The following is a 57,671-nucleotide window of genomic DNA, read 5'->3' on the forward strand; positions in this document are numbered from 1 at the left end:
TCTGTAGCTCAGTTGGTTAGAGCGCACCCCTGATAAGGGTGAGGTCGGCAGTTCGAATCTGCCCAGACCCACCAATTATGGGGCCATAGCTCAGCTGGGAGAGCGCCTGCCTTGCACGCAGGAGGTCAGCGGTTCGATCCCGCTTGGCTCCACCACTTTTGGTGCTCCATCGTTGTCAAAGCTTAGAAATGAGCATTCCATCGAGTGATGGTTGAATGCTGATTTCTGATCTTTTTCAGAATCGTTCTTTAAAAATTTGGGTATGTGATAGAAAGATAGACTGGACAGACACTTTCACTGGTGTAGGTTCAGGCTAAGGTAAAATTTGTGAGTTGCTCTTAGAGTAAATGCGAATTTTCGGCGAATGTCGTCTTCACAGTATAACCAGATTGCTTTGGGGTTATATGGTCAAGTGAAGAAGCGCATACGGTGGATGCCTTGGCAGTCAGAGGCGATGAAAGACGTGGTAGCCTGCGAAAAGCTTCGGGGAGTCGGCAAACAGACTGTGATCCGGAGATGTCCTGAATGGGGGAACCCAGCTGTCATAAGACAGTTATCTCATGCTGAATACATAGGCATGCGAGGCGAACCAGGGGAACTGAAACATCTAAGTACCCTGAGGAAAAGAAATCAACCGAGATTCCCTTAGTAGTGGCGAGCGAACGGGGACCAGCCCTTAAGTTGGTTTGAGATTAGCGGAACGCTCTGGAAAGTGCGGCCATAGTGGGTGATAGCCCTGTACGCGAAAATCTCTTGTCAATGAAATCGAGTAGGACGGGCACGAGAAACCTTGTCTGAATATGGGGGGACCATCCTCCAAGGCTAAATACTACTGACTGACCGATAGTGAACTAGTACCGTGAGGGAAAGGCGAAAAGAACCCCGGAGAGGGGAGTGAAATAGATCCTGAAACCGTATGCGTACAAGCAGTGGGAGCAGACTTCGTTCTGTGACTGCGTACCTTTTGTATAATGGGTCAGCGACTTATATTCAGTGGCGAGCTTAACCGAATAGGGGAGGCGTAGCGAAAGCGAGTCTTAATAGGGCGTTTAGTCGCTGGGTATAGACCCGAAACCGGGCGATCTATCCATGGGCAGGTTGAAGGTTAGGTAACACTGACTGGAGGACCGAACCGACTACCGTTGAAAAGTTAGCGGATGACCTGTGGATCGGAGTGAAAGGCTAATCAAGCTCGGAGATAGCTGGTTCTCCTCGAAAGCTATTTAGGTAGCGCCTCATGTATCACTGTAGGGGGTAGAGCACTGTTTCGGCTAGGGGGTCATCCCGACTTACCAAACCGATGCAAACTCCGAATACCTACAAGTGCCGAGCATGGGAGACACACGGCGGGTGCTAACGTCCGTCGTGAAAAGGGAAACAACCCAGACCGTCAGCTAAGGTCCCAAAATCCTGGTTAAGTGGGAAACGATGTGGGAAGGCTTAGACAGCTAGGAGGTTGGCTTAGAAGCAGCCACCCTTTAAAGAAAGCGTAATAGCTCACTAGTCGAGTCGGCCTGCGCGGAAGATGTAACGGGGCTCAAACCAGGTACCGAAGCTACGGGTATCACCTTCTGGTGATGCGGTAGAGGAGCGTTCTGTAAGCCTGTGAAGGTGAGTTGAGAAGCTTGCTGGAGGTATCAGAAGTGCGAATGCTGACATGAGTAACGACAATGGGTGTGAAAAACACCCACGCCGAAAGACCAAGGTTTCCTGCGCAACGTTAATCGACGCAGGGTTAGTCGGTCCCTAAGGCGAGGCTGAAAAGCGTAGTCGATGGAAAACAGGTTAATATTCCTGTACTTCTGGTTATTGCGATGGAGGGACGGAGAAGGCTAGGCCAGCTTGGCGTTGGTTGTCCAAGTTTAAGGTGGTAGGCTGAGATCTTAGGTAAATCCGGGATCTTAAGGCCGAGAGCTGATGACGAGTTGTCTTTTAGACGACGAAGTGGTTGATGCCATGCTTCCAAGAAAAGCTTCTAAGCTTCAGGTAACCAGGAACCGTACCCCAAACCGACACAGGTGGTTGGGTAGAGAATACCAAGGCGCTTGAGAGAACTCGGGTGAAGGAACTAGGCAAAATGGCACCGTAACTTCGGGAGAAGGTGCGCCGGTGAGGGTGAAGGACTTGCTCCGTAAGCTCATGCCGGTCGAAGATACCAGGCCGCTGCGACTGTTTATTAAAAACACAGCACTCTGCAAACACGAAAGTGGACGTATAGGGTGTGACGCCTGCCCGGTGCCGGAAGGTTAATTGATGGGGTTAGCGCAAGCGAAGCTCTTGATCGAAGCCCCGGTAAACGGCGGCCGTAACTATAACGGTCCTAAGGTAGCGAAATTCCTTGTCGGGTAAGTTCCGACCTGCACGAATGGCGTAACGATGGCGGCGCTGTCTCCACCCGAGACTCAGTGAAATTGAAATCGCTGTGAAGATGCAGTGTATCCGCGGCTAGACGGAAAGACCCCGTGAACCTTTACTATAGCTTTGCACTGGACTTTGAATTTGCTTGTGTAGGATAGGTGGGAGGCTTTGAAGCGTGGACGCCAGTCTGCGTGGAGCCAACCTTGAAATACCACCCTGGCAACTTTGAGGTTCTAACTCAGGTCCGTTATCCGGATCGAGGACAGTGTATGGTGGGTAGTTTGACTGGGGCGGTCTCCTCCTAAAGAGTAACGGAGGAGTACGAAGGTGCGCTCAGACCGGTCGGAAATCGGTCGTAGAGTATAAAGGCAAAAGCGCGCTTGACTGCGAGACAGACACGTCGAGCAGGTACGAAAGTAGGTCTTAGTGATCCGGTGGTTCTGTATGGAAGGGCCATCGCTCAACGGATAAAAGGTACTCCGGGGATAACAGGCTGATACCGCCCAAGAGTTCATATCGACGGCGGTGTTTGGCACCTCGATGTCGGCTCATCACATCCTGGGGCTGAAGCCGGTCCCAAGGGTATGGCTGTTCGCCATTTAAAGTGGTACGCGAGCTGGGTTTAGAACGTCGTGAGACAGTTCGGTCCCTATCTGCCGTGGACGTTTGAGATTTGAGAGGGGCTGCTCCTAGTACGAGAGGACCGGAGTGGACGAACCTCTGGTGTTCCGGTTGTCACGCCAGTGGCATTGCCGGGTAGCTATGTTCGGAAAAGATAACCGCTGAAAGCATCTAAGCGGGAAACTTGCCTCAAGATGAGATCTCACTGGAACCTTGAGTTCCCTGAAGGGCCGTCGAAGACTACGACGTTGATAGGTGGGGTGTGTAAGCGCTGTGAGGCGTTGAGCTAACCCATACTAATTGCCCGTGAGGCTTGACCATATAACACCCAAGCAATTTGCGTCGAACGACCAGATTGCGGTGACTGTGGAGATGACACGAACCGAAAGTTCGCAGCAAGACAACCCACAAAACATCACATACCCGATTCGCTGGAGTGCCTCCCAAAGGGCATTCCGGCTACAGAATTTCTTGACGACCATAGAGCATTGGAACCACCTGATCCCATCCCGAACTCAGCAGTGAAACGATGCATCGCCGATGGTAGTGTGGGGTTTCCCCATGTGAGAGTAGGTCATCGTCAAGATTCATTCCGAAACCCCTATCTGCGCGAGCAGGTAGGGGTTTTGTCTTTTACGCGACTTTTTAGGCCCAGGGCTTCGACAAGGCTTGTATGTCGTTGGGGCCGTGTTTCATAGCGTGGGCAATACCATTCCAGTACTGCTCCGTGATCGTCATGAAGTCGTAAAAGCCGTCTGCGAGTGCCGCGAATTCGTCGTCGTTTCTGCACTCGAGAGTGGCAGCGTGGATAGCCTGTATCTTGTGATCCTTTTCGGCATTGCCGATATGGATGTAGAAGTACTCGCAATGCTCGTGAAATTCATCATTGGAAGCGTAGAGGTGCTGGTAGTGCCGCACGCCCTCGTACAGGCGAGTAAGCATCGAAAACGCCAACCATTCCTGTGCCAACAATGTACCAAGTATGCGCTGGCACCCGCCGTCAACGGGGCGCTGGGAATACAGGGCTTGTTGCTCCTCGACGAACTGCCGAGTGCTTGGAAGAATCAGCTCATCGCTGAGTTTGGTTACTGGCCTATAAGCAACCGCCACTCGACTTAGTAGATCAGTCAGAAAATTCTCCAACAAATGGATGTGCGCTTTCTGCGGATGGCCGTAGCCATATTCTGAATACAGGTTCTTGGCAATTTCGACACGCGCGCACAGGTTGTCGGTGTGCAGCAGCGACAATGCGATCATCGTCGAAGTTTGTGAAGTTCTTACAAAATAATTCTTGGCAAATATAGCCAATTCGTCGAAAGGCAGCGGTGCCGTCAGCCAGCGTTCATAGAATGCGTTATTCAGAGCGCCGTGCTGGTGCACAGAGGTGGCGAGCTTTGTGATCTCTTCATAATAACCGGACATGCGCAGCTCCTTGTTTGTAACTTGGTGCTTCGAAGTTGTCGTTTGGTTTTTGCTGTTGGCTTGGCAGTAGCAGTAGAATCCATGGGCACGGGGGCTCACACAACCAACAATAAATGAATCAATGATTCACCTGAGGTGTATATGGATATTTCGCAATTGCGCATGCTTACTGCTATCTACAAAGGCGGAAGCATCGTCAAGGCCGCCAAGTCAGTGCATTGCGTTCCATCGAATGTGACTGCGCGCATGAAGGCTTTGGAAGCCGAAGTGGGATGTTGCCTGTTGAATCGACGCGAGAAGGGCGTTGAATTGAGCGCGGCGGGTAAACATTTGTTGATCCACGCGGAAAAGGTGCTCGAGGCATTTGCCGAAGCCCAGGCATGTTTCGATGATACTCAAAAGCTCAGTGGCACATTGCGGGTAGGAGGAATCGATTCTTTTGTAAGTACGCGCCTGCCGGCTATTGCTTCGGCATTCGAGCGTGATTATCCCCAGGTCGTCTTGGAAATAACGACCAATACGTGGCCGGAACTTGTAGAGAACGTTTTGGATGGAAAACTCGACATTGCCGTGGTTGCGGTGGACATGGCCAATCCCAAACTCAGCAGTATGAAAATATCAGGTGAACAACTGGTGCTGGTCTATCCGCAGGAGTGGTCGCACTACGGGCCCTTGGATTTGAACGATAGAAAGCTGCTGGCGTGGCCTGAAGGGTGTCCGTTTCACGCCGTGGCCCAGGCTTGGTGCAAGGAGTCATTGCAGGGTGTTGAGTTGGTGATATGTGGGAGTTGGGGAGGCATTATGACGTGTGTCGAGCAGGGCATTGGCATGGCGGTGGTTCCCAAGGGTGTCTACGATAACCACCGGGCGCTGGGAAATATCTCCGTCTGCGAGACACTTGTGTTCGACGAAGTGGACCAGTTCCTGTTGACCCATAAACGCACGGGTGGACATCCGGTCAGAGACGGGTTTGCGCAGATGGTGTGCAATGCATCCGTACACTCGATTTGAATGCACGGATGGGTTGGCAGCGTACGTAACAGAAGGCGATTAACTCGGTACCCTGCAAGAGGGTTATCCGTTATTCAGGCATTGAAATCCACGGCTACGGTTGGCAGCGCCTGGATCCTGACCCCGAAGCTCTTGATGCTCGACAAGGTCGCGGTATGGTGAGCAATGATTTGCGCGGCGTCGGCATGAGCCTTGGACTGTGTGGTGTGAGCATCGCTTACCAGTGTGATCTCATAACCCAAACCTGCAGCACGGCGGATGGTAGTGTCTACACAGAACTCGGTCGCATAGCCGCACACCACCAGGTGCGAAATATCAGCCTGTTGCAGCAACGCTTGCAGATCGGTCCTGAGAAAAGAGTCAGGGGTGGTCTTGCTGACGTAGTGATCGGTAGCGGCGGTGATGAGACGGTGATCGAGTGCCCAGGTTTCACTGCCTCGCACAAGAAATTCGCCAGTGGCGAGTTCGTGCTGGACGAAAATCACAGGGATGTTTGCGGATCTGGCCGCCGCTGTCAGTGTGTTGATGCGTTCGATCACTTCGTGAGCGAAGGCAGGAGCCGGGTCCGCCTGGAACAGGCCTTGTTGTACGTCGATGACGACTAGCGCTTTCACAGAGTTCAGGTCCTTTGAGTGGAATGAGAGATGTCGTGCGTACGGGAGGATTAAGTCGCAGTGCGGCGGATCGCTCTACCAAGCCACCAGTGGGCTCCTGTACCCAGTGCTGCTGACAAGATAGCCAGCATCAGTATCACTTGTTGCGTGCCCAAAGGCACGGCCAACAGGGCGACGAGTAAACCCGCCGCCGGTTGCGACAGGTTATTGAGCAAGGTGATCACCCCGACCGTCTTGCCGAAGTCCTGAGGAGGAATGACCCGCTGGCGAATGCTGCGCATGTAGACGTTGAACATCTTGTCGAAGCCGACTATCAATAAAAACCCCAGTACATAGCCGGCCAGGTTCGGACTGATCGCACAGACCAAACCACCTGCAGCGATCATGATGTATGACACACCGCCCAGCACTTTCAAGGAAATGGTGACTCGGGCAAGCAACAGAAGTATCGCGATGGTGGCTACGGCACCCGCCGCTTGCAGTCCGGCATAAGTGTTCTTGTCCGCGTTGAAGCTGCCAATCACCATGGCCGCTGAAGTGGCTGCCGTCACGCCAACGATCAGATTCACCCCGACGGCCAAGGTAATGACTTTTCGTAATTCAGGTGTGGTACGGATATGCCCGATGGCGATTCGAAAAGGTTGCAGCCACGCGCCTTGATCCTGGGCGAATGTTTCTATGGTTATCCGACTGAGCCGTTGCCAGAGCAGCATGCTTGCGTCGGCCAGCAGAAATACTCCAGCGACACAGAGCACGACCCAGTGCCATGCCCAGACTTCCAACATCAGTGCAGCGACCAGCGGGCCTAATACCATGCCGGTCTGATCGGCAATTTGGGAGTAGGAGAGGGTCTTGGTGTAGCTGTAGTGATGGAACACGCGGGGCATCAGTACTTCGCGAGCCATGACGCCCTGGGTTGTCAGCACGCCACACAGCGCCGACAACACGACCAGCCATGCGATGCCACCGAACACTATAAACAGAATGACCGCCAGCACACACAGTAGAACCCTGTAGATCTGGCTGATGTGGAGAATCCGGACGGGCGAGAATCGATCGCACAATGCGCCACAGATAGGAAACGCCAGAAACCTGGGTAGTGATTCCACGAAAAATGCCATGCCGGCCCATGCTGCACTTTGGGTCGCCTGGAAGACTACCAGCGGTACGATGAATAATAGAATCTGGTCAGCAAGACGTGAAAGGAACAATGAGACGAAGAATGCGAGGTAGTCCTTTCGCATGGTAGGGTCCTTTATGCTTCCAAGCAGGCTTTGAAAAGGGCGAAACACCGTCGTGCATTACACAACCGCTGACATCGAATTGATAGATACAGATAGCGTGGCTAGATTGAACAGTCCCGTCGTTTTTGAAAAGGCGTCAGGTCTTTTCTCTACCGGCATGAGTGCCCGCGATGATTGAACCAAACGCTTCCACACTCTTCATGGGCTGGGATGTCGGCGGCTGGAATTGCGACCGGAACCCGGCTAGTCGCGATGCTCTGGTCGTTCTGGATGCTGAGCGCCGGCTAGTCGGTAAACCCTGGCGCGGCAATCTACGGCGGACGATCAACGAAGCCAGCTCCACGGAGCAGTTCGTTCATGGACTGTTGAAGCTTTGTGGAATAGATAGTGCGGCGCACCAGGCACCACGCCTGCTTATGGGCATCGACACCCCACTTGGCTTCTCCAAGCCCTTCATTGACCTCATCACTTGCGGCGTTACCGTGCCCACTGTCGGCGAGTCTTCCACCAACCCCTACCTGCATCGTCGTACCGAGCATTTTCTGTTCGAGCGAGGGCTGTATCCGTTGTCGCCGATCAAGGACATGATCGGCAGCCAAGCTACCAAGGGCATGCACGTGCTGGGGCGATTCGCGCCCATTCGGGAAGCCTGTGGCGTATGGACGGACGGGCAGATGCTGCGGGCGATTGAGGCGTATCCGTCGGCGTGCAAACGGTCGGCGTCTATCGAGGCCTTGCGAGCGCCTTTCTATCTGAACGGGGCGAGTATGCCAGGGCTCGAACACATCGATGCGCAAGATGCGCTGACCTGCGCGTTGGTGGCGTGGGCGTTCGAGCATAGACCGCATTTGCTGGCTCGGCCGACGGCGGATATCGATCCGGTAGAAGGTTGGATATTTGTGCCGGAGGATGGATTGCGGGCGGTGGGACCACTGGATTAGGCGTACAGCTGACCCGCAGGTATCTTTGCCTATCAGGCTGATAGGCTCTTCCAATTTAGCCACGCCGGTGGTTGCCGTTACCCTCGCGGTTTCTCCAGAACATAAGAAGCGTGAGGGATTCACTATGAAAATCAGAACCTTATCAGGATATGCGGTCACGGCACTGGCCGTCAGCCTGTCTTGGTCATCCGCTTTTGCAGATACCTTGACCCGCGACAACGGCGCCGTCGTCGGCGACAACCAGAACTCGCAGACGGCCGGACCCAACGGGCCGGCGCTGCTTCAAGACGTGCAGCTGTTGCAGAAACTTCAGCGCTTCGACCGCGAACGTATTCCAGAGCGCGTGGTGCATGCCCGTGGTACGGGTGTACATGGCGAGTTCGTCGCTTCCAGCAACATCGGTGAATTGACCAAGGCCAAGGTGTTCACACCGGGGACCCACACGCCGGTGTTCGTGCGCTTCTCGTCGGTGGTTCACGGCAACCATTCGCCGGAAACGCTGCGTGACCCCCGCGGTTTTGCGACCAAGTTCTATACGGCGGACGGCAACTGGGATCTGGTCGGCAATAACTTTCCGACCTTCTTCATTCGTGACGCGATCAAGTTTCCAGACATGGTCCACGCGTTCAAACCCGACCCCCGTACCAACCTTGACGACGATTCGCGTCGTTTCGACTTCTTCTCCCATGTGCCGGAAGCGACCCGCACGCTCACGCTGCTGTACTCCAATGAAGGCACTCCCGCGGGTTATCGCTTCATGGACGGCAATGGCGTGCACGCCTACAAGTTCGTCAACGCCAAGGGCGAAGTGCACTACGTGAAGTTTCACTGGAAGAGCCTGCAAGGTCTGAAGAACCTGGACCCGGACCAGGTCGTGCAAACCCAGGGTAAAGACTACGCGCACATGACCCACGATCTGGTCACCGCAATCAACAAGGGCGATTTCCCGAAGTGGGACTTGTACATCCAGGTGCTCAAGCCTGAAGACCTGGCCAAGTTCGCATTCGACCCGCTGGACGCGACCAAGATCTGGCCTGACGTACCGGAGCAGAAGATCGGGCAGATGGTGCTGAACAAGAACGTCGACAACTTCTTCCAGGAAACCGAACAGGTCGCCATGGCGCCTTCCAATGTGGTGCCGGGGATCGAGCCATCGGAAGACCGTCTCCTGCAAGGCCGTGTGTTCTCGTACGCTGATACCCAGATGTACCGCCTGGGCGCCAACGGGATGAGCCTGCCGATCAACCGTCCGCGCGTCGCCGTCAACAACGGCAACCAGGATGGCGCCTTGAACAGCGGACATACCACCGGTGGGGTGAACTATGAACCGAGCCGTCTTGCACCGCGCCCGAGCGACGACAGCGCGCGTTACAGCCAAACGGCTTTGAGCGGTACTACCCAGCAGGCGAAGATTCAGCGCGAGCAGAACTTCAAACAGGCGGGCGACTTGTACCGCTCCTATTCGCCCAAGGAGCAGCAGGACCTGATCAACAGCTTCGGCGGTTCTTTGGCTGACACGGATACCGAGAGCAAAAACATCATGCTGTCGTATCTGTACAAAGCCGATCCGGCCTACGGCACAGGCGTGACCAAAGTTGCCAAAGGCGACTTGGAGAAGGTCAAGCAGTTGGCCGCCAAGCTTCAGGACTGATGCATCCGATCACCGTCCGTATAACAGCGGTCGGTGATCTTCAGGAGCAAAACCTCATGCGATATTTCATTCCCTGGATCTGCTCGGCGATGATGCTTTCAACAGCTGCTTTGGCCGATGACACACCGCCCCCCGATACCCGCCAGCAACTTCGTGAACTGTACTTCGACGCCGCACGTTCGGGCAGCACCGACCGTTTGGGCGCGTTCATCGAAGCGCATTATGACTTGGACACCCGCGATGAAAGTGGCTACACCGCATTGATTCTGGCGGCTTATCACGGCCAGGCGGCGGCTGTGGAGCAATTGCTGGCGGCCGGGGCGAATCCGTGCAGCCAGGATAAGCGTGGGAACACTGCGCTGATGGGGGCTATTTTTAAAGGTGAAGTGAGCATTGCCCATAGATTGCTCAAGGCAGACTGCGCGACGGATGAACGAAATAACTCGGGGCAGACGGCGGCGATGTATGCGGCGTTGTTTCAGCGCAAGGATATTCTCGAGGCGTTGGCGGCGAAGGGGGCGGATCTGGAGGCGCGGGATGATAGGGGGAATGATGCTCGGTCGCTGGGGGAGGGGCGGTTTAGTTCAGGCCCCTTGCGTTGAGCGCCCGACGACAAAGAAATGAATAGGTGAATGGGATGGAAGCGGGCAGCGAGAGGCAGACTTTTTCGCTCTTTGGCTTTTAGCCATAGCGCGTAAAGTCGTTCCTATCCCGAGTCAAAAGCTGCATTAGCTTGGGATGAGTAAACAGCTTCTCTTTACCTACCTGCACTTCCTGCAGAATGCCGATACTCACGAGATCCTTGAGGTAGCGTGAAGCAGCCTGTCGCTGGGCAATCTGCTTGTCGATGACATTACCAATGCGGCAGTAAGGCTGTTCGAAAATCACATCGACCAATTCGCGAGAATAGATTTTTGGCAGCTGCTCCCGAACATATTGGCTGGTGTGCTCTGCCAAGCTGCGGATAGCGTTGATTTTCGCCGTGGTCCATTCGGCAGTCTCTTTGACGGCTGTAAGCATGAGTGTTATCCACGGCTCCCAGGCTTGGTTGCGGGTAACATCGAGCAGCAGGCGATAGTAGTCCGCGCGATGGGCAATGATGTAATGGCTGAGGTAGAGAATCGGCAGATTCAACAGCCCCTCCTGGATCAGAAACAGCGTATTGAGGACGCGTCCTGTGCGGCCGTTACCATCGGTAAAGGGATGGATCGCTTCAAACTGATAATGCCCGACAGCCATTCGCACCAATGGGTCGAGATCGGTCTCGTAATGCAGGAAGCGCTCCCAATTCGCGAGCATGTCGCGTATGCGCTCTTCGCCATCTGGCGGTGTGTAGATGATTTCGCCGGTTCGATCATTTGCCAACTGCACACCGGGCACCCGTCGTATGCCCATGTCCACGCCCTTTAGCGTGCTGCATATCTCTACTGCGGTGTTAGTGGAGAGTGGGCGCTCGGCCAATGACTGAAAGCCCTGATGCAGCGCTTTGCGATAACGCAGCGCTTCCTTCGTAGCAGGGTCTGCATGGTTGGCCGTGTCATGAGCATGCTGAAAGAGCAGATCTGTTGTAGTCACGATGCTTTCTATTTCTGAGCTGTCTTTGGCTTCGAGCAACGGAATGGTGTTGATCAACACGGTCTGATTGGGGATGAGCTCTGCCGCTTGCTTCAACTCAGCCAGAGCGCTGCGTGCTTGGATGCAGAGTTTGAGCACCGCGCGCGGTTCCAGCTCGACGGCAGGTGGTAATGCCCCAAGCTGGTTATGGGGTTTGTCGGGTCGCCAGAGCAGAGAAGAGTCGATCATAAGCGTTGTAGCCTGGGCCTGTTTGTGGTGGTTCAACGTAGCGTGCACCTACACGCGCGCCGCTATTGCGGTCCGAGTGTATGCATAAGAGCGGGTCATGTCGCTATTTTTGGATTTTAGCGACACGTCCCGCAGTTATGTCGCTGGCAGCGACATGTTCCAGAAACGTGTCGCTGAAACGCGGTTTCATCGACATGATAATGCAGCACGCGTTTGAAAGCGTTTTTCAGTGACATGTTGGTAGGCTGAAAGTGGTGCTGCGTAGCTACACAGCCCAAAAACTCACTGTTGAGCAGGCGGGTGGCTTACATGAACACCGTGCAGACACCTTCCACCAGCCGACAGGCGCCGACGATCCACCCTTCATGTGATCGATTTCTTCGCTGTCCAAGAGCACTAACAAATCCCGCATCCGCATCCAGCTCTCGTCCTGTCAGTGCAACAGACTCACCAGCCGAAGCTGGAACGGTGCTGGCTGAAGCCGTGAGTACTGCGTTCAGTGCAGGAGTAACAGTGGCCAATGGCTTTGTGTCGGTTTTTTTTCGGTAAATTTTTTCACAAAAAAGGTCGCCCATGGGCGACCTTCGTTTTGCGGGAATCCAGCTTAAATTTCAATCCCAGCTCAACGCCCCACCCGTCTGATACTCAATAACCCGTGTCTCAAAAAAGTTCTTCTCCTTCTTCAAGTCCATGATCTCGCTCATCCATGGGAACGGGTTCGTGGTACCTGGGTATTCCTCTTTCAAGCCAATCTGCGACAAGCGACGGTTGGCGATGAACTTGAGGTAGTCCTCCATCATTGCCGCGTTCATGCCCAGCACGCCGCGAGGCATGGTGTCGCGGGCGTATTCGATTTCCAGCTGGGTGCCTTGCAGGATCATCTGCGAGGCTTCTTCCTTGAGTTCGGCGTCCCACAGGTGTGGGTTTTCGATCTTGATCTGGTTGATCACGTCGATGCCGAAGTTCAGGTGCATGGATTCGTCGCGCAGGATGTATTGGAACTGCTCGGCGACGCCGGTCATCTTGTTGCGGCGGCCCATGGAGAGGATCTGGGTGAAGCCGCAATAGAAGAAGATACCTTCGAGTACGCAGTAGTAGCCGATCAGGTTGCGCAGCAGCTCTTTGTCGGTTTCGACGGTGCCGGTGTTGAATTCCGGATCGGAGATGGCGCGGGTGTACTTGAGGCCCCAGGCGGCTTTTTTAGCGACCGATGGGATCTCGTGGTACATGTTGAAGATTTCGCCTTCGTCCATGCCCAGGGATTCGATGCAGTACTGGTAGGCGTGGGTGTGGATCGCTTCTTCGAAGGCCTGGCGCAGGATGTACTGGCGGCACTCCGGGTTGGTGATCAGGCGGTACACGGCCAGGGCCAGGTTGTTGGCGACCAGGGAGTCGGCGGTGCTGAAGAAGCCCAGGTTGCGCATGACGATGCGGCGTTCGTCGTCGGTCAGGCCTTCCGGGTTTTTCCAGAGGGCGATGTCGGCGTTCATGTTGACTTCTTGCGGCATCCAGTGGTTTGCGCAACCGTCCAGGTACTTCTGCCAGGCCCAGTCGTACTTGAAGGGGACGAGTTGGTTGAGGTCGGCGCGGCAGTTGATCATGCGCTTTTCGTCGACGGCAACGCGGGCGGCGGAGCCTTCGAGCTCGGCCAGGCCTTCGGCGATGTCGAGTTTGTTCAGGGCGGCCTTGGCGCGAGCTACGGCAGCGGAGTCGCTGGCGTGGGCGGCGCGGGCTTCCTGGGCGGCGGCACCGCCGGCGCTGTCGAGTTTGTCCATGGCAGCTTCGCTGGCGTGGCCGGCGTTGGCGCCTTTGGCGGGTTCGGCTGCGTCTTCTTTGTCGAATTCGTCCCAGCTCAGCATGGGGGAGGCTCCTGCTCGAGGCCGCTTGTGGCGGCTGATGAATTTGGAAATCTGATTGCCGGGGTTGCGCGGTGCAACCTGGCGTTACGTGCGTGTTGCGGTGCCGGGTCCAGGCTTTTTCAGCGTGGTGCCACAGCGTGGGCTATCAACGATCCGGTCGGAACGCGCTGAGAGACTCGCTTCGCGGTCGGGCTTCGGTCGATGGACTCGGGCCGGCTTCGATGTCGCGATGGGTCATGTCTCAGGTCCTTGAAGTGGGCGGCGATTATAGGGTTTTTTGCTTGCTCGTGTTCACGCGAGGACACAAAAAAACCGGCAAAACTCGTATTTTCACGATCAGGAAGCGCGACCTGCGCTTTTGATCAAAAAGAACGTACGAAACCCAGGAAATCGCCTATATGGTGGTTTCCGTAAGAAGTGGACACAGGATATAGGCTTCGGTTCGGGTTGCAAACCCGACCTGCTGTTCATAAAACAGCCAGGTTTTGGAAAGAAAGGGCGCAAGTCCTTACCCAGCTTGGCTTCCGCGAAATGCAAGCCTTCAAGATTTTTTTATGGTTCTGTGAAGGAGTCGATGAGTGGCAGGATGGCGAGTGCGGCGGTGTTTGTTTCACCGGCCATTCGCCTGTTCCAGGCCTGACCTTATTTTCGTGCGGTGATCACCGCACGCATCGGCGCTGGCAGGCCTTCGATGGTTTTGCTGTGGTCGTCCGGGTCGAGGAAGTCGCTCAGCGACTGGAACTTCATCCATTCGGTACCACGTTGCTCGGCCACGGTGGTGATGCTCACGTCCACGCATTTCACATCCGTGAAGCCGGCGCGGCGCAGCCACAGTTCCAGGGCGGGCACGGAGGGCAGGAACCAGACGTTGCGCATCTGTGCGTAGCGATCTTCCGGTACCAAGACCTGGTGCACGTCGCCGGGGACTACAAGGGTTTCCAAGACCAGTTCGCCGCCTTTGACCAGGCAGTCCTTGAGCGCCAGCAGATGCTCGATGGGGGAGCGGCGGTGGTAGAACACGCCCATTGAGAACACGGTGTCGAAGCCTTCCAGGCCCGCGGGAAGGTCTTCCAGTGCGAAGGGCAAATGCCAAGCGGGCAGGTCGGGCAGGTAACGCTGCACCGCCTGGAACTGGCAGAAGAACAGCCAGTTGGGATCGACGCCGATGACGCTGTCGGCACCGGCACCGAGCATTCGCCATTGGTAGTAGCCGTTGCCGCAGCCGACGTCGAGAACCCGCTTACCGCGCAGGTCGAGGTGCGGGGAGACGCGCTCCCATTTCCAGTCCGAGCGCCATTCGGTGTCGACGTGGACGCCGAACAGGTCGAACGGGCCTTTGCGCCAGGGTGACAGGCCCATGAGGGCTGCGCGCATCTGGTCGTGGGTGGCGGCGTTGTCTTTGCAGTCCAGGCGCAAGCCGTTGACCAGGTCGATGTCACAGGCGGTAACCGGGGGCAAGGCATCGAGGGCGCTCTGCCAGCGTTGCAGGTCGCCGTGACCTTTTTCCATCTTGGTGTCGAGCTGGGCTTGCAGGCCATTGGCCCAGTTGGCCAGCGGGGTGTTGGCCAGGCGGCGGACGAGCGGGGAAAGGTCAATCATGGCAGGGCGATCATCGAGGCGAAGTTGAGGCATTGGAACCAAGGCACGACCTTGCTGAAGCCAGCGGCGAGCAGTCGGTCGCGGTTTTCTTCGAGGCTGTCGGGTTTCATGACGTTTTCGATGGCGCTGCGTTTCTGCGCTATTTCCAGGTCGCTGTAGCCGTTGGCGCGTTTGAAGGCGATGTGCAGGTCGGTGAGCAGGTCGTGTTGTTGGTCGTCTTCGAAGCGCAGTTTTTCCGAGAGGATCAGTGCGCCGCCGGGCACCAGGGCCTGGTGGATGCAGGTGAGCAGTTCCAGGCGCTGGGCCGGAGGGATGAACTGCAGGGTGAAGTTGAGTGCGATAACCGACGCCGGTTTGAAGTCCAGGGCCAGGATGTCGCCCTTGATGACGGTGACCGGAAGCAGCTCCTGGAACATGGAGTTCTGCGCGTTGAGGTATTCGCGGCAGCGCTCGACCATGGCTTGGGAGTTGTCGATGGCGATCACCTGGCAGCCTTCGGTGCGCACGTGCCGGCGCAGGGCCTGGGTGACGGCGCCCAGGGAGCTGCCCAAGTCGTAGAGGGTGGTGTTGGGCTGGGCGAATTGCGCCGCGAGCACGCCGAGGTTTTCCACGATGGTGGGGTAGCCGGGCACCGAGCGTTTGATCATGTCCGGGAACACGCGCACCACGTCTTCGTTGAAGGCGAAGTCGGGGACCTGGCTCAGGGGCTGGGCGAACAGGCGGTCGGGCTCTTTGGTCACAGGGCGATCCAGGCGGTTGCGGGAAAACGGGGCGGCATTTTAGCGGATGTGGGGCGGGGGTGCATTTTTTGTGGGATGTGCGGTGTGGCAGATGGACCGAGGTGGCTGGTTCGCGGCCGATGACCGCTCCTACGGGTTACTTGACGGTGATGTCGCAGCTGAAGGTTTGGGCGGGCGGGACTTCCGGAGCCCAGGGTTGCTGCAGCACCAGCATCAGGTGGCCGGCGCCTGGAGTGCGTGCCTGGAAGCGCCAGGTGGATTGGCCGGCGGCGCCTATTACTCCTGTTTCCTGGGAGCTGCTGTAGACCTCCGGGCCCAGGCTGCGCAGGACGCTCGCACCGGGGTTTTGCAGCAGCCAGCGGTAGCCGGTGCTGGGGTTGGTGGGCAGTTGCAGGGTGATGGTCTGGCCGACGCTGAGTGACATCGGGCACTGGCTTGGGTTTTCCAGTTCGATGTTATGCCGCGGCTGCTGGGCGCAGGCGGTGAGCAAGGTAAGGCTGGCAGGCAGTATCAGGCGGACGACGGACATGGTGGCTCCGAACGGACGGGGATGGGGCAAGCATAACCCAGTTCATCGAACGCGCAGGTACGCGGGTTGTTTGTATGGGGACCGTGGTGTGTCCGTGAGGGCAGTGGTGCAGCCGGACGCGGCTCGCGCCGCTGCTACAGGGATCGCAGTGTGCCCGACGGCCGTTGTAGCCGCGTCAGGGCGCACCGCGGTGCATTGGGTAAGCCCGTTGTAGCAGCGGCGCGAGCCGCGTCCGGGCGCACCTCGTCAGTTCAGGTGCACCGCATGGATCGTCGGCGCGGGTTGCGCCGCCGCTGCCTCAGAACAGGATCTTGGCGACGTCGGCGAAGCGTTTGGCGAAATGTACCGTGATGCCTTGTTTGAGGTAATCCGGCAGTTCTTCGAAGTTGCCGCGATTCGGCTCGGGCAAAATCAATTCCATGATCTTCTGGCGCCGCGCGGCGATGACTTTTTCGCGCACGCCGCCAATCGGCAGCACGTGCCCGGTGAGGGTCAGTTCGCCGGTCATGGCCACACCCTTCTTCGGCGCCTGGTCGCGAGCCAGGGACAGCAGCGCGCTGGCCATGGTCACACCTGCACTCGGGCCGTCCTTGGGCGTGGCGCCTTCGGGTACATGCAAGTGCACGAAAGCCTCGTCGAAGAACTTGGAATCGGCGCCAAACTGCGCAAGGTTGGAACTGACGTAGCTGTAGGCAATTTCCGCCGACTCCTTCATCACCTCGCCCAGTTGCCCGGTCAGTTTGAAGCCGCGGTTCAAGGTGTGGATACGCGTGGCTTCGATCGGCAAGGTCGCGCCGCCCATGCTGGTCCAGGCCAGCCCGGTGATCACGCCCTTGCCCGACAGCACCTGCTCGCTGCGGAATACCGGCATCCCCAGGGAGGCTTCAAGATCCTTGGGCACCAGTTTGATCGGAACATCAGGTTTGTCGATCAACTGCACCACTGCCTTGCGCACCAGTTTGCCCAGCTGTTTCTCCAACTGGCGCACGCCAGCCTCGCGGGCGTAGCCTTCGATGACGGTACGCAGGGCGCTGTCGCTGATGGTCAGGCGGTTCTTGTCGACACCGGCCTTGGCCAACTGCTTGGGCCACAGGTGACGCTTGGCGATGGCCATTTTCTCTTCGGTGATATAGCCGGACAGGCGAATCACTTCCATGCGGTCGAGCAGCGGGCCGGGGATTGAGTCCAGGGTGTTGGCGGTACATACGAAAAGCACCTTGGACAGGTCCAGGCGCAGATCCAGATAATGGTCGAGGAAGTCGACGTTCTGTTCCGGGTCCAGGGTTTCCAGCAGCGCCGACGCCGGGTCGCCCTGGAAGCTCTGGCCCATCTTGTCGATCTCGTCGAGCATGATCACCGGGTTCATCACCTCGACATCCTTGAGCGCCTGCACCAGCTTGCCCGGCTGGGCGCCGATGTAGGTGCGGCGGTGGCCCTTGATTTCGGCCTCGTCGCGCATGCCGCCGACGCTGAAGCGATAGAACGGTCGACCCAAGGACTCGGCGATGGACTTGCCAACGCTGGTCTTGCCCACGCCCGGCGGGCCCACCAGCAGCACGATGGAGCCGCTGATCTCACCTTTATAGGCGCCCACGGCGAGGAATTCGATGATGCGCGTCTTGATGTCGTCGAGGCCGGCATGGTGCTGGTCGAGCACCTTGCGCGCGTGCTTGAGATCCAGCTTGTCCTTGCCGTACACGCCCCACGGCAGGGCGGTGGCCCAGTCCAGGTAGTTGCGCGTCACGGCGTATTCAGGCGAACCGGTTTCCAGAATCGACAGTTTCTGCATTTCCTCGTCGATGCGCTTCTGCGCCGCCGGGGGCAGGGTCTTGTCTTGCAGACGCTGCTGGAACTGCTCGACGTCGGCGCTGCGATCGTCCTTGGTCAGGCCCAGTTCCTGCTGGATGACCTTGAGTTGTTCCTTGAGGAAGAACTCGCGCTGGTGCTCGCCGATTTTCTTGTTCACCTCGGCGGAGATTTCTTTCTGCAGCCGTGCGACTTCGACTTCCTTGCGCAGCATCGGCAGGACTTTTTCCATGCGCTTGAGCATCGGCACGCAGTCGAGCACCGCTTGCAGCTCGTTTCCCGTGGCCGAGGTCAGTGCGGCGGCGAAGTCGGTCAGCGGCGACGGGTCGTTGGGGCTGAAGCGGTTGAGGTAGTTCTTCAGCTCTTCGCTGTACAGCGGATTGAGCGGCAGCAGCTCCTTGATGGCGTTGATCAGCGCCATGCCGTAGGCCTTGACCTCGTCGGTGGGCTCGATGGGCTGCTGCGGGTATTCGACTTCCACCAGGTAGGGCGGACGGTGGTGCTTGAGCCAGGTGCGGATGCGCACGCGCGACAGACCTTGCGCGACGAACTGCAGCTTGCCGTTTTCGCGGCTGGCGTGGTGGATCTTCACCAGGGTGCCGTACAGCGGCAGGCTGGAGGTATCGAAATGACGGTGGTCGTCGGGCGGGGTGTCCATGAAGAACAGCGCCAGCGAGTGGTGTTCGGTGTTGGCGACCAGGTCGAGGGTTTCCGCCCACGGCTCTTCGTTGACGATGACCGGCAGCACCTGCGCGGGGAAGAACGGACGGTTGTGGATCGGGATGACGTAGACCTTGTCCGGCAGGTTCTGCCCAGGCAGGGCCAGTTCGGTGCTGGAGTGGGTCGAGTGCTCGATGTGCTCGTTGTCCAGATGTTCGGACGGATTCTCGTTGGATTCCTGCTGGTCGCTCATGGGGCACCTGCGTCAATGACTATGCTGCTTAGATGGGGCAGGGCACGACTGGTTTCAATGGCGGCACTGAAGCTTTGCGGCGGGCGGCCGATAAGGCTGTTACCGGGTTTGTACCCAAGGCAGGCCGTACGGCACGGCAGGCGACATTTTTATTGGTCAGGTAGATTCCATGCTCAGGTTTGCCACCTTGTTCAGCAGTCTCGTGTTCAGCACGTGGGTCGGCGCTGCTTCCTTCGAGGCGCGTATCGCCCAGGCCGACGGCAAGCCGCTGGCCGACGCGGTGTTCAGCCTGTCCGGGGGGGCGGCTGCAGCCGGTTCCCGGCAAGCCACGGCGATCATGGACCAGCGAGCGCAGAAATACATGCCGCACGTGCTGGCCGTGGCCACAGGCACGTCCGTTGCCTTCCCCAACAACGACAATATTCGCCACCAAGTGTATTCGTTTTCACCGGCCAAGCGTTTCGAACTGCGGCTCTATGAAGGCACGCCGAGCACACCGGAATTGTTCGACAAGCCTGGGGTTGTGGTCCTGGGTTGCAACATTCACGACTGGATGCTTGGCTATATCTATGTCACCGACGATCCCTGGTTCGCCGTCAGCGACGAACAGGGGCGCGTACGTTTCGATCAGTTGCCCGCAGGCCGCTACCACGTGAGCCTGTGGCATCCGCGCAGTCTGGATGCGCAAGTACAACCAGGAGGGGAGATCGACATGACGGCTACGGCCATGACCCAGAGCTACACCTTGACGGTCGAGGCAGCGGCAGACGACGCGGCACAGGAGCCGGCGACCAGCGCATTCAGCGATGCATTCAAAAAGGCTGCCGGTGAAGCTGCGCAATAGTTTCCAGGCGCGTATCGCCTGCGTCCTCATTCTGCTGCTGTCGGTGGTGGTTGGCGCGTTGACGATTGCCGTCAAGGTGGCCACCAACGACGCCGTGCGCGCGCAGGCTCGCGAGCAACTGCAGGTGGGTACGCGGGTGTTCGAGCGCTTGCTGGATGTGCGCGGTCGCCGCCTGCGCGACGGCGTGCAGTTGCTGGCTGCCGACTTCGGTTTCCGCGATGCCGTGTCCAGCGGCGATTCCGCCACCATCCGCTCGGCCTTGCAGAACCAGGGTGCGCGCATCGGCGCCACCGACATGTTCGTGCTGGGCATGGACGGCCGGGTTTTGGCCAGCACCGTGGACAAGGTGCCCACCGGGAGCCTGTTTCGCTACGACACGGCGCTGCGCGAAGTACGCCGCACCAGCCAATCGATGCTGTTCGTACCGTTGCAGGGGTTGCCGCACCTGCTGGTCGAGGCGCCCGTGCTGGCGCCACTGCCGATCGCTCGGGTAGTCATGGGCTTCAGCATGGACGTGACCCTGGCCCAGGAGCTGCATTCGCTGACCAACCTGCAGGTGTCCTTCCTGACCACCGAGGCAGGCAACGTCGGCGAGCTGGTCAGCACCCAGCCGGCAGAGCTGGCCGGCAGCATCGCTCAGTGGATGATCGTCAACGAGTCGGCGGCGCAACGCATTTCGCTGTCCGAACACGACGAGCGCACTTACCTCAGCCAGCCCTTGCTGCTGGCGAGCAGCGGCGGTGCAGAGGGCGGGCGGGTGATGGCGCTGCTGCAAAGCCCGCTGGACGAAGCCATGCGCGCGTTCGTGGCGCTGGACCGCAACATCCTCGGCATCGCTTTCGCCGCATTGCTGGCCTCGCTGGTGGGCGCGCTGTTGCTGGCGCGCAGTGTGTCACTGCCGTTGCAAAGCCTGGCCAGGGCGGCAGGGCGCATCGGCCATGGCGATTACCAAACCGATCTGCCGCTGGATCGCACCGATGAGCTGGGGGTACTGGCTCAGGCCATCGGTCGCATGCAGGGCGGGATCGCCGAGCGCGAGCAGCAACTGGCCCACAATGCCTTGCATGATGCGCTGACCGGGTTGCCCAACCGCACCCTGGCCATGGAGCGACTGGGCAGCGCGATTGCCGCCGAACGACCGATTGCCCTGCTGTACATCGGTATCGACAATTTGCGTGAGCTCAGCGAAAGCGGCGGGCCGACATTCGTCGACAAGCTGCTCCAGCAAGTGGCGCAAACCCTGCTGGAGCTGGTGCGGCCCGGGGACACGGTAGCGCACCTGATCACCGACGAATTTCTTCTGCTGCTGGAAAACCTCGACAGCGACAGCGCTGTAGCGGTCGCCGACAAACTGCAGCAGGTGTTGCTGCAACCTCACCGTTTCGGCGGCCACGACGTTGCGATCGACTGCCGCATCGGCATCGCGGCCTTTCCCACCGACGGCCTGAGCGCCGAAGAGCTGCTGGCGCGTTCGGCGATTGCCATGAAGGATGCTGCCGACATGCCAGGCCGCTTGCAGGTGTACCAGCACGGCCGCGACCTGGCGCACCAGCGTCAGGTACGGCTGATCCGCGACCTGCGCCGTGCGGCTGCGAACAACGAACTGTCGCTGCATTACCAGCCCAAGCTGGATCTGCGCGACAAGCAGGTACGCCAGGCCGAAGCCTTGCTGCGTTGGCAGCACCCGCAGTTGGGCAATGTCTCGCCCGGCGAATTCATCGAGCTGGCGGAGCGCACCGGCAGTATCCAGACGCTGACCCGGTGGGTCATCGAGGAAGGCATTAGGCAGTTGAGCGAATGGAACGCGCTCGGCCTGGTGGTGCAGCTGTCGCTGAACATCTCGGCAGACGACCTGCTCGGCGCCGACCTGCACGAGCGTGTGCTGCGCCTGCTCGACCTGCACGACGTACCGGCCGAGCAACTGATTTTCGAGATCACCGAAAGCGCCATCATGCGTGAGCCCGAGAAAGCGTTGAAGGTGCTGCACAGCCTGCGCGCCTGCGGCATCAGCCTGTCGGTCGACGACTTCGGCACCGGTTATTCGTCCCTGGCCCACCTCAAGCGCTTGCCGGTGCAGGAACTGAAGATCGATCAGTCGTTCGTGCGCAACCTCGACGAGACCAGCGAGGATGCGGTGATCGTGCGTTCCACCATCGAAATGAGCCACAACCTGGGCCTCAAGGTGGTGGCCGAGGGCGTCGAGTACGAACACAGCCTGCGCCTGCTCGAACGCTGGAACTGCGACACCGCCCAGGGCTATCTGATCAGCCGGCCGTTGACCGCTGCCGCTTTCGAAGCCTGGATGCAGCCACCTTTGCCCACTTCCACTGCCGTGGTTCATTGAAGTCATGATGCGAAAAGCTATGTTGTTGTGCTCGCTGGCCCTGTGTTGGCAGCCCTTGCTGCAGGCCAACGAAGGCCGTCTGTTGGCGACTGGCGGTGCCAGCAGTGTCGACGGCGGCGCCGGCGGGGGGATCACGCCGTGGGCGGTGCTCTCGGGTTACGGCGAGCAGGGTGAGTGGGGTGCTACGGCGTTCGCCACGCGTGTTGACCTGCCGGACTACCGCCTCGACGTGGTGGGCATGGCCGCCAGCTACGATAATCGCATCGAGTTCTCCTATGCCCGGCAACGCTTCGACCTCGGCTCGCTCGTACACAAGCTGGGGCTGCCCGAAGACAGCCTCAGCCAGGATGTGTTCGGGGTGAAAGTGCGCCTGTTCGGCGACCTGATCTACGACCAGCTGCCGCAAGTTGCGCTGGGCCTGGCCTACAAGCGGCAAAAAGACTTTCTCATCCCCAGCCTGATCGGCGCCCAACGTGACGAAGACGTCGAGGGCTACCTGACGGCCAGCCGTTTGTTCATGGGTGCGGCGTTTGGCTACAACCTGCTGGTCAATGGCGGCGTGCGCTACAGCCGTGCCAACGAACTGGGCCTGCTGGGTTTCGGCGGCGATCGGCGCGATAGCCGTAGCCTGTTGAAAGAAGGGTCGGTGGCCGTGCTCTTCAACCCGCGCTGGGCGTTGGGCGTGGAGTATCGCGAGAAGCCGGATAACCTGTCGTTCGCCGGCGAAAGCGATTGGGCCGACGTGTTCCTGGGGTACTTCCCCAACAAGCACCTGGCGATCGTGCTGGCCTATGCGCGCCTGGGCGAAATTGCCACGCTGGACAACCAGAACGGTACCTACCTGTCCGTGCAAGGGAGTTTCTGACATGCGCATCCATATGCTGGGCATGGCCCTTTTGTTGAGCGCTTGCGCGGGCCATCAGCAGCCGGCCAGGGACGACAGTTTGTACCAGGCGCTGGGCGGCAAGCCGGGGATCAGTCGAATCGTGGAGGGGATGTTGCTCAACGTGGCGCGAGACGAGCGGATCGTCGCGCACTTTCACAACGTCAACATCGAATTGCTGCGGGTGCAATTGATCGACAAGTTTTGCGTCGAGGCGGGCGGGCCCTGCCAGTATACCGGGGACGACATGGTGGAAGCGCACAAGGGACAGTACATCAGTCGCAGCGAGTTCAATGCGCTGGTGGAGGATTTGATCAAGGCCATGGAGGCCCAAGGTGTGCCGGTGCCGGCGCAAAACCGACTGCTGGCCAGGCTGGCGGCGCAGCGGGGCGAGGTGATCGAGAAGTAGGGCTAGCATCCAAGTAGCAAAAAAAACGGCTCCCGAAGGAGCCGTTTCTTTTCACATCAGCATCACTTGGTTTCAGGCAATGCAAACGCCATCACGTAGTCACCCTGCTTGGTGCCCAGCGAGCCATGCCCGCCAGCGACCACCAGCACATACTGACGGCCGTCCTTGCCGGTGTACGTCATTGGCGTGGTCTGCGCGCCTGCAGGCAGGCGGCCTTCCCACAGTTGCTTGCCGTTACGGATATCGTAGGCACGCAGGTACTGGTCAAGGGTACCGCTGAGGAACGACAGGCCGCTGGCCGTGGTGAACGCGCCACCCAGGCTCGGTACGCCCATGGTCAACGGGATCGGCACGGGCGAGCTGTCGCGCACGGTACCGTTCTTGTGCTTCCAGATGGTCTGGTGCGTGGTCAGATCGACCGCGGCGACATAGCCCCAGGCCGGTGCCTGGCAAGGCAGGCCCATCGGCGACAGCAGCGCTTCCAGGATCACGCCATAGGGTGCGCCCTTGTTCGGCTGCACGCCTTCGGTTTCGCTCTTGCGGCCCGGACCGCCGGCCACTTCTGCGGCAGGCACCAGCTTGGAGCGGAATGCCATGTAGCTAGGGTTGACGAACGCCACCTGGCGTACCGGGTCGACCGACAGGCCGCCCCAGTCGAACACGCCGAAGTTGCCTGGGTAGACCAGGGTGCCCTGCAGCGAAGGCGGAGTGAACGGACCTTCATAGCGCAGCGACTTGAAGTCGATCCGGCACAGCATCTGGTCGAACGGCGTCACGCCCCACATGTCGCGCTCTTGCATCACAGGCGGCATGAAGTTGAGGTCGGACTTGGGTTGGGTCGGCGAGGTGTAGTCGCCTTCCACCGCGCCCTGCGGCACCGGTACTTCGTGGATCGGCACGATCGGCTCGCCGGTCAGGCGGTTCAGCACGTAGATGCTGCCCTGCTTGGTGGAGGCCAGCACGGCAGGCTTCACACCATCGGCGGTCTTGAGGTCCATCAGGGTCGGCTGGCCGCCCACGTCCATGTCCCACAGGTCGTGGTGGGTGAACTGGTAGGTCCACTTCACATGGCCGGTGTCGATGTCCAGTGCGGTCAGGCCGGCGCTGTACTTTTCCGACTCGGGAGTACGGTTGCCGCCCCACTGGTCAGGCATCTGGTTGCCCATGGGCAGGTACAGCATGCCGTTCTTTTCGTCGACGCTGAACATGGACCACATGTTCGGCGAGTTGCGAGTGTAGGTCTGGCCAGGGGCGATCGGCGTGGTGTCGTCGGGGTTGCCGCTGTCCCAGTTCCATACCAGATGACCGTCGTGGACGTCGTAGGCACGGATCACGCCCGAAGGCTCGTCCACCGAAACGTTGTCGGTCACATGGCCGCCGATCACGACCAGATTCTTGGTCACGGCCGGTGGGGAGGTGGAGTAGTAGCCACCAGCAGCGAATTCGCCGATGTTGGCACGCAGGTCGATCTGACCCTTGTCACCGAAGTCTTCGCACATCTTGCCGGTGTCGGCGTTCAGGGCGATCAGGCGGGTGTCGGCCGTCGGCACGAAAATGCGTTTCGGGCAGGCAGTCGGCGCGGCAGCTGGCGCAGCGGCGTCGGTGGCCGGGCTGGCAGCGGCATAGGCCGCGTCATCGTGATACGACACGCCACGGCAGGTCATGTGCGCCCAGCCCTTGAAGTTCGGCGCGTTCTGCGTGCTGATCTTCGGGTCGAAACGCCAGATTTCCTTGCCGGTGTCCGGGTCCAGGGCAATGACCTGGCTGTGCGGGGTGCACACGTAGAGCATGCCGTTGACCTTGAGCGGGGTGTTCTCCGCGGTGGTCTCGCCTGGATCGTTCGGGCCGGGGATGTCGCCGGTACGGTAGGTCCAGGCCGGGGTCAGCTTGCTGACGTTTTCCGGGGTGATCTGCGCCAGCGGCGAGTAACGGTCACCATGGGCACTGCGGCCATAGGAGTTCCAGTCACCATCGGGCATGGCCGGCGCGGTGTTCGGCATGTTGGCGGTTTCGCGGTCCAGCTCACCCTTGATTTCATTTGGGTTGGTGAACTGACTCGCCAGTGCGCAGAGGCCGGCCAGGACCACGGCGATGCTCAGTGCAGCCGTGGCCTTGGGCGCAGGGCGACGCAACAGTGGCTTGCGGAACCAGGGCAGCAGCAGAACCACGCCCAGTGCGAACCACAGGGCCAGGCGAGGCACCAGTTGCCACCAATCCAGGCCGACCTCGTACAGCGACCAGACGGTGCTGGCGAACAATACCGCTGCATACAGGCCGATGGCCGAACGACGACCCTGCAGCAGCAGCACGCCGGTGAAGCCTACGCCGATACCGGCGATCAAGTAGTACAGCGAGCCACCCAGGGTGGCCAGTTTGATACCGCCGGCCAGCAAGGCCAGGCCCATCAGCAGCATTACGATACCCAGCAGGCTGGGTAGCAAACGCGACCGACGCGAAGCACCGTCAGTGCTCATAAGGAATATTCTCCATTGTGTTCGTGTGGTTAAAGCGTGTTTCAAAAGTCAAGTTTGGATTGTTTACAGATATTGCACGATGCGTTTAGTTTCAGAACGAGGCCTGAATCTTTAACCCGCCGATCAGGGCATCGTCGATGTGGGTTACACCGCCCGGATGACGGATGTATTGCAGGTTCGGTCGCAGCACCAGCCAGTTGGCCATGTGAACCCCGTAATAGAGCTCGGCGCTGTACTCGGTGTCCTGGATCGGCAGGTAGGCGGCATTGTTGTAGTCGCTGACCGCGAGGGTGCGGTTGTGCCATTCGGCGTTCTTGCGATACGCCGGATTGACATGCACGCGGGCCAGGGCAAAACCGATGTCATCGCGCGCACGCGCATCGAACAGACCTTTGTAGACGATGCCGCCCTGTACATAGTTGTCGATGGCGTTGGTTTTCTTGTCATGCACGGTGGCGTTGGCGAACACGCTCAGGCCACGGGAGTTGTCGCTGGCGACGCTGGTCAACTGCTGCTGGGCACCCAGCCAGAAACCGTGGCGGCTGGACGCACTGCGGTAGTCCTGGCCGGTGATCGCGGCAGGCTGCCCGTTGCGGTCCTTGTAGACGTCGTTGGCGTCCGCCGTGCTGTAGTAGTAGCCGGCGCGGTACTCGCCCGGCAGCCCATTCAAGGTCGGTTTCCAGATCAGCTCGACCGGCAGCATGGCGCCTTCGGTACCGCTGCCGCTGAGTTTGAAGCCGTTGTCGTTTTCCAGGTTCGAAGGGTTTTGCTCGAAGATGCCGACCTGGGCGTACAGCTCGGGCGTGATGTTGTATTTGACGCGCAACGCCCACTGGCTCACCGGCCAGTTGTACCAGACACTGCCGACCCAGTTGCCCACCTGCGAGCCGCAGAACGCCAGGTTCTGGAAGTCGCAGGGGAAGCTGTTGAACTCTTCACCTTCACCGAAGCGACCGGCCTTGATGTCCAGGCGCTGGTCGAAGAACTTCTGCTGGTACCACAGCTGGGTGATCCGAGTGATATTGCCACGGCCCCAGACTTCCTGAGCCGACGTGAACCCGCCGACACGCGGATCGTTGATCCGGTCATTGCTGATGTTGTCGCCGTTGCGGTCGGTCAGGGTGAGTTGGAACTCGGCGTCATGCCAACCCAGGATCTTCGCCAGGTCCATGTGCATGCCCAGCGCGAACTGGTCGCTGTAGCGTGTGGCATGGTCGCGGTTGTATCCGCCGTGCAGGTTGCTGCCGACTTCGCCGGTGTAGTCCAGCTTGAAGTCGTAGCCCTTGGCGGACAGATCGCCGCGGGTGCCGTTCCAGTCACCGAACATGAACGGTGACTGTGGATCGAACGCGGGCACGGCGAAGGCATTGGGCACGGCGCCCAAGGCACTGAAAGCGATTAAGGCGGTGAACGGCAAAAACGCCCGGGGGCGTGAGAAGGCATTGGCAGGCATTGGAAAGTAATTCTTCTGGCAGGTCCGAAGCTGTTCGAGAAGCGCTTCGTTATTCTTCAAAAGTGAAACGTTTCAGGTTATTGCGGCGCGAGGATATAGATCGAGCGCATGATTTTAAAGCCGGGTTTGGAAGAGGGTTAGTTTCCGATATTGCAACAGTGCGGCGCTCTGCCGCAGGCGACGTGCGGGCCAGAGCACTGCCACGAATGCCGAAAGTACTATTCCAGCCCGGGCTGGCGTCCAATAAAAGCTTTGCGCGGCCGTGCCCGTTGGTTAAGGTGCGCACCTTCTGCCCCGCCGTTCCTGGAGCCTGGCATGCATGAACCTACACACAACCCCCTGCACGGCATGACGCTGGAGCAGATCCTCAATGCACTGGTGGCGCATTACCAGTGGGAAGGGCTGGCGCAGCGTGTCGACATCCGCTGTTTCAAGAGCGACCCGAGCATCAAGTCGAGCCTGACTTTTCTGCGCAAGACGCCCTGGGCTCGTGAGAAGGTCGAGCGGCTCTACGTGCAATTGCAGCGCGGCAAGCGTTGATCCGCGCCGAGCGTACCCTGGTCGCACTGGCGGCCGCCGCCACCTGGTTCGCGCTGGCGTTGCAGTTGTACCTGGTGCTGTGGTCACGCTGGCAGGTCGAAGCCAGCCTGCTCGGCGGGCTGGTGCATTTCTTCAGTTTCTTTACCATCCTCACCAATACCGCGGTGGCCGGAGTGTTGACCGCCCACGTGGCCAAGCGCGATTCGACGTGGCGTCGCCTGTGCCTGCGGCCGGCGGTGAGCAGCGGGGTGCTGGTCAGCATCGTGGTGGTGGGTGTCGCCTATAGCCTGTTGCTGCGCAACCTGTGGCAGCCCCAAGGTTGGCAGTGGTTGGCCAACGAGTTGCTGCACGATGTGCTGCCCGTGTCGTTCGTGGTGTATTGGGCGTGTTGCGTGCCGAAAGGCACGCTGCGCCTGCGGCACGTGGCGGCCTGGGCGGTCTACCCTGTGGTCTACTTCGCCTACCTGTTGCTGCGCGGGCAGAGCATCGGCGTGTATCCCTATCCGTTTCTGGACGTCTCGAAACTGGGCATGGGCCAGGTATGGCTGAACGCACTGGGGGTGCTGGTGGCCTTCATCGGCTGCTCCGCGCTGGTGCTGGTGATAGACCGCTGCTGGGAACGCGCAGGCGCGCGCTAGGCGCTCCCGCAAGTACCCCTGGCGACAGCCTCACTCGCTGTCGTCACCTTCATGACGCCAGTAGCCGGCGGCCTTGATCTGCTCCTCGCTCAGCTTGTGGTCGTCCAGCAGCACGCGCCGCAACTTGCGGGACAGTCCGGCCTCGGTCGCGATCCAGCCATAGACCACGCCGTCGGGCAGGCTTAGGTCCTTGACGGTCTGCAGCAGGTCGCCCTGGTGCCGGTCGACCCAGATCACCTCGAAGGCCGCCGCGCTGTCGAACGACTGCTGTTCCTGAGCGTTTTCTACCTCGATCACCAGCAGCGCACGGCGGTTGCCCGGCAGCTCTTCCAGGCGTCGGGCCATGGCCGGAATGGCGGTTTCGTCGCCGATCAACAGGTAGGCATCGAACACATCCGGTACGTGCATCGAACTGCGTGGGCCGCCGATGTGCAGGAATTGCCCCGGCTCGGCCTGGGCCGCCCAAGTCGCTGCGGGGCCATCGCCATGCAGGACGAAGTCGATGTCCAGCTCGCCAGCCGCAAGGTCGATGCGCCGCGGGGTGTAGTCGCGCATGTCGGGCTTGGCGCCTTCCGGGGTCGGCGCACCCAGCACCATGGTATCGAGCGCCGCTTGTTGCTCTGGGGTGGTAGCGAACATCAGCTTGATGTGGTCATCGCAGCCTTCGCTGACGAAACCGGCCAGCTCCGGGCCGCCGAGGGTGATGCGCCGCATGCGCGGGGTCAGTTGTGCCACGCGCAGCACTTGCAGGCGGCGACGTTTGATCTCGTGCATGACGCGCTGAATGCCGAACGGATTTTCTGCCTTCATAGCGGGGTCTCCTGGGCCGATAGGGGGCTATCGATATAGCTTATTACGCGGCCACACGCGAGTCGATGAATTCGTAGCCCCGTTCAACGCGCCGCCTGCAAGGGTGCGCTGCATTGCGTATGCGCTCCCGGCTGCAGGTAGGGCGTGAGGATCGGCGCCATGCCCTTGAGCACCTGCACCGGCAGTGCCGAGGTGAAGCGAAAGCCCTCGGCGGCCTTGCCCGGCACGAAGGCGGTCAGGGTGCCGAAATGGTTTTCGCCGATGAAGAACACGAAGGTCGCGGTACGGTTGATAGCCTTGGAGCTGATAACCCGGCCACCGGCGCCGAAGCTTGCGATGCGGTTGTCACCGGTGCCCGTCTTGCCGCCCATCACCAGCACCGCGCCGTCGTCGGTCTTGAAGCTGCCCGATACCCGCCGCGCGGTGCCGGCGTCCACCACCTGCGACAAGGCCTCGCGCATGGCCGCCGCCACTTCGGCGGGCAGCACCCGCTTGCCCCGGTCCGGATCGCTGATCACCCGCGTATCGTAGGGCGTGTCGGCGGCAAAATGCAGGGTGTCGATGCGCACGGTAGGCAGCTTGATGCCGTCGTTTTGAATGATGCCGATCAGCTCGGCCAGCGCTGCAGGACGGTCACCCGAACTGCCGATGGCGGTTGCCAGCGACGGTACCAGATGGTCGAACGGATAACCCACGCGCTGCCAGCGCTGGTGAATATCGGTAAAGGCTTCGATTTCCAGCATGGTGCGAATGCGGTTATCGCGAGCGCGCTTGTGGCGACTGTTGAACAGCCAGCCGTAGACTTCCTGGCGCTCGAACCGGCTGGCCTTGCTCGCCTCGCCGATCTTGGCGTCTGGGTGGTTGAGCAGATAACCCAGCAGCCACAGGTCCAATGGATGGACGCGCGCAATGTAGCCTTGATCGGGCAGGTTGTAGCGGCCCGGACCATAGCTTGCGTACATCTCGTTCAGGCGCTTGTCGGTGACGTTGTCGCTCTTGCTGTGCTCGCGCACGAAGCGATCGAATGACGCCTGCGGCGCGTTGGGGTACAGGTAGCGGTGCACGGCCGACAGGCGCTGTGGCGTGGGGCGCATGCCGTCGAGGAAGGTTTCCAGGCGTTGCTCGGAGCTCTTGCGCTGGTACTTCTTCCAGAAGCGCTGGAGGAACTCGGTGCCTTCGCGGTCGGCGAAACGTGCCAGGTATTCCTGCCGGCGTGGGTCGTCGTCGTCCTTGAGCAACTGCCCGCTGTTACCTGGCGCCGAATAGGTGCTGTAGCGCACCAGATCGCGCATCAGGCGGATGAAGGGCAGGTTGATGGACTCTTGCAGCGCTTCCTTGAGCGTGGGAATGCGGCCGTTGTCCTCGCGGCGAAAGTTGCCGAAGGTATGAATCCCGCCGCCGGTGAAAAAGCTTTCGGCGGGGCTGGCCGAATACTTGCGCTCCAAGGCCGCGCCGAGCAGCGTCCGGGCGTCCATGCCCGGGTTCTGGATCATCGCATCGAGCACCCAGCGCGACAGCCGATCGGCTTCGTCGATCTTCACCTGGCGCAGCTGCGCAGGCGTCTGCCCGGCATAGCGTTCGTGCAGTTCGTGGATGATTTCCAGGTAGGTGGTGAGCACGCGCATCTTGGCGGTCGAGCCCAATTCCAGCTTGCTGCCTTCGTTGATGTCGAAGGGCTGGTCGGTGTTGTCGGTCTGCACCCGCACACGCGAGCCATCGGCCGTGCGTTCGAACAGGGTGAAGCTGTAGCTGACTTCGCGGGTGCTCGCCGAGGTCAGCAGGCGCTCACCGATCAGGCCGATCTGCTGGGCGAAGCCCGGGTCGGCCAGTTGGCGCAAGTAGTCGCTGGCTTGCTTCTGCAAGTCGGCATTCAAGGTCGTGGTGGCCGAGAGGTCCAACCGGTCCAGATCGTAGAGCGGCCGGTCGAGCATGGACGACAGGCGATTGCGCACCACGCTGATGCCCTTGTTCGACTCGTTGGGCTGCCAGGTGGGCTCCTGCACCCAGTCGCGGTAGATGACTTGGCTGGCCAACGCCGCTGCGGTCAACACTGGGTCGATGATGTCGTTGGCGGCCAGCAGGCGAATGTGGCTGTCGGTCAATTCGGCGAGGTCGTCGTGGCCCTTGTTGAGAAAATAGGAAGGACGCCGCTGGGCGATCATCAGCGACAGCACCTGGCGCAGGGCAAGCCCTCGCGCGGCTTCGCTGGCAGGGTCGCTGGTGGTGCTGGCAAGCGCGCGGTTGACCTGCTCGAAGTCGGCGCCGTACCAGACCCGCAAGCCCTCCGCCATGCCGTGCACTTCGCCGTGGCCGGGCACCGCCGACAACGGCACGCTGTTGAGGTAGTCACGCACGATGCGCTGGCGCGCCTCCAGAGTCTGCGGACCGCCTTGGTAGGCGCGCACGCTGGCCGAGATCATCTGGCGAATCTTCTCCGGTCCCGAGCCGGTCAAGCCATCGGGCGAGTGTCGATATTTTTCCAGCTGCGTGGCCAGGGTGCTGCCGCCGGCCGACTGCCCGGGCAGGGCGAACATCTTGGCCACCTGCGACCAAGCTGCCTTGGCGAAGCGCGGCCAGTCCACGGCCGGGTTGAGCAGGGGCTCGGGGCTGTCGAGCAGGCCACGGTTCTCGACGAACAGCAGGCTGTTGACCATCACTGGCGGAATCTGGGCAAACTCGGTGTAGAGCTGTTGCGGGTAGCGATACAGGTACAACGGGTCGCCCCGGCAATCGGTGATCACCAGTCCGGCCTGAGGTTTTTCCTGGTAGGGCACGAACAGGTCGTGCCCCGCGTAACTCATCAAAGCTGGCGAAAACTGGGTTTGCCGTTCAATCACGTAGTTGCGCTTGAGCAAGCGCGGCAGGAAATCCCCCAGCGCGCTGTAACCCAGGCGTTTGTCGAACGGGCCGGCGCCGGGGTAGACGATGGCCTCGCTCGGCCCCGGTTGCACCGCATAGGTCAGCGAGCTCGCCCAGCGGCTGAACTCGCGCGCCTGCAGACGCGAGGTGCGCATCTCGGCGTACATCGCATACGCCAGCGCCGCGATCGCGATCACCAGCAACAGCCAGAACAGACGCCACCACAGGCGACGTTGACGTGGGCTATCTGGCAATGGAGACGGGTCAGGACTCACAGCCTGCGCTGTAGTCTTGTCAGGTTCGGTTTGCCGCAAAACGCCCATAGATATTCACACCGGTCACGGAAAATTCATCGCACCTGGAGCAAGTCTAGACGCTGGAGCGGTCGCGTGAAAAAAATGTGAAAATCAATGTATTAGTCGTGCAGGCGCTTGGCGCGAACGCGCGGACCTGGCCAGGCCCGCGCGGCACTCAGCGAAGCATGTCCTTGACCAGCCGATCCTGCTCCATCAGCTCCCGTTGTCGCGCGTCGATGCGCGAGGCGAGCTGGAAGTTGTCGGCAGCACGGCGCTTGGCCAGGTCCAGTTGCTGAATGGCCTGGTCGAATTCGCCGACCAGAGCGAAAAACTCGGCACGCGCCTGATGCAGGCCGATGATATTGCCGTTCTGCCCACGGGTTTCTGCCACCAGGTACCACACGTCCGGGTCGTCCGAGCGGCTCTTGAGCAGGTTTTCCAGGGCTTTCTCCGCATCTGCCATGCGGTTCTGCTTGAGCAGTACGTCGATCCGCTTCTGGTTGATCGGGTAGTTGCCCGGGTACTGCGTCAGCAACCGATCGATGCGCTGCTGGGCGTCGGGGATACGGTTGTTGGTGATGTCCAGATCGACCTGCGCCAGGTTCAAGGTGATGTCGTCCGGCTGCTTGGCCAACAGCTGCTTGAGGTTTTCGCGCGCCTCGTTCAATTGGCCAGCCTTGATCTGGGCCAGGGCCAGGCCGTAGCGCGCGGGCAGGGCATTGGGGTTTTCATCCAGTTGCGCGCGGAAACGCTTGGCGGCCAGCCCAGGGGTTTCCTCGTAATACAGCTGCACTCGGGCGCGCATCAATTGGTACCACTGACTGTCTTCCTTACCCCCCTTGGCAGCCTGTTCGGCGCGGTTGCGGGTGTCGGCGATGCGTGATTCGCTGACCGGGTGAGTGAGGAGAAACTCCGGCGGCCGTGCATCGAAGCGGTACTGGCGCATCAGGCGTTCGAACATGGTCGGCATGTTGCGCGGGTCATAGCCGGCCTTTTCCATGTTGATGATGCCGATGCGGTCAGCCTCCTGCTCGTTCTGGCGAGAGAAGCGCCGCTGTTCCTGAATCGCCGCGGCCTGGCTGCCGGCAATCGCCGCAATGCCGGCGTCACCGGCACCGGAAGCGGCGATCACGATGCCAGCGAGCAATGCGGCCATCATCGGCAGTTGCATGCGCTGCTGAGCCTCGACCCCGCGGGCGAAGTGGCGTTGCGACAAGTGCGCCAGTTCGTGGGCCAGCACGCCGATGTATTCGCCCTCGGTCTGAGCGTTGAAGAACAGCCCGCCATTGACCCCGACGATGCCCCCCGGCGCGGCGAAGGCGTTGAGCTCCTTGCTGTCGATTAGGATGAATTCCAGACGCCTATCGTTCAACTGGCTGGTTTCCGAGAGCCGATACACGCTGGTCTCGACGAAGTCCTTGAGCTGCGGGTCGTTGAGCTGCTTGACCTGGCCGCGCAACAGGCTCAGCCAGGCACGGCCCAATTGATGCTCCTGCTGGGGCGAGACGATCGCGGAACTGGCGTCGCCGAGTGACGGCAGGTCGCCGGCGTGGCTCGGCAACGCCAGCAGGCAGGCGAGTGTCAGCAGGGTAGGGCGCAGAAAGGGCATGCACTGAGCTCGGCAGATGAAAGGCCCTACTGTAGCCGCCCCATTCGGCGACCACCAGAGGTGGCGACCTTGGGTTATCCTGTCGCGCCGTTCGCTGCCGGGATTTGCGGCAGCGCCACGGCATCCTTTGGTTGGAGAAGATAGCGATGAGCGATGCGCCCGAATGTGACGTTGAGCTGGACACCAGCGGTCTTAATTGCCCGTTGCCCCTGCTCAAGGCCAAGCTGGAACTGAGCCGGCTGGCCAGCGGCACGGTATTGAAGGTGATCGCCACGGACGCTGGCTCGCAGCGCGACTTCCGTTCGTTCGCCACATTGACAGGTCACGCGCTGTTACATGAACAGGCGCTGGACGGGGTCTACTCGTATTGGTTGCGCAAGGCCTGAGCCACCACCCCGGTAGCTGGGTCATTCAAGGGAATTTCAATGTTCAAAGTGCTACGCGACTGGATCCAGCGTTACTTCTCCGACGAGGAGGCCGTCATCCTGGCGGTGCTGCTGGTGCTGGCGTTCACGGCTGTACTGACCCTGGGCGGAATGCTCGCGCCGGTGCTGGCAGGGATGGTGCTGGCGTTCCTCATGCAAGGCCTGGTCAACCTTCTGGAACGCCTAAGGGTGCCTTCGGGCGTGGCGGTCGGGGCGGTGTTCGCGCTGTTCATGGGCGCGCTGGCGCTGTTCATGCTGGTGCTGGTGCCGCTGCTCTGGCACCAGGTGATCACCCTGTTCAACGAGCTGCCCGGCATGCTCGGCAAATGGCAGTCGTTGCTGTTGCTGCTGCCCGAGCGCTATCCGCACCTGGTCAGTGACGAGCAGGTGTTGCAGGCCATCGAAGCGGCGCGCGGCGAGATCGGCAAGTTCGGCCAGTGGGCTCTGACCTTTTCCCTGTCCAGCCTGCCCCTGCTGGTCAACGTCATGATCTATTTCGTGCTGGTGCCGATCCTGGTGTTCTTCTTCCTCAAGGACCGGTTGATGATCGGCCACTGGGTGAGCGGCTACCTGCCGCGCGAACGTGCGCTGCTCACCCGAGTGGCGCAGGAAATGAACCGGCAGATCGCCAACTACATCCGCGGCAAGGTCATCGAGATCTTCATCTGTGGCGTGGTGACGTACATCGCGTTCGTCGCACTGGGGCTGAACTACGCCGCCTTGCTGGCGCTGCTGGTGGGGCTGTCGGTGGTGGTGCCTTACGTGGGGGCGGTGGTGGTGACGGTGCCAGTGACGCTGATCGCGCTGTTCCAGTGGGGCTGGGGCGACCAGTTCATCTACCTGATGGTGGTGTACGGCATCATCCAGACCTTGGATGGCAATGTGCTGGTGCCGTTGCTGTTCTCCGAAGCGGTGAACCTGCACCCGGTGGCAATCATCTGCGCGGTGTTGCTGTTCGGCGGGCTGTGGGGGTTCTGGGGTATTTTCTTCGCCATTCCCCTGGCGACCTTGTTCAAGGCCGTGCTTGATGCCTGGCCACGCCAAGAGCCGACCGTCGCGCCGATGCTCTGAAGACCGCGGCGCGGCCTTCGCGGCCACTGACCGCTCCTACGGGTGATCCTGTCTGTAGGAGCGGTCAGCGGCCGCGAAAGGGCCACCACCGATATCAACCCTTGCTCAACGCCTGTGCCGCCTCCAGCACACTCTGCACATGCCCCGGCACCTTCACGCCACGCCATTCCTGGCGCAGCACACCGTCCCGATCGATCAGAAAGGTGCTGCGGTCCACGCCCAGGTACTCCTTGCCATACAGCTTCTTCAGCTTGATCACATCGAACAGCTGGCAAAGCGCCTCGTCCTTGTCGCTGATCAGCTCGAAGGTGAAACCCTGTTTGGCCTTGAAGTTCTCGTGGGACTTGAGCCCATCGCGCGACACACCGAACACCTCGGTGTCGGCAGCCTTGAACTGCTCGAGCAGGTCGCGGAAGTCCTGGCCCTGAGTGGTACAGCCCGGCGTGCTGTCCTTGGGGTAAAAATACACCACCACCTGGCGGCCCTTGAGCTCGCTCAGGCTGACAGTCTGGCCGCCGGTGGCCTGGGCTTGGAAATCGGCTACAGGTTCGTTGAGAGCGACAGCCATCGGTCAATCCTTACATGGGGTTCTGTGGACGCCAGGGTTCGATCAGCGCATCCAGGTTCAGCGCATCGGCGAAGTCCAGGAACTGGTCGCGCAACCAACTGATCTGCACACCGGCAGGAAGCGTCACGGTAAATGTGGCGTTGAGCATGGTGCCACCGGTCTGCGGCGCCTGGTAGGTGTCGCAGGTCAGGTTCTCGAGCTCGACGTTGTGGTCGATGAAGAACTGGCACAGCTCGTTGATGATGTCGGAGCGATAGGCCGAGCTGACGTAGGCCACGTAAGGCAGCGCCTGCGGGCGGCTGTCCAGGGTGGCGCTGCGCACCAGGCTGACGGTGAAGTCATGCTTCTTGGCCAGCGAGCTCAGGCCGGTTTCCAGGCGCGCCAGGGCGTCCCAGTTGCCCGATACCTGCAGAACCAGGGCGCTGTATTCGCCATGGCGAGTCAGGCGCGAGGTGGACACCGAGCAGCGGGCGTCGTGGGCCGCGCGGCACAGTACATTGGTCAGTTCCATGGGATTGCGGCCCAGGGCACTGATGACGAGGAATTGTTCGCGAACTGTGGGGGTGGACATGCAGCATTCCTAAAGCGATGAGCGGTCGGCAGCGTCAAGGGGCCGGATGACTGGTTCAAGGCCTGCGCCGTACCTCGTGCGAACCTGCGCTGACTGCCCGGCAACGCCCGTGGATACGGGGTAAAACCAGGTGACGAGGCTCAGGGACGGGGTTCGAAGCGCCGTTACGGCAGGCGATGACCAGGCAAGAAAGGCAACCCCTGCCGATCAAAGTCTGAAAGGGTATAGAAAAGCAGCGCGAAGGGGAATGCTCGTGGCGTGGTACTTCGCTTGTGCAAGGTGGTTGGCGCCAGTACCATTACCGCTCTCTTTTTCCGGCAGGAGCGGTTGCATGATTGCGGGCAGTATGGTGGCACTGGTCACACCCATGGACGCCCAAGGGCGTCTGGACTGGGACAGCCTGAGCAAGCTGGTGGACTTCCATCTGCAGGAGGGCACCCATGCCATCGTCGCCGTCGGCACCACCGGCGAGTCGGCGACCCTTGATTACGAAGAGCACATCAAGGTCATCGAGCACGTGGTCAAGCAGGTGAACGGGCGTATCCCGGTCATCGCCGGCACCGGTGCCAATTCTACCCGCGAGGCCGTCGAGCTGACCCGCAATGCCAAGCGCGCCGGCGCAGACGCCTGCCTGCTGGTGACGCCGTACTACAACAAGCCGACCCAGGAAGGCCTGTACCAGCACTTCAAGCACGTCGCCGAAACCGTCGACATCCCGCAGATCCTCTACAACGTTCCCGGTCGCACCGCCTGCGACATGTTGGCCGACACCGTCGTGCGGCTGTCCAAGGTGCCGAACATCATCGGCATCAAGGAAGCCACCGGCAACCTCGAGCGCGCCAAGGACATCATCAGCCGTGTCGACAGCGATTTCCTCGTGCTGTCCGGTGATGATCCCACGGCCGTCGAGCTGATCCTGCTGGGCGGCAAGGGCAATATTTCGGTCACTGCCAACGTCGCCCCGCGCGCCATGGCCGACCTGTGCAACGCGGCATTGAACGGCGATGCGGAACTGGCCCGTGCCATCAACGACAAGCTGATGCCGCTGCACAAGAACCTGTTTCAGGAAGCCAACCCGATTCCGGTCAAATGGGCGTTGCATGAAATGGGCTTGATGCCCGAAGGCATTCGCCTGCCGCTCACCTGGTTGAGCGCCACCTGTCATGAACCGCTGCGGCAGGCCCTGCGCCAGTCCGGCGTCCTGGTTTAATTGAGGAAGTAAGACGCATGAAGCGATTGGCTGGCCTTTCTGCCCTTGCCTTGGTCATTTCGAGCACCAGCGGTTGCGGGTGGCTCTGGGGCGAAAACGGTTATTTCCGCGATCGTGGCAATGATTACCTCGAGGCGACCCAAACCGCCCCGATGCAACTGCCGCCCGGCGTGCAAACCGACAAGCGTCTGGATCCGCTGCTGCCGATCCCGCGCAACGTCGCCGACGACACTGCCAAGGCGTCCGAATTCGAAGTACCACGCCCACTGCCGTTGCAGGTAGCGGCCCAGGCCAGCGATTTCTCCCTGCAGCGCAGCGGCGACAACCGCTGGATCATGGCCCAGCGCGCGCCGGCCGAAGTCTGGCCGATCGCTCACCAGTTCTTCGAAGACAACGGTTTCCGCATCGCCGAAGACCGCCCGCAAACCGGTGAATTCACCACCACCTGGCAGCGCTTGGACGAGCTCTCCGCCTCTATGGCGCAGCGCCTGAGCGGCGCAACCACCTCCGGTGAAAGCGAGACCCGTGTGCGCGTGCGCATCGAGCCGGGCGTGCAGCGCAACAGCAGCGAAATCTACGTGGTCAGCGTCGAGCGTCCGGCCGGCAGCGCCAGCGAGCCTGACTTCCCCGCTCGCTCGGTAAACACCGGCCTGGACTCGATCCTGGTCGACCAGATGCTCGCCAGCATGACCCGCGACTCGGAACGCGGTGGCTCGGTCTCGCTGGTCGCCGCCCGTGATTTCGACGCGCCCAGCCGTGTAGCCATGAGCGAAGACGGCAGCGGCAACCCGGTGCTCAACGTCGGCACCGACCTGGACCGTGCCTGGTCCAGCGTAGGCCGTGCCCTCGAGCAGGGCCAGTGGCGCATCGAAGACATCAACCGCAGCCTGGGCCTGTACTACATCAACGTCGCCGAGTCCGCCCAGCGCGAAGACGACAAGCCCGGCTTCTTCAGCCGCGTGTTCGGCAATGCGCCGAGCAAGGAAGAAGTCGAAGCCCGCGCCGAGCGTTACCAGGTGCGCCTGAGCAAGGTGGGCGACAACGTCCAGGTAACCGTCGAGAAGAACATCAACACCGTGGCCCCGGCAGACATTGCCCGCCGTGTGTTGGGTGTGATTCAAGACAACCTGGGTTAAGCGATGCGTTTTGCCGTTCTCGGCAGCGGTAGCCAAGGGAATGGCACGCTGATCAGCAGCGAAGACACCCATGTGCTGGTCGATTGCGGTTTCTCCCTGCGTGAAACCGAACGTCGGCTAACCCGCCTGGGCTTAAGCGCTGCACAACTGAGCGCCGTACTGGTCACCCACGAACATGCCGACCACGTGCATGGCGTGGAGCTGCTGGCGCGGCGTCACGGCGTGCCCGTCTACATGAGTCAGGGCACCGAGCGCGGTTTGCGCAAGCCGGTGCCGGTGCGCACCCACGTGCGCTGCGGAGACGTGCTGGAAATCGGCGCCCTGCGCATCGAAGTAGTCGCCGTGGCCCATGACGCAATGGAACCTACCCAGTACGTCTTCAGCGACGGCAAGCGCCGCTTCGGCCTGCTGACCGACCTGGGCTCCCATTGCGCCAGGGTGCGCGACCACTACCAGGGCCTGGATGCCCTGATGATCGAAAGCAACCACTGCCGCGACATGCTCGCCCGTGGGCACTACCCTTATTTCCTCAAGCAGCGCGTCGGCGGTGACTGGGGCCATCTGAACAATCATCAGGCCGCCGGCCTGGTGGAACAGTTGGGCTGGCAGAACCTGCAGCACCTGGTACTGGCCCACCTGAGCAGCAAGAACAACCTGCCGCAGCTGGCCCGGCAATGCTTCGTCGACACCCTGGGGTGCGATGCGGACTGGCTGCAAGTGGCCGATCAAGATTCAGGGCTCGACTGGCGCCACATCGCCTAGCGTCCCAAAGGGGCGCCTAGCCCATACTTTTAGCAAGCGGAGCCCATCATGGAAAAACGTGAAGAACTCTACCGCGGCAAAGCCAAGTCGGTGTACAAGACCGACGACGCCGACCGCTTGATCCTGCTGTTTCGCAACGACACCTCGGCGTTCGATGGCAAGCGCATCGAACAGCTCGACCGCAAGGGCATGGTGAACAACAAGTTTAACGCCTTCATCATGCAGAAGCTGGAAGCGGCGGGCATCCCGACCCAATTCGACAAGCTGCTGGCCGACAACGAAGTGCTGGTCAAGAAGCTCGACATGATTCCGGTCGAATGCGTAGTGCGCAACTACGCCGCCGGCAGCCTGGTCAAGCGCCTGGGCGTCGAAGAGGGCATGAAGCTGAACCCGTACACCTTCGAGCTGTTCCTCAAGGACGACGCCAAGGGTGACCCGTTCATCAACGAATCCCACGTCGTGGCCTTCGGCTGGGGCACCGCCGAGCAACTGGCGAAAATGAAAGAGCTGTCGCTCAAGGTCAACGAAGTGCTGACCAAGCTCTTCGACGACGCCGGCCTGCTGCTGGTCGACTTCAAGCTCGAATTCGGCGTGTTCAGCGACGGCTCCATCGTCCTGGGCGACGAATTCAGCCCCGACGGCTGCCGCCTGTGGGACAAGGACACCCGCAAGAAAATGGACAAGGACCGCTTCCGCCAGGGTCTGGGCGACGTCATCGAAGCCTACGAAGAAGTGGCCAACCGCCTGGGCGTGCCGCTGTAACACCGCTGTAGACGCGCAAGCGCCTGAATTCGCAAATTATTTTGCATCAGGGGCTTCGCGTTTGGCGCAGACGCTGGTATGATTCGCGCCGTTGGAGAGATGCCAGAGTGGCCGAATGGGACGGATTCGAAATCCGTTGTACCTTCACCGGTACCTAGGGTTCGAATCCCTATCTCTCCGCCATTATTTGAAAAGCCCCGAGTGCTCATAGCCTCGGGGCTTTTTTGTTTCTGCATTGTACGTAATGATTGTACGTAAATCCCTTCCTGAGCTTTTCTGTGAGCGGCCCTTTAAGGCTGCTAGAGGCTTGCTATTAGCAACCCTTCCTCCTAGGTTGACTTACCATCCTACTCGCCTTGTACGATTCTACAGCCGCTCCTGTGCTATAGATAATATGTGGGTCGTTAGTCATGGTAGTACATTCATAAAGGCATTCGAAAAACGCTCAATTATCTCACGCTAAACCACATGAAAGTATGAGTTATTTGGCTTCGCTATGGCTCTTGGCTGTCGGGAAGCGTCCAATTTCCGGGGCTGTTGCTTAGCAAAGGTTTGATTGCGACCCAGTTTGAGGTTTACCGCACTACTAATGCATAATCATGCTCAAAACCGGTCCCCGATTCGCAGTTCTACCCTTCAACGCAGGCCAGTAATGACGCAGGCTCCAGCATTTGTTAGTCAGTGGTGTAGAAGAACGCTTGAATTTGCAAGTATAGGAGGGGGACTCCGAGTGAGAGTGTTCATCTGCAGGGAGGTCAGTGTGTGAGTGAGACAAGTGAAGAGAAGACAAAAAGAAAGTATCTGACAGTCCTTCGTGGTTACCAGTGGTCATACCAACATTCAGTCTTCTACGATGATCCAGAACGAAGCCTCGGGTTATTGAAAGAAATGGTTTCGTTTAAGCAAATGCTTCGTAGGCGGTGTCCTGATCAACCATTCCTGATTCGGGTACAGGCACTGAAGAAGGGTGCTGTCCATCAGGCGTTTCTCTCGATCATCACCACAGCTAAGGTGGATGACCTAGTGGACATCGCGAACAAGACGTTCCCTGCGAAAATGAATGTCGTTGGTCGTCGTCTCTCAGCTGAGAGGCTGTCCCAGCAGGCAAGCGTTATTGAAGAAGCCAAGCCGCATGATCTATCTAAGCTGTTCGACAAGTCTGGGATCAATCGGTGGACATTGCTGAACACGTATCATCTAGCTGATTTGGATGATGCGTTTTGATTGAAGGATGGTTAGAGTATGGCCCAGTGTGGCGTTCCGTCAGTCCCATAGCGTAGGTCATCGAGGAGCTGTGATGGGTGAGGAAAACAAGGTCAAGGAAACGGTTGAGGCTGTCACAGGGCTCGTCCAAGCCATTCCAATTTATCAGGACTTGGCTCAGCCTGCTGTGAAGCAAGTAGGCAAGGCACTTGAAACTGTAGGGAAGGCGATTAATGTCGCTCTTGCCCCTGTAGGAGCACTGGTTTGGGGTTATGAGAAATGCCAAGACTTCATATCCACCAAGGTGGCAGATCGCCTCAAGGATATTCCACCAGAAGACATCATTACACCAAAGCCAAATGTGGCAGGTCCAGCTATTGAGGCTCTAAGGTACACGGGCCACGAGGAAGTCCTTAGCGACCTGTATGCAAATTTGCTTGCATCCTCAATGGACAGAAAAACAGCCTCAGGGGCTCATCCTGCATTTGTTGAGATTATCAAGCAACTCACGCCAGATGAGGCGAAGCTCGTAAAACTCTTCACAGCGGATCGGGCATACGCGCTGTTGAGTCTTCGCTCGAGCTACCGGGTGGAGGACGAGATACACAGAGGGGGGAATGAGGTTCTGGTCAATTTCTCTTTGCTAGGAGTTGAAGCTGGCGTTGAGTTCCCACATTTGACGCCTGCTTATCTCGATAATTTGTGCCGTTTGGGTCTGGCTGAGATACCTGGGATGGGTTATGAGTACACGGCAAAGGGAGTTTATGAGCCTTTGGAAAATCATCCGGATGTATTGTTCACGAAGCAGCAGATTGAACTCGATCCTGCAAGGGTGTGCGAGATGATGCGGGGAGGGCTTCGAGTGACGACGCTAGGAAAGCAGTTTGCTCAAGTGTGCGTCTTGCGAGCACCGTGAAGCTAGTCCCTAACCTTCCGCCGAGTTTTAGCGTCGTATGTTTACCGACCTGAAGCCTCGATTTTCATCCTGCATTACCATGGGCTTGTAGTGGTCAACTGATCCCGGACACTAAATTGAGTTTTTCCTCAGCGACCGCAGGCGCTAACCCTTTGTTGAACTGATGCGGTCGCCGCAGTTGTATCGCTCCATCAGGAACCGGCCAATATCCTGTTGCGCTAGCGAAGCGCTCATATAGCCCACCGTCGGTATCCATTCAGTTTTCAGGCTGCGAAATAGCCGTTCCATGGGCGCATTGTCATGGCTGTTACTGCGCCGACTTATGCTCTGTGTGAAGCGGTATCGCCATAGTCTTTGGCGGAAACTTCGGCTGCCATATTGGCTGCCTTGGTCGCTGTGAAGCAATACGTTTTGCGGCCTGCCACGCTGCTCGTAAGCCATGTCCAGTGCCTTGATTACCAGGTCGGCGTCGGGCTTGGGTGAGAACGCCCAACCCACAACACGGCGGGCACAAAGGTCGATGACAGCCGCCAGATAGTGCCATCGGCCTCCAGCCCAGACGTAGGTGATGTCACCGCACCAGACCTTGTTTGGGGATGCGACGGTCAATCCTCGATCAAGCACGTTCGGAATATCAGGTCGCTCCACGGTCGCCTTTTTATAGGCATGCGAACCGGGCTGTTTGCTGACCAGATTCATCTCGCTCATCAACTTGCGTACCTTGAATCGCCCGATCTGCATGCCGTCCTCTTTCATCATCAGCATGATGCTCCGGCTGCCCGCAGCGCTTCGGCTTTGCGTAAACAGCTCGTTCACGCGGCTGCACAAAACCACCCGTTCGGCATTCTGATACCGACGTTTCCGGCAGTACGCGTAGTAGCAAGATCGGGTTACTTTAAATACCGAGCACAACAGATCAATCGGCTCTTGAGCCCGCAATTGATCGATTAACGCGAACGCTCGTGTTCCTCGGCCATCAAGAGCGCGGTGGCCTTTTTTAAAATCGATTTCTCTCGTTCCAGGCGGTTGATTCGGGCTTCCAGTTCCTGGATTTTCTGCTGCTCGGGTGTCAGCGCTTTGCTAGTCGGCGTGGCACCGCCTCGTTCCTGCTGGAGCTGGTTGACCCACCGGCGCAAGGCCGACTCTACCAACCCAAGCGACTGGGTTGCATCAGCGTGGCTGTAGCCCTGGTCAAGCACCAAGCTGGCAGCTTCGCGCTTGAATTCGGGGGTGAAGGTACGTCGTTGTCTGCTCATCGAACACCTCTGTGTGGCGAGCATTCTCGCCTAAATGGGTGTTCGGGGTTAGTAGACCACTACAGTTGCACGAGGGGCGCTCGACGTAAATCTTGACACAATCTAATCGACCAAAAAGTTGCGACCCCCTTGATCTGGCAGTAAGTTCGATCTCCCCACACCAAGGAGGGTGTGACAAACAGGCGGTAACCTTAACCGGGCACGTTACGCCCAACCTAATTGGCGTGGCCTGCGCCCGATACTTTGACGTTCAGGGAGAACGGATAAATGCCAAAAACTTCAAGCCCGCTGCTGTCCATCATCACCGACCGCTCCAAACTCGCTGGGCTGTTGACGATTCTTCTGCCCGTGCTGCTCGTCACCCTCGACAACACTATCCTTAACTTCGCTCTACCCAAAATCGCCGGCGCCCTTGGCCCCTCGGCTGCCGAACAGCTATGGGTAATCGATGCCTATTCATTAGTGCTCGCTGGCCTTTTGATCACCATGGGCAGAGCTGGTGATCGCGTAGGCTACCGGCGTCTGTTGTGTGTGGGATGCACTGGTTTCGCCGTTGTCTCGGTTGCCATTGTGTTCTCTCAACAGGCCTGGCACCTAATCGCTGGCCGTGCAGTATTAGGGTTGTTTGGCGCGATGATCTTACCTGCGACGCTCGCCCTGATCCGCACCGCCTTCGATAACCGAGAAGAAAGGCGCCTTGCCGTCGCGGCATGGGCGACTTGCCTGACATTGGGTGCGGCGGCTGGACCACTGCTCGGTGGTGTGCTGCTCCAATTCTTGAGTTGGCAGTCGGTGTTTCTTGTTTCAGTACCGTTCCTGCTACCGGTGTTGCTGGTTTCACCAATGATCCCAGAGTCCCGAAGGCAGGCGGGGTTGTTGATCGACTATCCGAGCATCTTGTTAAGTCTAGGGGCTATGACCGGCGTGATGCTTTCTCTCAAGCATTCTGCCACGGTGGGAGTAGATGCCTACGCAACTGTGGGCATGCTTATGGGCCTTCTCATGGGGATCGCTTTCGTCCGACGGCAGTTGCAGCTGCAAGAGCCCCTGCTTGATCTACGGCTGTTTGACTCGAGCACATTCTGCGTGTCTATCACCGTCAATCTCGTCACCCTGGGGGCGTTGATCGGGTTCCTCTTTTTCGCTACCCAACTGTTGCAACTGGTCTTGGATCTGTCGCCCATTGCCTCAAGCTTGATACTGCTGCCCGGTCAAGTCTGTGCAGTGGCCGCGGGCCTCGCTATCGTACCAATTGCACAACGGGTGGCACCGAATATCGTTATTCCCGGCTGCTTGTATTTGGCAGCGGGGGCGTTTGCGGTCATGGCGTTATTCACAGCGACGGCGCTGACCGTAGCGGTGGCTTTCGTGCTGCTGAATACTGCAGTTGCAGCGGTTACCAGCGTTTCCAACGACCTTGTACTGAGCGCAGTGCCCGCTGACAAGGCAGGCAGCGCGTCTTCTGTGAGCGAGACGGCGTATGAGGTCGGCGTGGTGTTGGGGACAACTTTAGTGGGAGGGGCCGTGGCGGCTTGGTATCGATTGAGTCTGGTTTTGCCCGAGGAGCTAAAGGATACAACGGCTGATATTGCGGCGACGTTGGGAGGTGCTCATTCACTTGCGCAGGATTTACCTGCCGAAGTTGGAGTGGTGTTGACTGAAGCCGCGAACACTGCTTTCAGTGCAGCAGTAGCAATCGCCAGTGGTCTGGTCGCAGCATCGATCGTTTTGTTTGCCATGTATGCCCGTTATGGCTTACGCAAGGTGTGACGGCGTGAATTGATTCCTGGGCTGGGTAGTGTCGACCTCAAGCATCAACCTACATAGTCCCAGGGAGTGAGGGATATTGAAATGCTTTGTTATGGCGGTGCGAGTTGGGTGGTATCGGCCAACATGGCTAACTGCTGGGTTTTTATGCGGACATGATGTAGTGAGAAGCGAGGATACTGCACGGTTTAGGCTACTTGGGTAATCCAGGTTTGAGACGTACAATGTCATACTTCATCGTTGCGACGTAGTTCGTCTGTCAGTAAGTTGCATATTCGCAAAACAAGGAGATTGTGAAATGGCTCCGTCTAGACGTGACGCAGAATTTGTTGATTGGTGGTTCGATGTCAACACACGCTTCGGCAACTGCGTAACGTCCGATGATCTTTTTGCGCAGGTGGAACAGGAGATTCGGGCGTTGGATTTCGACTGTTTCGCGTACGGATATCGACGGCCTGTTCCTTTCAATCAGATCGAAGGACGCGTTAAGGGAAGTTATCCCGCAGAGTGGCTGTCGCACTATGAGGACAGACGTTACGGGGAGATTGATCCGTCAGTGATTATGGCTCGAGAAAGAGGATTTGTGATCTGGGCCGACCACAGGGAAATGATGGGTTCCCGGATTTTTTGTGAGGCAAGGGAGTGGGGTTTGAACATCGGTGCGACCTTCATGATGCGTGGCAGAGATCAGACTGCGCATGCGATAGGTGTTTCACGCCGTAGTGGATCAGTGTCTGCAAACGAAGCGCTGCTACTACGATTGAAGATTAGCAATATCTTGGCATTATTGGAGGACTACATCCATCCAGTGGATATAATCACCGTGTCGAATATAAAGTTGAGCTGCAGGGAGCTCGAAGTTCTGAGATGGATCGGTGATGGAAAATGCTCACAAGATGTATCTTGCATTTTAGGTATTTCTGAGAACACTGTGAATTTTCACGTTAAGGGAATTCAACGGAAATTTGGATCAAGCAACAGAGTGCTAGCGGCGGCATATGCTGCCGCATTGGGATTAATCTAAGCGCAGTAAAATAAATTTACGTTGTGACTGACTGTTGCGACCGGCTCCGCAGCGATAATCCGACCCAGAAACTACCCTGTCCACCTCACAAGCCTACTTTTTTTGGTAGTTGTGAGCTCTTTTTGGTTGTTCTAAATTCTACCCTGTTGCACGAGAATAGATAGCCACGGGGGGTACTCTCAATGTACCGGTTTGAGTGTAAGCAATATATCCAGTTGGATGAAGGCGTGATTCAAGATCTAGGGAGATTTAGGGATAGGATCTTCATTGGCAGGCTCAAGTGGAGTATTGGCGATACGCAAGAAAATGCAGGTGTGGAATTAGACCAATTTGACGTGCCGAATACCTCCTACGTAATTGCTCGGGATGCTAGCGGGAATATCGTTGGATGTACTCGATTATTGCCTACCGTGAAGCCTTTTCTGATGGGAGATATTTTTCCCGAACTATGTGCCGAAGGCGTGCCTCGAAATCAGCACACATGGGAGATATCCCGCGGCGCAGCATTAAATATCAACAATGGTCGCTTGGCGGCAGAACTGTTCGATCTTTCACTTCGATTCGCATTGGCGCAGGGTGCTATAAATGTTGTTGCAGTGGTGACCTGCAGCCTTGAACGGTACTTTAAGCTACGAGGTTTCGACTGTGTTCGATTGGGTACGGCGGTGAATTATGGGCGCGATCTGCTGGTCGCCCTGAGCTTCTCCACCGAACAGTTTTATAGTTCAAGGCTGAGATTAGATAATTCTTAAACAATCTTTGAACATGCCTCTTAGTTCAATTGACTTAGGCCTTTGCGTAGGTCGCATGTTCGTGAAGTGATTGCTACTATGATTTGATAGCTTGGAGGCAGGGATGATTTACGATGTAGTAGTTGTTGGAAGTGGAGCTATTGGCGGCTCGATTGCATTTGAGTTGGCTAGCCGAGGCTTGAAAGTATGCAGAGTCGGAGAAACTGTTCGTACTAATGCTGCTTCAAAAGCTGCCGGCGCTATGAACGGATGCTTTGGTGAGGTCACTGCAGGCCTGATGGCCAGTGAGCATGGCCGCCTTAAGTTACAGATGGATATTCAGGCGAAAGGGATGTGGGATGCGTGGTCGGAACGCCTTACTAATGCTTCAGGGGACACGAGGCCACTCTTCGCTGCGCATGGAACGCATGTGATCCTTAATTCCGCCGGTATGGCCGACATTGACAGCGTCAACTATGCTGCGATTATGCAGGCATTGGATGACCATGGTGAGCCCTCGACAGTGGTGAATCCATCTGAGCTTGACTGGATTAAAGCCAATGACTTGGTACGGCCACTACAGGCGCTTCTAATCGCTAACGAACATGCCCTGAATTCTCACGTGCTGCTTGAAAAACTTGATAAGGCGTTGCTTTCGTCGAGCGGAGATGTTGTCGAAGCGAATGCCCGTACGTTAGTAACAGAGCAGCGTGCTATCTCTGGAGTAGAGCTTGAGAGTGGGGAAGTAATATCCGGCAAGCAGGTCGTAGTAGCCGCTGGAGTTCATTCTCTTGGACTGTTTGATAGCTTGCATGATGTCAAAGACCTTATTCCACCTTTGTTCGCCGGCTATGGCGTATCGATATTAGTCAAAGTCAAACCAGGGCACACCGTGCCCTCCACGGTCATTCGCACTCCTAATAGGGCTTTCGCCTGCGGCCTGCATTGTGTGCCGCGCTCACCTGAACTGCTCTATCTAGGAGCAACCAACATTTTGGCTGAAGAGCCCCGTTCTCATGCATTAGTTTCCGACGTACAGTTTCTCCTTGACTGCGCGGTCGATCAGTTAAACCTAGACCTGCACGATGCGGAAATTATGAGTATTCAGGTCGGTAATAGGCCTATACCGGCTGATGGGTTCCCACTGATTGGCCCATGCGGCTATAAGGGGCTGTGGATGGCTACAGGCACTTACCGGGATGGTCTGCACCAGTCTCCGCTGTTAGCTAACTGGATGGCTGATCAGATACTAGGTATTGCTAATGATATAGATCTATCCCGCTTCACCCCTATGCGTAAGCCGTTACAAGGTATTTCACGAAGCATGACTGTTGTGGAAACAGTTAAGCAGATGTTTGCTACAGGTTATGAGTATCGTTGGAATATCAAGCCGTACTGGCTGCCGCTGTTAGATAAGGGCATGACCAATAACTACGAAGATTTAATCAATTCTTTGCATCCAGAATTCACTCCCCCGCCTGAACTTATCGCGTTCGCTTATCTGTATCCCTCGATGTATGACCGTCTCGCCCGCTATTACGGAGCATGGTCATGAGTACAGAGCTAGAACAGGAGCGTGCATGCGCGCTGGCAGCATTGCTCAAAGCGGGTGTCTGGGATGCTGAGGGTGATCTACAAGCTCTGGTTGAACACAATTTTCCAAGTACTGAGGTGCTAAGCGACCGAGCAGTCAAAACATTTCGGCAAGACGTTTCCGAACGCTGCTTGCGGATTCCGCTAGGGCATATTCTCGGTTACGCCGACTTCGCAGGTATCCGCTTCGTAGTGGGTAGTGGGGTATTTGTTCCCCGGCGGCAGAGCATGGCTATTGTGCAGTGGGTGGAAAAAAAGCTAAACCTGGATAGGACATCAAAAGTTTACGACCTGTGTGCCGGGGTAGGGGCGATTGGCTTATCTATAAGTTCTCGGTTAGGAGTTGGCGTGGTGTGTGTCGATAAAGATCCCACTGCGCTAACCTATCTACAACGCAATTTTTACCGACTTGGCGCCTCAAAATATGGTGCCATATATAAGTCAGCAGATATTATGAATCTTGCGGACTTTCAAGCCGCCGCCGGTACTGCCGATGTAGTAGTTTCCAATCCGCCATATGTTCCTGAAGGCACGACATTGGAGCCTGAGTGGAGTGAGAACCATCCCCCTAGTTCTATCTTCGCACCTGATGAGGGCAAAGGTCTGATTGAAGCGTCGGCACGTGTAGCCAGCCTGCTACTCAAACCCGGTGGTACGTTTCTACTTGAGCATAGTGAAGTGCAATCTTTTCAAGTAAGTATGATTCTAGATGGTGCTGGATTCAACACGGTGCGCACCTTATTGACCGAAGAGTTTAGCGACGCACAGGGTCGTCTGTAATCACCGTTGGAGTTAGAGCATGAAAAAAATTACAGGAGATTCAAAGAGTAATACTAATGTTCGTAGAGATACCTGGATGAACATTCGAGAGCGACGTACAAGTGACGTAACGACCACGGCTTCTGGAACAGGCGTTACAGCCTTTGAAGTAGTTTCCCGCAAGGGAAAAGTACTCATGTTGGCAGATGGGACCAGCTGTACCGAATTCATATCATGTTCGTATCTTGGATTGGAAAGCCACCCGGCATTAGTCGGAGCAGCTCAATCGGCTTTAGAGCGCATAGGAGTTCATCTATCTGCCAGTCGGAGCGCGATGAGCCCTTCATATCTGCGAGAGCTTGAGCAATTGCTAAGTGATATCTATGGAGGCTGCAGCATTACTGTCTTCACCTCAACAAGTAATGTGCATCTTGGTGTCCTGCCTCTCTTGGGTAGTGGAAGGATGGAAGGCTATCCCACAAAGCGCGCCGTTAAGTGGCTAGTTGATCGCACAGCTCATGCGTCGATGCAGATCCTCCGCGGGGTAATGTCTCAGTTCGGAGACGTCGATCGTGTGGATACTCGAGATCTAACAGGGTTGAAGACAGCGTTGGCAACGTGTGTCAGAGATCACATTACGCCTGTCCTGCTTATTGATGGAGTGGGCTCCATGTCAGGGTTGCTCCCGGTGAATGAGCTCAGCGATCTTCTGGCAACCGCTGGGGGTTACCTTTATGTCGATGACGCACATGGCATCTCCATCACGGGGCGTCATGGTGCAGGTTATGCGTTCGAAGCACTCGGGTACTGCCTACGTCCAAATACGCTGATTGCTGGCTCGCTGAGCAAGGCATTTGGCGGCGCAGGTGGTTTCATAGTTCTAAACGCAGATTATAACTCGGCGCAGCTACGCGCTCTAGCTAATCCGCTAGTATTCGGACACACCGTCTCGGTACCACTTTTGGCTGCCAATGTCGCTTCAGCTCGGCTCCACCTCTCCTCGGATATAGTTGAGTTACAGAATGCGTTGTGGGCAAACGTTCGTCGTTTCGATGGACAAATGGAACAAAAATTAATGAACGCTTCTCTACCTGCGCCTATTCGTGGTGCGTTGTTCCACACTGAAAAACAGGGCGTTACCGCAGCTAGCAACTTGCGGGATGCTGGTCTTGTGGTATTTCCGGTCTTCTATCCAATTGTTGAAACCGGTAAGGCAATGCTGAGGTTCGCTTTTTCGTCGCTTCACACCCCAAGTCAGATAGATGCTTTGGCCCATCAAATCACTAGTCAACTTTACCACGCTGAGCTTTGAATAGGGTAAGGAGTTCCCATGTCCACAGATAGCGATACAGATCTATTAAGCGCCAGTCTGGTACTTTCACCTTACCGCGAGCAGATTGACCAGCTAAACCATATACTTGTGGATCTTTTGGCGAAGAGGATGGAAATCTGTCGGGGGGTCGCGAGGGTCAAGTGTGCTAATAATATCGCCATGATGCAGCCGCAGCGCGTGACATCAACTTTGGATCAGATGAAATTGCTAGCTCCTTCGCGGCAACTTAGGCCTGAGTATCTAGCGGAAATCTTTAACATCATTATTGAGGAGACTTGTGAAGAGGAACGGCGCTTAATGGACGCGATTTCGAATTCAAAAAAGGAGGGTTGACTGTGAAAATTTTGATCGTGGATAATTTTGATTCCTTCACCAACAATATTGCTCAATACCTTTATGAAGCCTCTGGTGAGCACCCAACGGTCTTGCCCAATACTGTTACGTTTGAGTGCCTAGAACTTGATAAATACGATGCAGTAGTTCTATCTCCGGGGCCAGGGCATCCAGCACGCGAAGCGGATTTCGGCATCTGCCGTCAAGTATTGGCTCGCAGCAAATTACCGATACTAGGCGTATGTCTTGGTCATCAGGGAATCAATTGCTTCTATGGCGGAACGGTTGATCATGCGCCGAAGCCTGTACATGGTTACCGAGCGCGTATTAGCCACTCGGGCACAGACCTCTTTGAAGGTGTTCCCCAGTACTTTGAAGCAGTTCGATATCATTCATTGGTCTGCACTGATATACCATCCTGTCTTGAGGTCACGGCAAGTTCAGCATGTGGGTTAGTGATGGGGATTGCCCATCGTGATCTGCCGATCTGGGGAGTGCAGTTTCACCCCGAGTCAATTGAATCAGAATATGGTATTAAGATATTTAGAAACTTTGTTCAGATGGCAAAAACATATGCCATAGACTGTGAGGACTCCGAAGGAAGTACCGTTCAAGCCGCAATTCAGAAGGTTGGCGGCCCTGCGCACTTGTTCGTCACTTTCGAGCGTCTAGCGCAGAGAGTATCTTGTGCGGAGCTTTTTACCGCTAATTTTCCTGACAATAAACCGGTGTTTTGGCTTGACTGTGAATTATCTAGTAACTCGCAATCGCACTACTCGTTGATGGGTAACTGTGGTGCTGATTGTGCTTTGATTTTCAGTTATGATGTCAAAAACAGAGTTCTATCCATCCATGGCCCTGCAGGATCCACGACAGTCACAGGTGATTTCTTCAGCTTGATGGAGAAGTTTACCAATTTGCTTACGGTCGAAACGCCACGCCAACTTCCTTTTCCTTTCAAAGGCGGGCTGGTTGGCTACCTCGGCTATGAACTAAAAGCTTTGGTCGGTACAAGCAACTCACATGAGTCGGAATTGCCAGATGCCATATTCTATCTTCCTCAGAATATTCTTGTGATTGATCATGCTGAAGAAGTTTCTTACTCATGCCATCTATGGGGACGAGATCCTGTAGTGCTTGCTTCTAATCCAACGACCCCGTTGAATAAGTTAAAGTACTCACCAGGGCCCGTTGAAGAATCTAAGCTTTCATTGGCAGATAGTTCAGTCGCGTATATGGCAAAGGTTAATGAGTGTCTTCAGCAAATAATCAATGGAGAGTCATATGAGATCTGTCTTACCAATCGAGCCCAGGTTAAGTGTAAAGTGTCTCCCATCAGCTGTTATTTACGAATGCGGCGTATCAGTCCGGTTCCATATGGCGCTTACATTAATACCGGCGCGTTCTGGATTTTGAGCGCATCACCTGAGACGTTTCTCACCATTCAGCCTTCTGGCCGTATTACCTCAAGACCTATTAAGGGGACTCGGCCTAGAGGTCAAACGCCCGAGACAGACGCCATGCAAAAACAAAGCCTTGCTTCCTCGGCTAAAGATCGCGCAGAAAATCTGATGATCGTTGACCTTGTGCGCCACGATTTAAATAGCGTTTGCGTGCCTGGCTCCGTCAGGGTTCCCCAGGCCTTCGATATCATGAGCTACTCCTCCGTTCATCAACTGGTTTCCACTGTAGAGGGGAGGCTGCGCATGGGGGTTACACCCTTCGCAGCAATCAAAGCATGTTTTCCAGGTGGTTCAATGACGGGCGCGCCAAAGCTCCGTACCATGGAGATTATCGACCAGCTTGAGACGTCCGCGAGAGGTATCTACTCTGGAGCTCTGGGTTGGATAGGACTGGACGGTTATACGGATCTAAGCATTGTCATTCGGACCGCGGTGATTAAGGATGGAATTGCTTGCTTTGGGATTGGTGGTGCTATCGTCGCAGACTCTGTTCCTTGCGACGAAATGGAGGAAACGTTAGTCAAGGCGAGTGTGCCTTTCTATAGCATCACAGGGCAGGAGTAAAAACTTGAATAATGTTTTGATATTGGGCGGCGCGGGAAGGGTGGGGCAATTCATGGCTAAGATTTTAGAGCCTCACACCCGCGCTATAACTATAGTCGATCTTGTAGCGCCACCGCCGCAGTATCGCCACTACCTGCTGAGCGCGCTGGACGTGGTTGAACATAGATCGGATATATTGCAGGAAAACACCACAATTGTTTTTGCATTGGCTGAGGACTTGGCGATCGCAACACTCGAAAGTCTTTCCCGAAAACATTCTCCAGTCGAAGTCATCATAAATACCTGCTCAATTCAAGAGGCATTTCATGCGAAGACCGCGGTGTTATTTCCAAGCGTAGTTTCAGTAGGAGTAAATTTTATGTTCTCCCCAGATCTTGACTGCCGTGGTCGGAGTGTAGCGGTGTGCGAGTACCGTCAGAGCAAGGCAGGAGAGTTGCTTGAGACAATACTTTCGCACAATGAAATGGAGGTTGCCAAGGTGGCGCCTGCTGAGCATGACGCACTAATGGCTGTATGCCAAAGCCTGCCTCATGCTGCGATTCTAGCCTTTGCTTTAGCACTGCAGCGATCAGGATTTGACATAGAAACATTGAACGCTCTGTCCCCTCCGCCTATGAAAGCTATGTTGAGTATGGTTGCTAGGGTTCTCCGCAATTCGCCTGAGACGTATTGGGATATCCAAAAAAATAACCCTGGTGCTCAGCAGCAGCGTGATCGGATGATTTCAAGCCTAGCGCTGCTCACTAATTTAAGTCTAGAAAATAGCAGTGACCATTTTTCCGATGAGTTGTGTGAAGTGCGAAAGTATCTGGGTAAGCATCTCCAGATCTACACTGACGCTAGCGCGCAGTTTTTCGATGTTCTTAGTCGTAATCGGATCACCAGTTGACTTATCAGTAAATATGGCTCTATAAATGCCATAATGTCTTGCTGCTAGCCTAAAGGGCAACTTGAGGTAGTAGTCCTTTCATATGATACTTGATAGTAGCTCAGATACTATCAAATAGGTCGCGAAAGTGTCAGTTGCGCTAATGTTCCAGCCGTCCACGGTATTATTTCGTCACCGAAATGCTGCTGTTGACCTAGACGACCGGTGGGGCCGAGGATGGATATTACACACTGATGGAAAAGCACTTCTATCTGGGCTGTATAAAGGGAAAGCCTGTGGCTACAGGAATGCTTGACCTTGCAAAAGGCGGAATAGGCGCGATCTTTGTGCATCTTAGCTTTAGACAAAGAGGCACTGGTGGGAAAATCCTGTATCACCTCGAATGTCTGGCACGGGATTTGGGCTTGGAAGAAGTCAAGCTTGATGCTACTTTGAATGCGGCTGGCTTTTACCGACGTTACGGCTTTGTTATTCAGAAGCCTGCGATTTACCGTTCTCCTTCGGGGCTTCAGCTGGCGTGTGTTCCTATGGTAAAGCGACTGTGACTGGTTTGCTTAATGTTCAGGAATTGGGGCATCGAATGATGTGATCGTAGTTTTCTGAAGAATCACTTCTTAGTTTTCGGGGTAAATTTCAGTTATTTGTCAACCGTGGTGCAGGCCATTCCCAACCACACGTTGCCATCCCTTGGAACTTTCCCACCCTAACTCCCTTCAATACCCATGAACCTGTCGCCCGTCCGTTCCATCCGACACCCCGACAGGTTTTTTTTAGCACACCTCTGAAACCGGTTTCAGAACTCAGTGCAGACCAGTCCATCTCATCCCGCAGGAGCCCGGAAAGGATGACCAAAAACCCATTGAAGCGAGTCTCGATCACCGCACTGGCGGCCGCGATTTTGGCTTTGACAGCGAATGCAGGCCAGGCCGAGACCATTGATCGCAGCGTGGTTCCCATTGGTTCGATCCAGGAGGTGGCGGCGTTCAGCGGCCCAGGGCCGTCGGGCATTGTGGTTACTCTGGAAGGGCGCACCTTTGTCGGCTTTCCGCGTCATGCCGATGATCACGCCGGCATGACGCTGGGCGAGTTGGTCGACGGCAAGCTGGTTCCCTATCCCTCCGCCGATGTGAGCCTGCCTTCTGGGCTATCTGACGCCAAGCGTCTTGTCTCCCTGCATGGCATGACCTTGGACAAGCGTGGGCGCCTCTGGTTGATCGACGATGGCAAGCGCGCCGGCAAGCCGGGCATTCCGGCGGGGGCGGCGAAGGTGGTGGGTATCGACCTGAGCAGCAACAGCATCGTGACGTCCATCGAGCTTAAGGATGCCCTGCGTCAGGACAGCCACATGAATGACCTGCGCATCGATCTGACCCACGGCAGCCAAGGCACCGCTTATGTCGCCGACTCATCCTTCGGCGACGACCCGGCTTTGGTGGTGGTGGATCTGGCCACGGGGAAACAGCGTCGTGTGCTTGCCGGTCATCCTTCCATCGTGGCGCAGAAGGATTTCGTCACTCAGCTCGACGGTGTGCCCATGCGCTACGACGGCAAGAACACCGCATTCCCTCACGGTGGCGTCGATGGTCTGGCGCTGACGCCCGATAGTTCGCGTCTGTTCTACTCGCCGCTCACCAGCCGACACCTGTGGAGTCTGCCGACCGCGGCACTTTCCGACTTCGGCCTCGATGATCGACAACTGGCTGCCCAGATCAAGGATGAAGGCGAGAAGGTGATGGTCGACGGGATGGACATGGACGCTCAGGGCCGTCTGTACATGACCGATGCCGAGCATCATCAGGTGCTGCGCCGCTGGCCGGATGGCCGCCTCGACGTGGTCGTGCGCGACCCGCGACTGGTGTGGCCGGACGGCGTATTCGTGACCGCCGATTCGGTGTACGTGACGTTGGGGCAGTGGAGCCGGATGGGCAAGGGGTTGGACACCCGGCAGCCGCCGTATCTGTTGGTAAAGGCGCCTATCGAGGCCACCCCGCAGTTCGACGCCGCGCAATGACCGGAGCGGGGGCGCAGATCGTGTCCTCCGCCGATAAGAAACACTGTCTGAAAGCCTGAAGATCCTCTTCGCCGCCATTGATTCAGCCCACTGCCGTTTGCCCAACTCGAGCCTCCAGCCACCCGGAAAAAGCGCGGCACACTTATTGCTCTGCTAACAATAAATTCATAGATAGCTAGCAAAGTCAGGGCCTCGAATCATGATCGCTACCTCTTCTCACGCCGTGATCTGCACGCCTCACGCCCAAGCCAGTGCCGCAGGGATGCAGATCCTCGATGCGGGTGGCATGGCCATTGATGCCATGCTGGCAGCCAGTGCCATGCTTGCCGTGGTCTTCCCGCACATGACTGGCCTGGGCGGGGATGCCCTCTGGATGATCCACGACACCAAGGTCCGCACCATCGTGGGGATCGGGCAGGCCGGGCAGCGGTTGCCCGACGGCGGAGTCATCGGTTTGAGAGGTCCATCGTCGGTCGCCACCACGGCGGGTGCGCTGGCGAGTTGGCAGACGGCGGCGACTATCAGCAGGCAGGAGTGGGGCTCCCGTTTGGGTTGGGCCGACCTGTTGCAGGACGCCGCGAGCGTTGCGGAGGCGGGCACGCCCGTTTCACAGTCCCAGCTGTTTTGGCAGACACTGCGGCAGCCACTCATCGAGCAGTTGCCGGACCTGCACGGTGTCTGCAAAACCGATGGGCGATGGTTGCGCGCAGGCGATACGCTGCGCCAGCCGGCGCTTGCCAACACCCTGCGGCATCTGGCCAGGTACGGGGTCGAGGATTTCTATCAGGGCGAGTTGGCTCACGCGTTCGGGGCGGCGTTCGATCGGCTCGGTTGTGGCTTGACCCAGGCCGATCTGGCGGCCACGCGTGCACCGCTGGTGGCCCCTGTTTCGGTGCCTTACCGGCAGGGCCGACTCTACAACGTCGCACCGCCGTGCCAGGGTCTTTACACCCTGCAAGCCATGGCCGCGCTGCAGCACAAACCACTCGCGCAGGTCGGCAATGGCAGCGCGCTGTACTACCACTACCTGGTCGAAGCCATCAAGCAAGGTCTA

The 57,671-nt window shown here is 57.9% G+C and carries 46 protein-coding genes, 2 tRNA genes, 2 rRNA genes and 2 pseudogenes (1 of these 52 running past the window's edge); 34 read left to right on the forward strand and 18 right to left on the reverse strand.

The features are described from left to right. Positions 1–79 precede the first annotated feature (79 nt). The 3 genes from LT40_RS00010 (at position 80) to rrf (ending at position 3,565) form a co-directional block, all read left to right on the forward strand. Positions 80–155, forward strand: a tRNA-Ala gene (locus LT40_RS00010). A 251-nt stretch (positions 156–406) separates the two neighbouring features. Next, positions 407–3,300: ribosomal RNA gene (locus tag LT40_RS00015) — 23S ribosomal RNA — on the forward strand. 149 nt (positions 3,301–3,449) lie between these two features. Continuing rightward, positions 3,450–3,565: ribosomal RNA gene (rrf, locus tag LT40_RS00020) — 5S ribosomal RNA — on the forward strand. A gap of 59 nt (positions 3,566–3,624) precedes the next feature. On the opposite strand, the gene LT40_RS00025 is transcribed toward rrf, so the two are convergent. After that, positions 3,625–4,401: an iron-containing redox enzyme family protein gene (locus LT40_RS00025; RefSeq protein ID WP_043184919.1), complete on the reverse strand. Its 777-nt coding sequence runs from the start codon at positions 4,399–4,401 to the stop codon at positions 3,625–3,627. Positions 4,402–4,542: 141 nt separating this feature from the next. Between LT40_RS00025 and LT40_RS00030 the strand changes: the two genes are divergently transcribed. Continuing rightward, entirely contained in the window at positions 4,543–5,412 is an 870-nt protein-coding gene (locus tag LT40_RS00030; RefSeq protein ID WP_052393132.1) for a LysR family transcriptional regulator, read from the forward strand. A 74-nt stretch (positions 5,413–5,486) separates the two neighbouring features. Here LT40_RS00030 and LT40_RS00035 read toward each other — a convergent pair whose 3' ends face one another. Both LT40_RS00035 and LT40_RS00040 read right to left on the reverse strand, forming a co-directional pair. Then, positions 5,487–6,026 carry a cysteine hydrolase family protein gene (locus LT40_RS00035; protein WP_043184922.1) on the reverse strand — a complete coding sequence of 180 codons (540 nt, stop codon included), beginning with the start codon at positions 6,024–6,026 and terminating at the stop codon, positions 5,487–5,489. A 50-nt stretch (positions 6,027–6,076) separates the two neighbouring features. Then, positions 6,077–7,270: an MFS transporter gene (locus LT40_RS00040; RefSeq protein ID WP_043184925.1), complete on the reverse strand. Its 1,194-nt coding sequence runs from the start codon at positions 7,268–7,270 to the stop codon at positions 6,077–6,079. Between the two features lie 170 nt (positions 7,271–7,440). Between LT40_RS00040 and LT40_RS00045 the strand changes: the two genes are divergently transcribed. From LT40_RS00045 to LT40_RS00055, 3 genes are all read left to right on the forward strand, one after another. Continuing rightward, positions 7,441–8,211 (forward strand): hypothetical protein, encoded by a 771-nt coding sequence (locus tag LT40_RS00045; RefSeq protein WP_043184928.1) that lies wholly within the window; start codon positions 7,441–7,443, stop codon positions 8,209–8,211. Positions 8,212–8,335: 124 nt separating this feature from the next. Continuing rightward, positions 8,336–9,862, forward strand: coding sequence for a catalase KatB (gene katB / locus LT40_RS00050; protein ID WP_084139691.1), 1,527 nt, complete (start codon positions 8,336–8,338; stop codon positions 9,860–9,862). A 56-nt stretch (positions 9,863–9,918) separates the two neighbouring features. After that, positions 9,919–10,464 (forward strand): ankyrin repeat domain-containing protein, encoded by a 546-nt coding sequence (locus LT40_RS00055; RefSeq protein WP_043193176.1) that lies wholly within the window; start codon positions 9,919–9,921, stop codon positions 10,462–10,464. A 79-nt stretch (positions 10,465–10,543) separates the two neighbouring features. On the opposite strand, the gene fic is transcribed toward LT40_RS00055, so the two are convergent. The 7 genes from fic to lon all read right to left on the reverse strand — a co-directional run bounded on the left by fic (position 10,544) and on the right by lon (position 19,111). Then, positions 10,544–11,665, reverse strand: a complete 1,122-nt coding sequence (fic, locus tag LT40_RS00060; RefSeq protein WP_043184929.1) for a protein adenylyltransferase Fic — start codon at positions 11,663–11,665, stop codon at positions 10,544–10,546. Between the two features lie 305 nt (positions 11,666–11,970). Further along, the gene (locus LT40_RS21495; protein WP_148308490.1) at positions 11,971–12,240 is read right to left on the reverse strand and encodes a hypothetical protein; all 270 of its coding nucleotides are present in this window, start codon (positions 12,238–12,240) and stop codon (positions 11,971–11,973) included. Between the two features lie 36 nt (positions 12,241–12,276). Beyond that, positions 12,277–13,524 carry a ribonucleotide-diphosphate reductase subunit beta gene (locus LT40_RS00065; RefSeq protein WP_043184931.1) on the reverse strand — a complete coding sequence of 416 codons (1,248 nt, stop codon included), beginning with the start codon at positions 13,522–13,524 and terminating at the stop codon, positions 12,277–12,279. 642 nt (positions 13,525–14,166) lie between these two features. Then, positions 14,167–15,123 (reverse strand): tRNA 5-methoxyuridine(34)/uridine 5-oxyacetic acid(34) synthase CmoB, encoded by a 957-nt coding sequence (cmoB, locus tag LT40_RS00070; protein WP_043184934.1) that lies wholly within the window; start codon positions 15,121–15,123, stop codon positions 14,167–14,169. After that, the gene (cmoA, locus tag LT40_RS00075; RefSeq protein ID WP_043184937.1) at positions 15,120–15,863 is read right to left on the reverse strand and encodes a carboxy-S-adenosyl-L-methionine synthase CmoA; all 744 of its coding nucleotides are present in this window, start codon (positions 15,861–15,863) and stop codon (positions 15,120–15,122) included. The genes cmoB and cmoA overlap by 4 nt, the downstream gene beginning before the upstream one ends. A 136-nt stretch (positions 15,864–15,999) precedes the next feature. Then, positions 16,000–16,392, reverse strand: coding sequence for a protease inhibitor I42 family protein (locus tag LT40_RS00080; protein ID WP_043184939.1), 393 nt, complete (start codon positions 16,390–16,392; stop codon positions 16,000–16,002). 298 nt (positions 16,393–16,690) lie between these two features. Next, on the reverse strand, positions 16,691–19,111 hold the full coding sequence (gene lon, locus LT40_RS00085) for an endopeptidase La (protein ID WP_043184943.1): 2,421 nt from the start codon (positions 19,109–19,111) through the stop codon (positions 16,691–16,693). A gap of 169 nt (positions 19,112–19,280) precedes the next feature. Here lon and LT40_RS00090 point away from each other — a divergent pair, with 169 nt between their 5' ends. Genes LT40_RS00090 through LT40_RS00105 form a run of 4 tightly spaced genes read left to right on the forward strand, consistent with a single transcriptional unit; the run spans position 19,281 to position 23,591 of the window. Beyond that, a complete protein-coding gene (locus LT40_RS00090) occupies positions 19,281–19,955 on the forward strand; it encodes a methylamine utilization protein (RefSeq protein ID WP_052393134.1) in 675 nt (224 codons plus the stop codon). Then, on the forward strand, positions 19,939–22,299 hold the full coding sequence (locus tag LT40_RS00095) for a putative bifunctional diguanylate cyclase/phosphodiesterase (protein ID WP_043184947.1): 2,361 nt from the start codon (positions 19,939–19,941) through the stop codon (positions 22,297–22,299). Before LT40_RS00090 ends, LT40_RS00095 begins: the two co-directional genes overlap by 17 nt. A 19-nt stretch (positions 22,300–22,318) precedes the next feature. Then, on the forward strand, positions 22,319–23,164 hold the full coding sequence (locus LT40_RS00100) for a DUF3034 family protein (protein WP_052393141.1): 846 nt from the start codon (positions 22,319–22,321) through the stop codon (positions 23,162–23,164). Between the two features lies 1 nt (position 23,165). Next, entirely contained in the window at positions 23,166–23,591 is a 426-nt protein-coding gene (locus LT40_RS00105; RefSeq protein ID WP_043184949.1) for a group I truncated hemoglobin, read from the forward strand. Positions 23,592–23,653: 62 nt separating this feature from the next. Here the strand turns inward: LT40_RS00105 and LT40_RS00110 are convergent, their stop codons facing one another. Both LT40_RS00110 and LT40_RS00115 read right to left on the reverse strand, forming a co-directional pair. Then, positions 23,654–26,065 carry a glucose/quinate/shikimate family membrane-bound PQQ-dependent dehydrogenase gene (locus LT40_RS00110; RefSeq protein ID WP_043184952.1) on the reverse strand — a complete coding sequence of 804 codons (2,412 nt, stop codon included), beginning with the start codon at positions 26,063–26,065 and terminating at the stop codon, positions 23,654–23,656. 91 nt (positions 26,066–26,156) lie between these two features. Continuing rightward, the gene (locus LT40_RS00115) at positions 26,157–27,518 is read right to left on the reverse strand and encodes a carbohydrate porin (protein ID WP_043184955.1); all 1,362 of its coding nucleotides are present in this window, start codon (positions 27,516–27,518) and stop codon (positions 26,157–26,159) included. A 315-nt stretch (positions 27,519–27,833) separates the two neighbouring features. Between LT40_RS00115 and LT40_RS00120 the strand changes: the two genes are divergently transcribed. Continuing rightward, positions 27,834–28,058 carry a VF530 family protein gene (locus LT40_RS00120; RefSeq protein WP_043184957.1) on the forward strand — a complete coding sequence of 75 codons (225 nt, stop codon included), beginning with the start codon at positions 27,834–27,836 and terminating at the stop codon, positions 28,056–28,058. After that, a complete protein-coding gene (locus LT40_RS00125; protein ID WP_043184961.1) occupies positions 28,055–28,696 on the forward strand; it encodes a Pr6Pr family membrane protein in 642 nt (213 codons plus the stop codon). Before LT40_RS00120 ends, LT40_RS00125 begins: the two co-directional genes overlap by 4 nt. A gap of 30 nt (positions 28,697–28,726) precedes the next feature. Here the strand turns inward: LT40_RS00125 and LT40_RS00130 are convergent, their stop codons facing one another. The 3 genes from LT40_RS00130 to LT40_RS00140 all read right to left on the reverse strand — a co-directional run bounded on the left by LT40_RS00130 (position 28,727) and on the right by LT40_RS00140 (position 34,270). After that, positions 28,727–29,506 (reverse strand): siderophore-interacting protein, encoded by a 780-nt coding sequence (locus LT40_RS00130; protein WP_043184964.1) that lies wholly within the window; start codon positions 29,504–29,506, stop codon positions 28,727–28,729. Positions 29,507–29,589: 83 nt separating this feature from the next. After that, positions 29,590–32,688 (reverse strand): transglycosylase domain-containing protein, encoded by a 3,099-nt coding sequence (locus LT40_RS00135; protein ID WP_043184967.1) that lies wholly within the window; start codon positions 32,686–32,688, stop codon positions 29,590–29,592. Between the two features lie 148 nt (positions 32,689–32,836). Further along, positions 32,837–34,270: a M48 family metalloprotease gene (locus LT40_RS00140; protein WP_043184970.1), complete on the reverse strand. Its 1,434-nt coding sequence runs from the start codon at positions 34,268–34,270 to the stop codon at positions 32,837–32,839. Between the two features lie 146 nt (positions 34,271–34,416). Here LT40_RS00140 and LT40_RS00145 point away from each other — a divergent pair, with 146 nt between their 5' ends. Together LT40_RS00145 and LT40_RS00150 are read left to right on the forward strand one after the other, a co-directional pair. Further along, positions 34,417–34,656 carry a sulfurtransferase TusA family protein gene (locus LT40_RS00145; protein ID WP_043184974.1) on the forward strand — a complete coding sequence of 80 codons (240 nt, stop codon included), beginning with the start codon at positions 34,417–34,419 and terminating at the stop codon, positions 34,654–34,656. Between the two features lie 39 nt (positions 34,657–34,695). Further along, positions 34,696–35,766 carry an AI-2E family transporter gene (locus LT40_RS00150; RefSeq protein WP_043184979.1) on the forward strand — a complete coding sequence of 357 codons (1,071 nt, stop codon included), beginning with the start codon at positions 34,696–34,698 and terminating at the stop codon, positions 35,764–35,766. 94 nt (positions 35,767–35,860) lie between these two features. Here LT40_RS00150 and LT40_RS00155 read toward each other — a convergent pair whose 3' ends face one another. Both LT40_RS00155 and LT40_RS00160 read right to left on the reverse strand, forming a co-directional pair. Beyond that, positions 35,861–36,334: a peroxiredoxin gene (locus LT40_RS00155; protein WP_043184985.1), complete on the reverse strand. Its 474-nt coding sequence runs from the start codon at positions 36,332–36,334 to the stop codon at positions 35,861–35,863. Positions 36,335–36,344: 10 nt separating this feature from the next. Next, the gene (locus LT40_RS00160) at positions 36,345–36,905 is read right to left on the reverse strand and encodes a glycine cleavage system transcriptional repressor (protein WP_043184988.1); all 561 of its coding nucleotides are present in this window, start codon (positions 36,903–36,905) and stop codon (positions 36,345–36,347) included. Between the two features lie 331 nt (positions 36,906–37,236). Here LT40_RS00160 and dapA point away from each other — a divergent pair, with 331 nt between their 5' ends. The 7 genes from dapA to LT40_RS00195 all read left to right on the forward strand — a co-directional run bounded on the left by dapA (position 37,237) and on the right by LT40_RS00195 (position 42,894). Then, positions 37,237–38,115, forward strand: coding sequence for a 4-hydroxy-tetrahydrodipicolinate synthase (dapA, locus tag LT40_RS00165; RefSeq protein ID WP_043184989.1), 879 nt, complete (start codon positions 37,237–37,239; stop codon positions 38,113–38,115). Between the two features lie 17 nt (positions 38,116–38,132). Next, entirely contained in the window at positions 38,133–39,251 is a 1,119-nt protein-coding gene (gene bamC / locus LT40_RS00170) for an outer membrane protein assembly factor BamC (RefSeq protein ID WP_043184992.1), read from the forward strand. A 3-nt stretch (positions 39,252–39,254) separates the two neighbouring features. Continuing rightward, on the forward strand, positions 39,255–40,013 hold the full coding sequence (locus LT40_RS00175; RefSeq protein WP_043184997.1) for an MBL fold metallo-hydrolase: 759 nt from the start codon (positions 39,255–39,257) through the stop codon (positions 40,011–40,013). 48 nt (positions 40,014–40,061) lie between these two features. After that, positions 40,062–40,775: a phosphoribosylaminoimidazolesuccinocarboxamide synthase gene (gene purC / locus LT40_RS00180; RefSeq protein WP_043185000.1), complete on the forward strand. Its 714-nt coding sequence runs from the start codon at positions 40,062–40,064 to the stop codon at positions 40,773–40,775. A 93-nt stretch (positions 40,776–40,868) separates the two neighbouring features. Continuing rightward, positions 40,869–40,958 (forward strand) — tRNA-Ser (locus tag LT40_RS00185). Between the two features lie 579 nt (positions 40,959–41,537). Beyond that, on the forward strand, positions 41,538–41,999 hold the full coding sequence (locus LT40_RS00190) for a hypothetical protein (protein ID WP_148308491.1): 462 nt from the start codon (positions 41,538–41,540) through the stop codon (positions 41,997–41,999). Positions 42,000–42,072: 73 nt separating this feature from the next. Next, positions 42,073–42,894 carry a DUF4393 domain-containing protein gene (locus LT40_RS00195; protein WP_043185007.1) on the forward strand — a complete coding sequence of 274 codons (822 nt, stop codon included), beginning with the start codon at positions 42,073–42,075 and terminating at the stop codon, positions 42,892–42,894. A 94-nt stretch (positions 42,895–42,988) separates the two neighbouring features. Here LT40_RS00195 and LT40_RS21015 read toward each other — a convergent pair. Continuing rightward, positions 42,989–44,150 (reverse strand): annotated as a pseudogene (locus tag LT40_RS21015) (IS3 family transposase). 267 nt (positions 44,151–44,417) lie between these two features. Between LT40_RS21015 and LT40_RS00210 the strand changes: the two are divergent. The 12 genes and pseudogenes from LT40_RS00210 to LT40_RS00260 form a co-directional block, all read left to right on the forward strand. Then, entirely contained in the window at positions 44,418–45,920 is a 1,503-nt protein-coding gene (locus LT40_RS00210) for an MFS transporter (protein WP_052393149.1), read from the forward strand. 295 nt (positions 45,921–46,215) lie between these two features. Next, entirely contained in the window at positions 46,216–46,941 is a 726-nt protein-coding gene (locus tag LT40_RS00215) for an autoinducer binding domain-containing protein (RefSeq protein ID WP_052393152.1), read from the forward strand. Positions 46,942–47,168: 227 nt separating this feature from the next. Beyond that, entirely contained in the window at positions 47,169–47,693 is a 525-nt protein-coding gene (locus LT40_RS00220; RefSeq protein WP_158497432.1) for an acyl-homoserine-lactone synthase, read from the forward strand. Positions 47,694–47,796: 103 nt separating this feature from the next. Further along, positions 47,797–49,227 carry an NAD(P)/FAD-dependent oxidoreductase gene (locus LT40_RS00225; RefSeq protein WP_043185015.1) on the forward strand — a complete coding sequence of 477 codons (1,431 nt, stop codon included), beginning with the start codon at positions 47,797–47,799 and terminating at the stop codon, positions 49,225–49,227. Next, entirely contained in the window at positions 49,224–50,045 is an 822-nt protein-coding gene (locus LT40_RS21025) for a N5-glutamine methyltransferase family protein (protein ID WP_237749275.1), read from the forward strand. The genes LT40_RS00225 and LT40_RS21025 overlap by 4 nt, the downstream gene beginning before the upstream one ends. Before the next feature lie 19 nt (positions 50,046–50,064). Further along, positions 50,065–51,336: an aminotransferase class I/II-fold pyridoxal phosphate-dependent enzyme gene (locus LT40_RS00230; RefSeq protein WP_052393155.1), complete on the forward strand. Its 1,272-nt coding sequence runs from the start codon at positions 50,065–50,067 to the stop codon at positions 51,334–51,336. Positions 51,337–51,354: 18 nt separating this feature from the next. Beyond that, the gene (locus LT40_RS00235; RefSeq protein WP_043185018.1) at positions 51,355–51,690 is read left to right on the forward strand and encodes a chorismate mutase; all 336 of its coding nucleotides are present in this window, start codon (positions 51,355–51,357) and stop codon (positions 51,688–51,690) included. Between the two features lie 2 nt (positions 51,691–51,692). Beyond that, positions 51,693–53,717 carry an aminodeoxychorismate synthase component I gene (gene pabB, locus LT40_RS00240; protein ID WP_043185022.1) on the forward strand — a complete coding sequence of 675 codons (2,025 nt, stop codon included), beginning with the start codon at positions 51,693–51,695 and terminating at the stop codon, positions 53,715–53,717. Between the two features lie 4 nt (positions 53,718–53,721). Then, positions 53,722–54,606, forward strand: a complete 885-nt coding sequence (locus LT40_RS00245; RefSeq protein WP_043185026.1) for a prephenate dehydrogenase dimerization domain-containing protein — start codon at positions 53,722–53,724, stop codon at positions 54,604–54,606. A gap of 197 nt (positions 54,607–54,803) precedes the next feature. Beyond that, positions 54,804–55,151: pseudogene (locus tag LT40_RS00250) on the forward strand (GNAT family N-acetyltransferase); the annotation flags it as partial. A gap of 299 nt (positions 55,152–55,450) precedes the next feature. Next, positions 55,451–56,617: an SMP-30/gluconolactonase/LRE family protein gene (locus tag LT40_RS00255; protein ID WP_043185027.1), complete on the forward strand. Its 1,167-nt coding sequence runs from the start codon at positions 55,451–55,453 to the stop codon at positions 56,615–56,617. Between the two features lie 199 nt (positions 56,618–56,816). Continuing rightward, on the forward strand, positions 56,817–57,671 hold the 5' portion of the coding sequence (locus tag LT40_RS00260) for a gamma-glutamyltransferase family protein (protein ID WP_043185029.1). 717 nt of this gene lie beyond the right edge of the window; the window shows 855 of its 1,572 coding nt (coding positions 1–855); the start codon lies at positions 56,817–56,819; its stop codon lies off the right edge, out of view.

It is taken from the genome of Pseudomonas rhizosphaerae (assembly GCF_000761155.1).
In the GTDB taxonomy this organism is placed as follows: Bacteria; Pseudomonadota; Gammaproteobacteria; order Pseudomonadales; family Pseudomonadaceae; genus Aquipseudomonas; species Aquipseudomonas rhizosphaerae.

What these genes read in the sequence shown, in the direction of transcription:
- LT40_RS00025 (WP_043184919.1), bottom strand. Translation starts at nt 4,401, where the DNA reads ATGTCCGGTTATTATGAAGAGATCACAAAGCTCGCCACCTCTGTGCAC.
- LT40_RS00030 (WP_052393132.1), top strand. Translation starts at nt 4,543, where the DNA reads ATGGATATTTCGCAATTGCGCATGCTTACTGCTATCTACAAAGGCGGA.
- LT40_RS00040 (WP_043184925.1), bottom strand. Translation starts at nt 7,270, where the DNA reads ATGCGAAAGGACTACCTCGCATTCTTCGTCTCATTGTTCCTTTCACGT.
- LT40_RS00045 (WP_043184928.1), top strand. Translation starts at nt 7,441, where the DNA reads ATGATTGAACCAAACGCTTCCACACTCTTCATGGGCTGGGATGTCGGC.
- katB (WP_084139691.1), top strand. Translation starts at nt 8,336, where the DNA reads ATGAAAATCAGAACCTTATCAGGATATGCGGTCACGGCACTGGCCGTC.
- LT40_RS00055 (WP_043193176.1), top strand. Translation starts at nt 9,919, where the DNA reads ATGCGATATTTCATTCCCTGGATCTGCTCGGCGATGATGCTTTCAACA.
- fic (WP_043184929.1), bottom strand. Translation starts at nt 11,665, where the DNA reads ATGATCGACTCTTCTCTGCTCTGGCGACCCGACAAACCCCATAACCAG.
- LT40_RS21495 (WP_148308490.1), bottom strand. Translation starts at nt 12,240, where the DNA reads ATGGGCGACCTTTTTTGTGAAAAAATTTACCGAAAAAAAACCGACACA.
- LT40_RS00065 (WP_043184931.1), bottom strand. Translation starts at nt 13,524, where the DNA reads ATGCTGAGCTGGGACGAATTCGACAAAGAAGACGCAGCCGAACCCGCC.
- cmoB (WP_043184934.1), bottom strand. Translation starts at nt 15,123, where the DNA reads ATGATTGACCTTTCCCCGCTCGTCCGCCGCCTGGCCAACACCCCGCTG.
- LT40_RS00080 (WP_043184939.1), bottom strand. Translation starts at nt 16,392, where the DNA reads ATGTCCGTCGTCCGCCTGATACTGCCTGCCAGCCTTACCTTGCTCACC.
- lon (WP_043184943.1), bottom strand. Translation starts at nt 19,111, where the DNA reads ATGAGCGACCAGCAGGAATCCAACGAGAATCCGTCCGAACATCTGGAC.
- LT40_RS00090 (WP_052393134.1), top strand. Translation starts at nt 19,281, where the DNA reads ATGCTCAGGTTTGCCACCTTGTTCAGCAGTCTCGTGTTCAGCACGTGG.
- LT40_RS00100 (WP_052393141.1), top strand. Translation starts at nt 22,319, where the DNA reads ATGTTGTTGTGCTCGCTGGCCCTGTGTTGGCAGCCCTTGCTGCAGGCC.
- LT40_RS00105 (WP_043184949.1), top strand. Translation starts at nt 23,166, where the DNA reads ATGCGCATCCATATGCTGGGCATGGCCCTTTTGTTGAGCGCTTGCGCG.
- LT40_RS00110 (WP_043184952.1), bottom strand. Translation starts at nt 26,065, where the DNA reads ATGAGCACTGACGGTGCTTCGCGTCGGTCGCGTTTGCTACCCAGCCTG.
- LT40_RS00115 (WP_043184955.1), bottom strand. Translation starts at nt 27,518, where the DNA reads ATGCCTGCCAATGCCTTCTCACGCCCCCGGGCGTTTTTGCCGTTCACC.
- LT40_RS00120 (WP_043184957.1), top strand. Translation starts at nt 27,834, where the DNA reads ATGCATGAACCTACACACAACCCCCTGCACGGCATGACGCTGGAGCAG.
- LT40_RS00130 (WP_043184964.1), bottom strand. Translation starts at nt 29,506, where the DNA reads ATGAAGGCAGAAAATCCGTTCGGCATTCAGCGCGTCATGCACGAGATC.
- LT40_RS00135 (WP_043184967.1), bottom strand. Translation starts at nt 32,688, where the DNA reads ATGGGCGTTTTGCGGCAAACCGAACCTGACAAGACTACAGCGCAGGCT.
- LT40_RS00140 (WP_043184970.1), bottom strand. Translation starts at nt 34,270, where the DNA reads ATGCCCTTTCTGCGCCCTACCCTGCTGACACTCGCCTGCCTGCTGGCG.
- LT40_RS00145 (WP_043184974.1), top strand. Translation starts at nt 34,417, where the DNA reads ATGAGCGATGCGCCCGAATGTGACGTTGAGCTGGACACCAGCGGTCTT.
- LT40_RS00150 (WP_043184979.1), top strand. Translation starts at nt 34,696, where the DNA reads ATGTTCAAAGTGCTACGCGACTGGATCCAGCGTTACTTCTCCGACGAG.
- LT40_RS00155 (WP_043184985.1), bottom strand. Translation starts at nt 36,334, where the DNA reads ATGGCTGTCGCTCTCAACGAACCTGTAGCCGATTTCCAAGCCCAGGCC.
- LT40_RS00160 (WP_043184988.1), bottom strand. Translation starts at nt 36,905, where the DNA reads ATGTCCACCCCCACAGTTCGCGAACAATTCCTCGTCATCAGTGCCCTG.
- dapA (WP_043184989.1), top strand. Translation starts at nt 37,237, where the DNA reads ATGATTGCGGGCAGTATGGTGGCACTGGTCACACCCATGGACGCCCAA.
- bamC (WP_043184992.1), top strand. Translation starts at nt 38,133, where the DNA reads ATGAAGCGATTGGCTGGCCTTTCTGCCCTTGCCTTGGTCATTTCGAGC.
- LT40_RS00175 (WP_043184997.1), top strand. Translation starts at nt 39,255, where the DNA reads ATGCGTTTTGCCGTTCTCGGCAGCGGTAGCCAAGGGAATGGCACGCTG.
- purC (WP_043185000.1), top strand. Translation starts at nt 40,062, where the DNA reads ATGGAAAAACGTGAAGAACTCTACCGCGGCAAAGCCAAGTCGGTGTAC.
- LT40_RS00195 (WP_043185007.1), top strand. Translation starts at nt 42,073, where the DNA reads ATGGGTGAGGAAAACAAGGTCAAGGAAACGGTTGAGGCTGTCACAGGG.
- LT40_RS00210 (WP_052393149.1), top strand. Translation starts at nt 44,418, where the DNA reads ATGCCAAAAACTTCAAGCCCGCTGCTGTCCATCATCACCGACCGCTCC.
- LT40_RS00215 (WP_052393152.1), top strand. Translation starts at nt 46,216, where the DNA reads ATGGCTCCGTCTAGACGTGACGCAGAATTTGTTGATTGGTGGTTCGAT.
- LT40_RS00225 (WP_043185015.1), top strand. Translation starts at nt 47,797, where the DNA reads ATGATTTACGATGTAGTAGTTGTTGGAAGTGGAGCTATTGGCGGCTCG.
- LT40_RS21025 (WP_237749275.1), top strand. Translation starts at nt 49,224, where the DNA reads ATGAGTACAGAGCTAGAACAGGAGCGTGCATGCGCGCTGGCAGCATTG.
- LT40_RS00230 (WP_052393155.1), top strand. Translation starts at nt 50,065, where the DNA reads ATGAAAAAAATTACAGGAGATTCAAAGAGTAATACTAATGTTCGTAGA.
- LT40_RS00235 (WP_043185018.1), top strand. Translation starts at nt 51,355, where the DNA reads ATGTCCACAGATAGCGATACAGATCTATTAAGCGCCAGTCTGGTACTT.
- LT40_RS00255 (WP_043185027.1), top strand. Translation starts at nt 55,451, where the DNA reads ATGACCAAAAACCCATTGAAGCGAGTCTCGATCACCGCACTGGCGGCC.